Source organism: Dokdonia sinensis (assembly GCF_003688895.1).
Lineage (GTDB): Bacteria > Bacteroidota > Bacteroidia > Flavobacteriales > Flavobacteriaceae > Dokdonia > Dokdonia sinensis.
Genome location: NZ_REFV01000013.1, coordinates 1 through 57,671, shown reverse-complemented (window position 1 = coordinate 57,671; position 57,671 = coordinate 1). Strand labels below are relative to the sequence as shown.

Here is a 57,671-nt window from a genome sequence, read left to right as displayed (position 1 = left end):
ATCATTGTCACAAGGAAGACCGTCAATAATAGCTTGTGCTACACCGCCAGCATCTCCACAAACTTCAATTTGAGCTTCTAAGGCAACTAGATATGCAAAACAAGCAGCTTGTTGGGATTCTTCGTCTGCATTTTCAAAGGTAATTCTTGCAGCTTCGGTTCTAGCTATGGCTTGTAAGCAAAGATTTGGTGCGCTACAATCTCCAAGACTGTTAAGCGTGTTTTGTAAAGAACCATCTGCGTCACCACATTCTAATATAAGAAAGTCGAGTAGTGTTGCATAAGCGATACAGGCTTCTGTGTAGGATTCTTCATCTGCAGTAGCAAAAGCTGCTTGTGCTGTTGCCAGTAAATCAAAATTTGTTGCACATTCCTCTGTCTGCACTTCTCCATCGTCTGTCCCATCTGTCCCGTCTGGCGTTGTAAAGAATTCCCCTGTTACAGGTTCGTTCTCACAGGATGTAAAAAAAGATGCCGTAAACACAGCTATAAAGAAGGTTAAGTAGGATAGTTTCTTCATCAGGATTTGGGTTATTTCGTGATTAAACGCAAACATAATCAAATTATTCTATTTGATTCGGTTAATTATTGAGAGTGGGCTTTGTAGTAACGGCAGTTTTCGCGAAAGCGTAAAGACTATTTCTTACCCTTTTTTTGCTTTCAACAACGTATTCTGCTCTTCCATAAGTTTTTCGATATTTGAGAGCAGTTCGATGTTTTTTGGAGTAGCTACCTCTTTGTTTTTGGGGTCTTCTGCCTTTGTTTTAAATCGATTTATGAATTTAATCACTACAAATATCGTGAGCGCAATAATCAGAAAATCTATAAGGACTTCTAACAGCTCCCCGTAACCTATGGCCACCTCACTTAAATCACCTGCTGCCTCTCGGAGGATATACTTTTTATCTGCCATATTTACACCATCTGTCATCAGAGAGAGCGGTGGCATCACTACTTTCTTAACAAGGGTGTTCACCACATTATTAAAGGCGGTACCGATAATGATACCCACCGCCATATCAATCATATTGCCTTTTATAGCAAAATCCTTAAACTCTTTTATGAAACCCATTTACAATACTACTTTTAAAATTAGGATATAATCTTACTTTATACAGCGTACAAAGTAAGGTGCTTATATTTTTAATTGCAAATTTAGTGAAGAGATACTACCCTTTCTATGATTTCAAATAACGGTCAAATTTTAAATATGGGGCAAATGCCCCATATATACATACAACAGACAACGTATCTTTAGCAATGATAAAATATTGATGATATGGGGATTAAAAGAAATTCAGAACGATTAATGGAAGCCAGAGCAGCTGTACTTCCTTCTACTATAAATTCCAGTAAGTTATCACTTCACAGACTCTATTCTAAATGCAAATCTCGCGGAATCGCCGTATGGAATGATGGTTTAGAATACGCCGAGTTTATACACGCCTTGTGGAATATGATGCTTACAAATGAGGAATTCCGTCCGGAAGCGCAAAAAATAGAGGAAGCCATTGGTACGGGAGACGCGATTCAGTTATTAAGTGATGTTTTTGCAGAGTCAAGAAAAAGTGTCTTAAACTAATTCCCATTTTAAGCTTTTCCCAGCTCCCATTTGACTCAGAAGTTGCATTCCTTTTTTAGAAACTTGTAAAATACGTGGATACCCGCCCGTAGTCTGACAGTCGTTACATAAAATAATTTGTGTTCCGCTGGGCGTTAATTGCACGGTACCCGGAAGTACTGGCGATGTTCTAATGGCTTTGAGCTTGTTGTCAAGTGGTTCTAAAATTTGTATCGCCATTCTATTCCAATTTTTAGAGATTGAAAAGATGGTATTTAATAGTTCTTCTCGCTGTGCAGTGGTCAAAGCTTCATACTCGGGACCTCGGAACACAGGAATAGTGGCAACGCCAATTTTTAGCCCAGTCACAGCCTTTTGGCTTCTTACCTTAGTAAACTTGCTGGTTCCGTAGTTCGACTTTCCGAGCGTTATTTGCTGGTTTTTGACAACAGTGGCCTGAGTTAAGGGTGCATAATAACTTCGGCTATTTAGTACTTTTTCTGTTTGTAATCCTCCAGCGATGCATAGATACGTTCGAATGCCTGGATGGATTTTTTTTATGGAGAGTATTTGGTTCGCTTTCGCGAAAGCGGTCTCCCCCACATCAATCGCAACTTCATCAAGAAACGCAGTTACCTGACTCCCAGTAAGTACAAAATGTGTTCCTGACTCAAACCGGATGGTAGGTCCGACGAGCGTAATCTCTAGCACAGCAGAGCCTTCTGGGTTATTCATAAGCTGGTTGCCCAAACGCATTGCCCTTTTATCTATAGCCCCGCTTTCTGGAACGCCAAGATGTGCATATCCCCTACGTCCCTCATCTTGAACAGTAGTGTAAATACCAGGTTGTAAGATGGTGATGGCTCCGCTCAAAATACTTTTACATTATAATTATAGATTCCGTTTTCCACTTGCCGCTTTATTTTCTGAAAAGTTGTGATACTAATTGCCTCAAATCTAATCTTATCTCCTGCTTTAAACGGAGAAGGCTCTTGTCTACGGACATCAAATAAATCTATTGGTGTACGACCTATAATATGCCACCCACCTGGGCTTTCTTGCGGATAAATTCCCGTATGATTGCCCCCTATGGCTACGCTTCCAGAGGTTACTTTAAGCCTGGGTGTTGCTTTACGAGGTGTAACTAATCGCTCATGTAGTCCATCGAGATAAAGGAATCCAGGTAAAAATCCTATGAAATAAATAAGGTACTCTGGAGCCGTATGCATCGCTATAAATTCCTTAACGGATAGTTGTTTCATCAATGCAAGTGCTTCAAGGTCTTCGCCATAACCTCTTCCATAACACACAGGAATGGTAAATAGTTTACGCCGGACAGTAGTCTCCACTTCAACAGTTTCTAGTAATTTCTTAATTTCAGATGCTGTAACAGTTGGAGATGGTTTCTTGAGCAACAACTCAGTATAAGTATGGACAACTTCACATTGTAACTGCTCTGAAAGATGTTTCTTAACAGCAATCATATAATGTAAGAGCTGTTCTGAGGGCGTTTCCTCCCATTGCAAAAGCGTACCTGTATCTCCCAGTGGCCTTATTTTAGGTACAGACGCTGTCATTAACAGATTTTGATATTTGACCTTTTTAAGGCTGTGGTCAATTTTTCCAGAATATATAGGGCTTGAGGATTGTCGCCGTGCACACATAATGTATCTAAATAAAACGGCAAAATATGCCCTTCTATAGTTACGAGTTTATTGGAAATCATTTGGAAGCAATGTTTAATGACGTCTGCAACATCATCCAGTACCGCTCCTTCAGTAGTACGAGATGCTAAGCTATAATCTTTATTATATGCACGGTCTGCAAATCCTTCCGTTAAGGTTTTTAATTTTCCTTGTGCCACGGTTGCTATGACCGATTTATAAGGTACGTAGAGCACTAAATTTTCGTCTATTTCAAGCACTGTTTCGACGATGAGCCTTGCTGTCTTTTCATCTCGCGCAGCTTTATTATAAAGTGCGCCGTGTGGTTTGATGTGGTGTAGTGGGGATTTGTACGCTTTCGCGAAAGCGGCAACCCGCTCCACCTGCTCCTTTATCGAAGCCTTTAAAGCCAGGTCCGAAATATCTATCTCTTTACGCCCAAAATTTGCTCGGTCTGGATAACTGGGGTGTGCTCCTATTTTTACACTATGTTTCATCGCCAAACAAATGACAGTTTCAATCGTCTTTTCATCTCCTGCGTGACCGCCACAAGCGATATTGCAGGAGGTTAAATACGGCATCAGTTGCGCCTCGTTGCCTATGCCTTCGCCCACATCACTATTTATGTCTATAGCCTTAATCATATCAAGCCTAATACTGAAAGAATACTGCGCAGGCCTAAACCGAATACAATAATCCAGATGATAATCCCGATGATGTTTTGGCTCGTTTTGTTCACATACTGACCCAGAAGATCTTCCTTGTTTGCAATCCAAATTAAATATCCTGCTATTATCGGGAGTAAAATTCCGTTAGCAATTTGCGCAAATTGAATAATAGCCACGGGCTTGTAGCCTAGCGAAGAAAAGACTACTCCAAGGATGAGAATTATTCCCCATACCAACCTAAATCTCGCCGATTTCAAATCTGCCTTCCACCCTAGACATCCTTGCACAACATAGGCTGCTGCCAGTGGTGCTGTTATTGCAGAGGTTAACCCGGCTGCTCCCAACCCGAGTCCCACAAAGTAGCGTGCATAGTCGCCAAAAAGTGGTTCTAAACTCTGAGCAAGATCTGCCGCATTTGTAATAGCGCTTCCCTCCATTGCTGCTGCACATATGATGATTGCCATAGAAACAAATCCTCCTAAAATTACTGCAACATATGTATCTCGACGTGCCGCGGTCAAATCTTTTGATCCTTGCCACTTCTCACTTACCAGCGATGCGTGCAAGAATAAATTATACGGAACTACCGTAGTTCCAACCAATGCGATTACAGATAAAATCCCATCCTTGGGAATAGAAGGAATGAGACTTCCTTTAAAAATCAAAGCTAGATCTGGTTTTGTGACAATTGCCGTAACTATAAAAGCGACACTCATCACAAGGACGAGGGCAACGAGCACTCTTTCTAAAAACTTATAATTCCCAATAAATAAAAGGACAGCCGCCAAAGCCCCTATCCCTACACTCCAAAAATTAAACTTACCACCCACAGAACCAGAAATTCCAAGTGCTTCGATTCCAAGAACACCACCACTTATATTTCCAGCTTCATAAGCTGCATTACCTATTGCAATAGCACTGAGAATAAGCACCACTGCTAGCAGTTTTCCTATCCTACTCGCACTATGTTCTCTAATAACAGCTGCAAGTCCTTTTCCAGTAACTAACCCGATGCGCGCTGCCATTTCCTGCAATACAATCGTGGCAATAATAGAAAGCACCATTGCCCACAATAAAACATAACCATATTGCGCTCCAGCTTTAGTACAAGCCGTAACTGTTCCTGGACCTATAAATGCTGCGGCGATAAGGACGCCAGGACCAGAGATTTTAAATGGGTTTTTCATTTTTGAATGTTACTTACACCTTATTTACTTTCTATTTTAGTCATAAGGTGATTATTTTACCCCAACCAGCCATCTCTATCCAGACTGCGATACTGTATCGCTTCAGAGATGTGAGTTCCCGTGACTTTGTCACTAGCATCCATATCTGCAATGGTACGGGCTACTTTTAGAATTCGGTCATACGCTCGCGCACTTAGGTTGAGACGTTCCATTGCCGTTTTAAGGAGTTCTTTGGAGGCTTCGTCCAAGGCACAATGCTTTCGGATTTGCTTTACACCCATCTGGGCATTGTAGTTTATGGTCTCGCTTTCGCGAAAGCGTTCTACCTGTATTTCCCGCGCTGCGGTCACACGCTTGCGTATCTCGACGCTAGACTCTGCCTTTGTCTCGTCACTCAGTTTCTCAAAAGGGACCGGTGTGACTTCTATGTGGATATCGATTCTGTCCAATAAAGGTCCACTTATCTTACTCAAATACCGCTGCATCTCTGCCGGCGAACTCGAAACAGGTGCATCTGGATCATTAAAATAACCACCCGGACTCGGGTTCATACTCGCTACGAGCATAAAACTGGAGGGATATGTAACGGTAAATCTGGCGCGAGAGATAGTCACTTCTCGGTCTTCCAGCGGTTGTCGCATTACTTCCAGAACGGAGCGTTTAAACTCTGGTAATTCGTCCAGAAAAAGTACACCATTATGAGACAAGGAAATTTCCCCAGGTTGCGGGTATGCCCCACCACCGACCAAAGCGACATCAGATATTGTATGATGCGGCGATCGGAATGGACGTTCACTCATTAAACCTTGGTTTTCCTTTACACGTCCTACGACGCTATGAATTTTTGTGGTCTCCAAAGCCTCTCGCAAGGACATAGGTGGTAAGATAGACGGCAATCGCTTACTCAGCATTGTTTTACCACTCCCTGGAGGGCCTATCAAGATAATATTGTGACCGCCTGCGGCTGCAATTTCCATACAGCGCTTTATGCTCTCCTGCCCTTTTACATCTGCAAAGTCAAATTCTGGATGTTCCAATCCTTTATAAAACTCCTCTCGAGTATCAATCACGGTGGGCTCAAGCGGTGTGCCCTCCTTAAAAAAAGCTATCACCTCACTAATATTTTCAATACCGTAAACATCAATATCGTTTACAATTGCGGCCTCTTTTGCATTCTGTTTTGGGAGTATAAAGCCTTTAAAGCCTTCTTCCCTTGCCTTTATGGCAATAGGGAGCGCACCTTTAATAGGCTGAAGCCCGCCGTCTAAAGACAACTCGCCCATTATAATGTATTTGTCTACATCTGGACCTTGTATTTGTCCTGTTGCGATGAGGATACCTATGGCAAGGGTCATATCATAGGCAGAGCCTTCCTTGCGGAGGTCTGCTGGAGACATATTAAGGATGATTTTCTTTCCTGGAATTTTGTAACCATTATTTTGAAGTGCGGCAGCAATACGATAACTACTTTCCTTTATGGCATTGTCTGGAAGTCCTACGAGATGATAGCCTACGCCTTTGTCGACATTAACTTCAACGGTAATTGTGGTGGCCTCCACCCCAAAAACAGCACTTCCAAAAACTTTTGTGAGCATATGTAAAATTTTATTAAATATAGAATTTCACATCCTATCCCAAAAACGAATCATTAATGAAATCTAGAAAAAAGGGGCAAACACCCAGTTTTTGCATCAAATTCGTCTAAAATGATATTGAAAAAGGGGTATTTACCCCTTTTGAGGATTTAAGAAACGACCTACATTTACAGTATCAAATCACAAGGTTTGTTTAGGTTAGTTTATTCAGAAACAAGAAATCATAGTTGGGGGACTATTTAGATTTCGGACTTTCTTAAGAATTTAGGGGTGAAAGGCATCCTTGCTTAGGCGGGGGTGTTTTTCTTTTTTACAGAAATTTACAATGCACGCACAGTATATTTTGCTCAATTTTAAATAATTAGCATTTCATTATTACAAGTAAAGAATTATCTTAGCAAGGTCTTTTCAAGAAGACATTTGATTGCAGTTTTAAGATTGTAATCATAAATTTAGGGGTGAAAGGCATCTCCGCATCTGCGGGGGTGTTTTTCTTTTTTAGGGCTTATCGTAAACAAAAAAGCGCATTTGAGATTTCCTCAAATGCGCTCTTATTGTTGAGTATGACTAATCTTAGTCCAAAATTCCCACTTGAATTTCAGACGCGTGGTACACTCTATGTGTTTGCTTTGTAAAGTCCTTTTCCTCTGCCTCAAATATGTTATCCACATACGATTGAGGATTTAAATCTATAAGCGGGAACCACGTGCTCTGAACCTGTATCATTATTTTGTGTCCTTTCTTAAAAGTATGCAGGACATCTTGTAATTTAATGTTTACAGCAGTTTTCTGGTTAGGTACAAAGGGTTTTGGGTCAGAAAAGCTTTCGCGAAAGCGTCCTCGCATCACTTCACTTCTCACCATCTGCTGGTATCCTGCCATTTGCATTCCTTCCTCGGTCTCCTCTGTATTAGGAACGTCATCTGGATAGACATCGATTACTTTTACAATCCAGTCTGCACTTGTGCCTGTGGTCTCGACCAGAAGTTTTGCGAGAATTTCTCCTGCTAGTGTCACATCACGCTCTAACACATCTGTCTCATAAACGAGAACATCATCGCGCTTTCCAGCAAATCGCTGGTCGTCGCTCATATATTTTCTGGGGGTAAACACCATCTTTTTGCCTTCGGCATAAGGAACTGGGTTTGCTGGATCACTTACAAACGTTTCTGCGCCATTTTCTTCTGGTAATGTCGTGGTCAGGTCATTATTATCGCCTAAGAAATAAGTGCGATTTTTAAGCTTTGCCGGTGGCCACGTGTCAAAAGACTCCCACTCTTTACTTCCTGAGTCAAAAATATGTGCCTCTGGAAGCTCTGTATCACCATCACCTTCTCCTTTAAGAAAGTGGTTAAAAAATTCCGTCTCAATGTCCTTCTGGAAATACTCTGAAATATTATCTCCAAAATATACATTACCCACAGCTTGTCTGTCTTTATTTCGCGCCCAGTCGCCGTGACTCCACGGGCCAAAAACAACGGTGTTGTAATTATCACTACGTGCTTCAATATTTTTATATGTTTCCCAAGGTCCGTATAAGTCCTCCGCATCATACAATCCACCTACCGTCATTACTGCTGGCTTGATATTTTCTAGGTGCTGGATGAGCCCTCGCGATTGCCAGAATTCATCATAATTAGGATGCTCCTTTAATTGTGTCCAGAATTCATTAGTTTCATCATAATATTTGTCCAGATTAGAAAGCGGACCCGTTTTTAAGAAAAAATCAAACTGGTCATCACTATCTAATTGAGGAAACTCATACCAAGCTTCTTTAGTAGGCGCATCTTTCTGATATCCAAAAACTGCCGTTGCGCGCCAGTAACTCAATAGGTACGCACCATTGTGATGAAAATCGTCAAAAAAGAAATCCCCTATACACGCTTGTGGCGATGAAGCTTTTAGCGCCGGATGTCCGCTCAATAGTGAATAGGTGGCATAAAACCCAGGATACGATATTCCCCACGTTCCCACGTTTCCATTATTATTTGAAACGTTCTTCACGAGCCAGTCTATTGTATCGTATGTATCACTCGCTTCGTCCACTTGGTCGCCCGTTTTATTCGGTATAAAAGCGCGCATATTATCATACTTTCCTTCACTCATCCAGCGACCGCGCACGTCTTGATACACCACGATATACCCCTCTTTCATCATATATTCATTAGGCCCAATTTTAGAGCGGAATTCATCCTCACCATACGGTCTGCAACTATACGGCGTGCGTTGCATAATGATAGGATATTCTTTTGTGGTATCCTTCGGCATATAGATGGTGGTGTGTAGTTTTACACCGTCACGCATCTCGATCTGCACCTCTTTCTTATCGTAATGTTCAGAAACTTCGTAGGTTGCTTCTTGTGCTTTTAAGTCCGCTTTCGCGAAAGCAAAAACAAAAAATATTCCGAGTACTCCAAAAAATTGCTTCATCTAGTTATTGTTAAATCGTGTAATTCCTTCTTTGAGCCATTGCTCATATATCTTGATATCTGGCGTGTAACCTACAGGTTTATTGAGTTTTTTTCCATCGTGATCTAAAAGTACGTAATATGGCTGAGCATTTAAACCATAGTGCTTTATCTGAAAATCACTCCACTTATTTCCCACCGTCTTAATACGTTTTCCAGTAGTCTCACTTATGTATTGCTCATCTTTAGGCAACACATCACGCTTATCTGCATAGAGCGAAATTAACACTACATCATTACGCAGAATATTCAGAATTTTTGGGTCAGACCAAACCAACTCTTCCATCCTACGACAATTTACACAAGCAACTCCGGTAAAATCAAGGAAGACTGCTTTGTTCTCTTTTTTTGCATATTCCATTCCCGCTTCATAATCTGTAAAAGACAATAGGTCGTGAGGTCCTACCTCTGCATCATCTGGAAATTCTTCGTCACCCTTCATTATGCCGTTCTCGCCACCTCCTACTCCATAAGGGGATTCGCTATAATTCATAGGTGGTGGGAAACCACTTATCAACTTAAGAGGAGCGCCCCACAATCCTGGAATGAGATAAACGACAAAGGTTAACGTTACCAGTCCAAGCAACAATCTCCCTACCGAAATGTGGTGCATCTCGCTATCGTGTGGTAACTTAATTCCGCCAAATAAGTATATCGCAAGTCCAGTCATTACTGCGATGATGATGGCGATAAAAAGCTCTCTTTCTAGGAAGTGAGCTTGTAGCACAAGATCTGCATTCGACAAGAATTTGAAAGCCAAAGCAAGTTCTATAAATCCTAAAATAACCTTTACAGAATTGAGCCACCCGCCTGATTTTGGTAAAGACTTCATCCAAGCTGGAAACATTGCAAATAATGCAAACGGTATTGCAATGGCGCTAGAAAAACCGAGCATACCTATAATAGGAGCAATACCACCTTGAGAAGAAGCTTGAACCAGTGTGGTTCCCACAATAGGTCCAGTACAGCTAAAACTTACAATCGCCAAGGCAAGCGCCATAAAAAAGATACCTACAAGACCCCCGCGGTCTGCCTGACGGTCTACTTTATTTGCCCACGAGTTAGGCAACTGAATCTCAAAAGCCCCAAAAAAGGATATGGCAAAAATCACCAGAATCACAAAGAAAATAAGGTTAAACGCCACACTCGTGGAGAGTGCATTGAGCGCATCTGCCCCAAAAATCGCCACAACTGTAAGTCCCAGAACTACGTAAATAAGAATGATACTGAGTCCATAAAAAATAGCATTGCGTATTCCTTTTGCTCTTGATTTACTTTGTTTTGTAAAGAATCCTACGGTCATAGGAATCATCGGGAAAACGCAGGGCGTAAGTAAAGCGACCAGACCACCACCGAAGGCAAGAAAGAATATTGTCCACAAACCTTTGTTTTCGTCTTCCTCAAAATCATCATCTACTGTTGTTGTGGTTGCTTCATCTTTTTCATTTGCATCTTCACTCACATAATTCTCAAAAGGCTCATATTTTCTAAAAACGAAACCTGCCTTTTTCTTAAGATCGTGCACGATATAAAAGTCCTGCTGGATGCACACCTCTTTACATACTTGATACGTAATTACAGATTTAATAACAGAAACCGTTGGGTCTAAAAGGATAATGCGCTGTGTTGTTTTGGGGTTATATCCTTTTAAAAAAGTCTCATATTCCTCAAAAACCTCGCTGTAAGCAGTTTCTGTCTCACCCTCGTTTACCGAATCTTTAAGGGTATAACGTTCTTCCCTATTTTGAAATTCATAGGAGAAAGGCATTCCTGCTTTAGTAGTCTGACTATAGATATGCCAGTCCTTTTCGATTTCAGCCTCATAGTGCAATACAAATTCTGTGTCACTCACTTTCTCAACAGAAGCCGTCCAAGAAACCGGGTCAAAAGTAGGCGTACCACCTCCGAAAACTTGAGCGTTACTTGCCGTGACGAGCAACAATAAAAAAGGTATGAATAGGATTTTAATGCGTTGTATCATTATATGTAATTAGTAGTCGTTGGGTTGTATTTTTTGTAATCTTAAATCGGTCGTCTGCTCTTTGGTTTATAATCCAGACGATATCGTCGCCAGCACATAATAACCAAATTTTCTCCTTTTCAATCAAAGATAGCTTTTCATCTTTAAAATATTTACTCAGTTTCTTGCGTCCATCCATCCCAAAAGGTTGAAAACTATCTCCCTCTTTCCACCTGCGAACCGTTAGCGGAAAATGTAAAAGACTCTCATCAACAATAATTGAATTGCGCCCGGCAACCTCATCACTTTTGGTAATTTCTTTATGCAAAACACCCGAGGGCAATTCTTGTTGCGCTTCATTTTCTTCCCATAAAAAATACGCTTCAGTACTTTCTTCTTGAATGGGAAGTAGCAATAAACGTGTTCGGTCTTTCAACAAGCGATGCGTCGCCGAAAAAACTTGCTTTCCCGTTTGCCCGTCCATCAATGCACTTATGTCGTCCCAAGCTGTAAAACCATACATATTAAGGAGTGCATAAAGTACAGCTTCTGGAGCAGGGTGAGATTGTATTCCTTTAATATCTATACTTACCCCAGCGGTTACGTTATTTAGAAGATACGGTTGGGTAAATTTTACCTTTAATTCCTGAGTATAAACTGATAATAATTGTTGTGCCTGTTTGAGATGCTCCTGTGTTTTTGAGGCACCTTGCAAGAAATTAGAAATTCCATCTTCTAATGCTGGAATCGCGTGATGACGCAAGTGATTGCGCAAATAATCGTCAGAGGCATTACTTCTGTCTTCTCGCCACGCTATATTATGCGAAGTGGCGTAGTCTTTTATACGCTTTCGCGAAAAAGGCAACAACACCCTTACCGTCTTTCCATTGACTTCTGGAATTCCTGTAAGACCGTCTATTCCCGTGCCACGCCCCATATTGATGAGCATCGTTTCAAGACTGTCATTTGCGTGATGCGCGGTTAATAAGTAGTCGTATCCTTCGGCGTCCAGGAGATGGTCGAACCATTCATATCGTAAGTTTCTAGCGGTAATTTGGGTGGAAGTTTTATTTGCTTTCGCGAACCTGCCTGTCCGGCAGGCAGGAGCGGAAGTATCAAACCTTTTAACGTAGAAAGGTATGTTGTGCCCACTCGCATATTCCCGCACAAAAGCTTCATCCCCATCACTCTCCTCTCCCCGAAGCATAAAATTACAATGTGCAATTCCTATATCTAGCCCAAGATTATGACACAAGTGTGTGAGCACCGTACTGTCTAGCCCACCACTTACGGCAAGTAAAATTTTGCTTTTAAAAAGAAACGGGAAGTGCTCCCTGATATGTTTTTCAAAATGAGCCTTCACAAGAGTGTTTTAAGGCTATACGCGCCCTTTGAGGGCATTAAAAACCCAAGCATTTGCTAGAAACCCAATCCCTACTGAGGCAAAGCCCCAGCCCGCAGTCTCATTATACCTAAAAGCACCAAGACCAATAAGTCCAAGTCCAACAATGATCATTATCGTAGTTGCCCAAGCGAGCACCGTATTTTTATTCATTCCCATAGAATTCTATATTTTGCATCGGTCGTTCCCAGCTTCATCTCCTTGCAAATACCGATATCGTCAATTACAAATATCGTGTAAATTCTAGAAATGAATGGATGGGCATACTATAAGGTTTTCGTAAATTCGGGGCTGGTAATGATTTGCTTCAAATATTGCACATATTTAGTTCTCATTGTTACCGAAAATTACGGCGTTTAAGATTTAAGATTCGCACAAAAGACATTAGATATTTTCCTATGGATATAAAATTCAACAAAAACGAAGACCACAATAAATTACTTCTTTCTGACCTGCGTAGTCGCTTTGCCCGCGTCCAACTGGGTGGAGGCGAGAAACGCATCGAAAAACATCACGCAAAAGGAAAAATGACCGCTCGAGAGCGCATAGACTATCTTGTAGACAAGCCTGAAAAATGTATTGAGATAGGTGCTTTTGCTGGAGAGGGTATGTACGAGGAGCACGGTGGTTGCCCTAGTGGTGGCGTGGTGGTAAAAATAGGTCACGTTTCTGGAAAGCAGTGTATTATCGTAGCAAATGACGCAACGGTAAAAGCCGGCGCGTGGTTTCCCATTACTGGAAAGAAAAACTTACGAGCGCAGGAAATTTCTATAGAAAATAAGCTGCCTATAATTTATCTGGTAGATAGTGCAGGCGTTTATCTCCCGATGCAGGATGAGATTTTTCCGGATAAGGAGCATTTTGGACGCATCTTTCGCAACAACGCAGTAATGAGCAGTATGGGAATCACACAGATAAGTGCCGTGATGGGAAGTTGTGTTGCGGGTGGAGCTTATTTACCAATAATGAGCGACGAAGCGCTCATCGTAGATAAAACAGGAAGTATTTTCCTCGCAGGAAGTTATCTGGTAAAGGCGGCCATAGGTGAAACAATAGATAATGAAACGTTAGGGGGCGCCACAACACACTGTGAAATAAGCGGTGTGACAGACTACAAATCTAAAGACGATAAAGACGCCCTGGACACCATTAAAAAATTAATGGATAAAATAGGCGACTACGACAAAGCGGGTTACAACCGAAAAGCACCAGAGAAGCCAGCAGAGAACCCCGACGAAATTTTCGGAATCCTTCCCGCTTCTCGTGCAGACCAGTATGATATGCGAGAAATCATAAAACGTCTGGTAGATGGGTCAGAATTTGACGAATATAAAGAAGGGTATGGGCAAACCATCCTTACGGGATACGCGCGCATTGATGGCTGGGCTGTGGGGATTGTTGCAAATCAGCGAAAGTTAGTGAAGACCAAGAAAGGAGAAATGCAGTTTGGTGGTGTCATTTATTCAGATAGTGCAGATAAAGCGACTCGATTTATAGCCAACTGTAACCAAAAGAAAATTCCGCTGGTATTTCTTCAGGATGTTACTGGTTTTATGGTAGGAAGTAAAAGTGAGCACGGTGGAATCATAAAAGATGGGGCAAAGATGGTAAATGCTGTATCAAATAGTGTTGTACCTAAATTTACAATTGTCATTGGTAATTCCTATGGCGCCGGAAACTACGCGATGTGCGGTAAGGCTTACGATCCAAGACTTATCGCCGCTTGGCCTAGCGCAGAGCTTGCGGTAATGAGTGGAAAATCTGCCGCTACTGTGTTATTGCAAATAGAAACCGCGTCCCTAAAAAAGAAGGGAGAAAAAATCACTCCCGAAGTTGAAAAAGAACTTTACGACCGCATAAAGGCTCGTTATGATGAGCAGATTTCTCCATACTACGCTGCATCAAGAATTTGGACAGATGGTGTAATAAATCCGCTAGATACTAGGAAATGGATTTCTATGGGAATCGAAGCTGCAGACCACGCTCCTATTGAGAGGCCTTTTAATCTTGGTGTGATACAGGTCTAGTTTTAAGGTTTAAAAATGACATTGGAAAATAGAAATATTCCTGATGCTTAGACTTGTCGATTTTAAAATATTTTCACGACTAGAATGGATGGATTACGCTTTCGCGAAAGCATAATCCCCAAACATCCTTGATTAAAAATGATATTTCACAAAGAATTCTTGAATAGACTCCAACAAACTAGCAGTAAGCCCGCTTGCGTCCTCCCCACTCCCAACTCCCAACTCCCAACTATCTTAACAAACCCATAATGCTCCCCTACTGTTAAAATCCCATCTCAATCTGTATATTTGCAATCCGCTTGCAGGGAAGGCCTGCAACGTACTTTAATTTTAATGTTTTTTCCTCTATGGCTACAACTAAAGCAACCATAAAATATACGCTTACGGATGAGGCGCCTATGCTCGCTACGCATTCCTTATTACCTATTATAAACAAGTTTACAAAGTCTTCAAACATCGAGTTTGAGCTTGAAGATATATCCCTTGCAGGACGTATCGTGGCAAACTTTTCTGACCGCCTCACACCAGAACAACGTCAGAAAGATGCACTAGGAGCGCTGGGAGACCTTGCAAAACAACCGGAAGCAAACATCATAAAATTGCCTAACATAAGTGCCTCCGTACCACAACTTACGGCTGCAATTAAAGAATTACAGGAAGATGGATATGACATTCCGGACTTTCCAGAAGAGCCAAAAACCGAAGAAGAGAAAGAAAACCGAAAGCGATTTGCAAAGGTTTTAGGAAGTGCTGTAAATCCAGTCCTTCGTGAAGGAAACTCTGACCGTCGTGCACCTAAGCCAGTGAAGCAATATGCAAAAAACAACCCACATTCTATGGGTGCCTGGAGCAGTGATTCAAAAACGCACGTAGCGACGATGGATCACGGTGATTTCCGCCATAATGAGCAATCTGTTACTATTGAGAAAGCGGGAAGTGTAAAGATTGAACACGTAGGCGCAGACGGGAATGTAACCGTTCTTAAACCAGAAGTACCCGTTCTTGCTGGAGAAATCATCGATGCCACAGCAATGAGCAAGAAGGCGCTATTGAGTTTCCTAGAGGCTCAGGTAAAAGATGCAAAAGAGAAAGATATTTTATTTTCTATCCATATGAAGGCAACAATGATGAAGGTATCAGACCCTATCATCTTTGGACACGCAGTACGTGTGTTTTTTGCACCAGTTTTTGAAAAGTATGGAAGCACCTTTGATGAATTAGGAGTAGATGTAAATAATGGTTTTGGCGATTTATTGGCCAAAATCGAAGAATTACCAGTAGATAAACGTGATGAAATCAAAGCAGCCATAGATGCTTGCTATGCAGATCGTCCTGATCTTGCTATGGTAAACTCTGATAAAGGGATTACCAACTTACACGTTCCTAGTGATGTGATTATTGACGCTTCTATGCCTGCGATGATCCGTACTTCGGGACAAATGTGGAATGCAGAGGGTAAGCAACAAGATACAAAAGCGGTTATTCCAGACAGTAGCTACGCTGGAGTATTCCAGACGACAATAGATTTTTGTAAAGAGCACGGCGCCTTTGACCCAACAACAATGGGAACAGTACCTAATGTAGGCCTGATGGCTCAAAAAGCCGAAGAATATGGTTCTCACGACAAAACATTTGAAATCCCGGCAGATGGAAAAGTACGCGTGGTAGACAACAGCGGAAATACCTTAATGGAGCACGACGTAGAAACTGGTGATATTTGGAGAATGTGCCAGGTAAAAGATCTACCTATTCAGGACTGGGTAAAACTTGCCGTAACCCGTGCAAGAGCAATGGGTGCTCCTGCTATTTTCTGGCTAGACGAAGATCGCGCTCACGATGCTCAACTTATCAAAAAAGTAAACACTTACTTAAAAGACCACGACACAAACGCTCTGGACATCCAGATTATGTCTCCTGTAAAAGCAACTGCATTTACCCTTAAGAGAATGAAAGCTGGAGAGGATACGATTTCTGTAACTGGAAACGTATTGCGTGATTATAACACAGACCTCTTCCCTATATTAGAACTCGGAACAAGTGCAAAAATGCTCTCTATCGTTCCGTTAATGAACGGTGGAGGATTGTTTGAAACAGGAGCAGGTGGATCTGCGCCAAAACATATCCAGCAATTTCTGGAGGAAGGACATTTGCGTTGGGACTCCCTAGGAGAATTCCTTGCACTTGCTGTTTCACTAGAGCACACGGCTGAGGCATTTAATAATCCAAAAGCAAAAGTGCTTGCAGATACTCTGGACCTTGCTACAATCAAATTCCTAGAGAACAAGAAGTCGCCGTCTCGTAAGGTTAATGAGCTGGACAATCGTGGCAGTCACTTTTATCTCGCGATGTATTGGGCACAAGCACTTGCCAGTCAAAACGACAATGCAGCACTGAAAGAAGAGTTTGCACCTATCGCAAAGGAGATGGAAGCAAAGGAATCGCAAATCATTCAGGAGCTCAACGACGCTCAAGGAACAGCTATGAATATAGGCGGTTATTACAGCGTAGATAGCGCAAAGACATTTGCAGCTATGCGCCCTAGCGCTACATTCAATGCAATTATTGACTAAATAAAAAATTAGATTTTCTATTGAAAAGCATCTGCAATCGCAGGTGCTTTTTCTTTTTGTATATATTTCAACGCAAGGACATTCTAACCACATCATTCATAAAATGGCTGGATATTGAGGACTCAGATTACCATATTCTCAAAAATGAACTTGCGCACTTGCGACGTGAGGAATTAACACTACTTTAGTCACAGATATGAACCCATTACCATACATAAATTTTATACTAGCAACGATAACGACGGCTACAATTACCCCATTGGGGTTTTAAGTGTTACATATCATCCATTCCGTTGCTCGTTTTTTCGAGCTTTCTTTCAAACACATTATTCTGAGTTACTTATGAGATTTCCACCAGAGTTTATCCTGAGCGATAGCCGAAGGACGGAAATGACAAAAAAAGTATTTATGCGCGTATTAAAATTTGGTGGCACTTCTGTAGGGAGTGTTGAAAATATAGAAAAGGTCATTGCCATTGTTGCAAATCAATCCAAACTGCAACCAGTTGCGGTTGTTGTCTCTGCCGTGGGTGGTATTACAGATTTATTACTAAAAGCTGGAACTCTTGCCGCTCAAAAGGATGAAGCCTATAAAGATGTCTTTCAAGAGATTCATCAGAAGCATACCGCTTTCGCGAAAGCGTTAACAGCAACAGACACCCTAGTCACAGCAGACATAGGTCAATTGATGTCGCACTTGGATGATTTGTTGAATGGGATATTCCTTATTAATGAACTATCTCCTAAAACCTTAGACAAACTTGCGGCCTTCGGAGAATTGACCAGTAGTAGGATTATCACGGCAGCGTTTAATCACAAAGGCATCGAGGCAAAACTCAAGGACAGCCGGACGCTTATAAAAACGGACGCGCAACATACAAAAGCAAGTGTTCTGTATGCCGAAACAAATCAAAATATTACCTCCTACTTTGCCGAAAGTAAAAGTAAAATCACCATTCTAGGAGGTTTTATCGCAAGCACACGAGATGGAGAAACCAGTACTTTAGGACGCGGTGGTTCAGATTTTACGGCCGCTATACTTGCTGCGGCATTAAACGTAGACCAACTTGAAATTTGGACCGATGTAAGTGGGATGTTCTCTGCAAATCCTAAACTTGTAAAACAGGCCAAACCCATAAACGATATTTCCTATCACGAGGCGATGGAGTTATCGCATTTTGGCGCAAAAGTCCTCTACCCGCCTACTATCGTTCCTGCGCTAAGCAAGAATATCCCTATCTACATTAAAAACACAATGGCTCCAGAAGAAGCTGGAACGCGCATAGGACAACAAGAACAAGCAAACGGAAATCCCATTAAGGGAATCTCCCATATAAGCGATATCGCTTTGCTCACGCTGGAAGGAGCTGGAATGGTCGGCACATCTGGAATATCAAAACGACTCTTTGAAGTACTCTCACAACAACAAGTGAATATTATATTAATCACCCAAGCATCCAGCGAGCACAGCATATGCATAGGAGTGATGGAGGCAGATGCGCTACGAGCAAAAACAGCAATAGAAACTGAGTTTGCCTACGAACTCTCTCTCCACAGGATAGATCCTGTCATTGTCGAGACGGAACTTGCCGTAATCGCCCTCGTGGGAGAATCTATGAAGAGTCATCAGGGGATTTCTGGGAAAATGTTTTCTACACTGGGTAAGAACAATGTGAATATCAGAGCGATTGCTCAGGGCGCGAGTGAGAAAAATATTTCGGCAGTAATTGCTGAGAAGGATGTGAAGAAAGCATTAAACAGCTTGCACGAAGTCTTTTTTGAGGGTAATCGAAAGCAAATTAACCTGTTCATAATGGGCGTGGGAAATGTGGGCGGTCGCCTTCTCGCACAGATAAAACAACAACGTAAATTCCTTAGAGATAACCTGAATCTCAACTTAAGAGTGATGGGACTTTCAAACAGCCGCACAATGCTCGTTTCTAAGGAACCGATTGATTTAGATAACTGGGAATCACAGCTTGCAGGTGGTGAAGATGCTGACATCTTACGCTTTCGCGAAAGCGTAATCGCCCTTAATCAGCGCAACTCCGTTTTTGTAGATATTACAGCAAACGAACCAGTGGCGATGGCCTACGAGGAATATATGCGCAATAGCATTTCGGTCGTTGCCTGTAATAAAATCGCGGCGGCGGGAAGCTATGCGTACTACTCAAACCTCAAACGCTTGAGCCGAAAGTACAACGCACCGTTTATGTTTGAGACTAATGTAGGCGCAGGTCTACCTATTATTGACACCTTACAAAATCTCATTGCTTCTGGCGATCGCATTGTAAAAATTCAGGCCGTACTTTCTGGAAGTCTCAATTTTGTATTTAATAATTTTAGGAGCGGTGACAGCTTTTACGATGTCGTACAACAAGCCAAAGATGAAGGTTACACAGAGCCAGATCCCCGCATAGACTTGAGCGGTGTGGATGTCGCTCGCAAGATTCTCATCCTAGCACGAGAGAGCGGGCAAGCCATTGAACTGGACGACATCGTAAATACACCATTCTTGACTAAAAATAATCTTGAAAGCACAGACGTACCTCACTTTTTTGAAACTTTAAAAGAAGATGCATCTCATTTTGAAAAACTGGTCTCAGATGCTTCGTCAAAAGGAGAACGATTAAAGTATGTGGCGCAGCTTGATAATGGGAAATCTAGCGTAGGACTGCAATCAGTGGGTCCCGATAGTCCGTTTTATAATCTGGAAGGATCAGATAATATCGTACTTTTCTACACGGAACGTTATCCAGAACAACCACTTATTGTTAAAGGAGCTGGCGCAGGTGGTGATGTTACTGCTAGCGGATTGTTCAGTGATATTATTAGGTTGAGACAGGACTAAAAGAAAAAAATCACAAATCACAAACTCCAAATCTCAAATTATAAAATGAAAAATAGACCTTATGACTTAGAAGAAAGAACCTTTTTATTTGCTCAAGAGGTGAGAACTTTGATTTATAGTTTAGGCAAAAGTATTCCGAACACCGAAGATGGGAAACAGGTTGTACGTTCATCAGGATCCGTAGCAGCAAATTATATTGAAGCCAATGAGCACCTCAGCGATAAAGATTTTAATTTTAGGGCAAAAATATGTCGTAAAGAAGCTAAGGAATCTGTGTTGTGGTTGAAACTTCTCAGAAATCCCTTTAATGAAAATAAGAGAGACATCCTAAGTGATTTAATTAAAGAGGCAGATGAACTAAAACGAATTTTTTCATCAATCATCGAAAAAAGAAAGAATTAAAACTAAATTTTTGCGATTTGTAATTTGTGATTCGTGATTTGCGATTTGTGATTTGTGATTCGTGATTTGTGATTTGTGATTTGTGATTTGTGATTAAAATCAATATTTTAAATGAATTCTAAAAGTATTAAAATCTTCTGCCCTGCCACGGTTGCAAATGTAAACTGTGGTTTTGACGCTCTGGGATTTGCACTCGAGGGCATAGGTGACGAAATGGTTTTCCGAAAAACCAAAACCAAAGGTGTCACCATTACAAAAATCACAGGAGAAAAACTTCCGATGGAAGCCCACGAGAATGTTGCAGGCGTTGCGGGGAATGCGATGCTCGAAGCCGTGAGCGCAGATTTTGGAGTCGAGATAGAAATACATAAAAAGATACGCTCCGGCTCTGGTATAGGTAGCAGCAGTGCGAGCGCGGCAGGAGCTGTTTTTGGGATTAATCAGTTTCTGGAAAATCCCCTCAACAATCTTGAATTGACACGTTATGCGATGAAGGGCGAAGCACTCGCTAGTGGAAATGAACACGCAGACAATGTTGCGCCTTGTATTTATGGTGGGACAACACTGGTAACAGGTTATGACCCGTTTAAAATAATTGCTCTTCCTCCTATGGACACCGTTTATGTCGGGATTTTGCATCCACACATTACCATTAAAACCAAGGAGGCACGCGCGATACTACCCAAACAGGTTCCGCTGGCAGATGCGATCGCACAGTCGCAGTCGCTGGCAAGTTTTGTAGCTTCATTATACGAGTGGGACAAAGAACTTTTTCAGGAAAGTCTTAAGGATGCTCTGGTCACTCCTCATAGGAAACAGCTCATTCCCCATTTTGATGAAGTGAAGCATATTTCGGAGAAAAATTCGTGCATTGCACACGGGATTTCTGGAAGCGGGCCTAGTATGTTTTGTCTCGCTTTCGCGGAAGCGGACATAGAAAACTACCTCACCGAAAGCGTTGCATTATATATAAGTAATGGTCTAAAAGTAGACAGTTATTCTAGCCGAATTAATGGTGAAGGGTGTCGGGTGATTGGTTAAGTCGACCTGCGAGATGTTCCCGCCACGACGCGCTCCTAGTAGGTCTGAATTGAAATAAGAAAATTGAATTAATAATCTATCTACTTCGGTAGAACAATAAACAAGGAGTTTGGGATTCTCTCGGTGAGATTTCCGCCCCTGCCTGCCGGCAGGCAGGTTCGCAGAAATGACAAAATGAAATACTATAGCCTAAATAAAAAAGCCCCTGCCGTTACCTTTGACGAAGCCGTAATCCGCGGGATTGCGCCAGATAAAGGATTGTATTTTCCTGAATCCATTCCTAAGTTACCAGTGTCATTTTGGGAGAATATAGAGCATTTATCCAAAGATGAAATTGCGTACACAGCAATGAAACCTTTTGTAGGTGACACCATAGATGACGATTCCTTAACAGAAATTATCGCTGATGTCCTTTCTTTTGAATTTCCTCTCGTTGAGTTAGAGAAAAACGTTGCTACGCTAGAGCTTTTTCACGGACCTACAATGGCTTTTAAGGATGTGGGTGCTCGTTTTATGGCAAGATGTCTTGGCTATTTTCTTGAGAAAAACAAGCAACAAGAAGAAGTGACTGTACTTGTGGCAACAAGTGGCGACACAGGCGGTGCCGTTGCTCGAGGCTTCTATAAAGTTCCTGGAATAAAAGTGGTCATCCTCTACCCTTCTGGAAAAGTCTCTGAAGTTCAAGAAAAGCAACTCACAACGCTGGGAGAAAACATCACGGCGCTAGAGGTAGACGGTAACTTTGATGATTGTCAGGCAATGGTCAAAAGAGCTTTCTTAGATGAAGCCATTACGAATAAGCGCCAGCTTACATCTGCCAATAGCATCAATATTGCACGCTGGTTGCCGCAGTCTCTGTATTATCTCTTTGCTTTTAAAAAACTCAAAGAACAAGGAAAATCAGACAATTTGGTATTTTCTGTGCCTAGTGGAAATTTTGGGAATATATGTGCGGGAATGGTAGCGCACCTTATGGGGATGCCAGTAAAACAATTTGTTGCAGCTGTAAATAGCAATACTACTATTCCGCGGTTTATGGAGTCTGGAAAATATAGACCAGCTCCTACGGTTGCAACCATAAGTAATGCTATGGATGTAAGCGATCCGAGTAATTTTATTCGAGTTTTACAGTTGTTTGAAAACGATAAAAATTTACTTTCTGAAAAATTTACCTCTTTTTCATATTGTGACGCACAAACGCGAGGTGCGATGCGTCACATTTATAGTAATTTAGAGTACACCGCAGATCCTCACGGAGCGGTAGGTTATCTTGGACTAAAGGATTACCTCAAAAATGAACCTGATGCTTATGGAGTTTTTCTAGAGACGGCTCATCCTGTTAAATTTCTTCCCGCTGTAGAGCCAGTGGTGGGAAAGATAACAGATCTTCCTAAACAAATTGCTGTTTTAATGGATGCTAAAAAGGAATCCATAAACGCAAATAGCTATGCGGATTTAAAAAATTATTTGCTAAGGAGTTAACGTTTTTCGCGCAAGCGTGCTTCAGTCTTTTACAATAAAAAATATGGTTTTGGTACAGTAGATTAGGTTTTTGTTTAACTTTAGCCTACCAAATCATAAACGATGCGTAATTCTCAATTGGCCATTATTTTCAAAGACCTTTTAGGTGAAGTTTCGGGTGGTTTCGGGCACTGGGAACTTAACGTAAAGGGGGTTTCTATGACGTGTTATACAGATGAAATGCATAATCGTATGCGCATTTATGCTCCTATTACTTCAACAGAATCTATTACTCCGGATATCATGAATCTTTGTATGGAAGCAAATTTTCATACCGTGCTCGATGTGAAATATGCGATGAGTGACGGGATGTTGTACGCAGCATACATACATCCATTTAAGAAGCTTACAGAGTCACAATTCAGGAATGCTTTTACACAACTTTACTCGGCGATTAAAACTTTTGGAACAACCTACTCCGGTGGAGAACTTAAATTTCCTACAAAGGATGAACTGCGTAGGGATATGAATTAAACAAAACGATAATGAGGATAATGATTTTTATACTTTTTTGCGCTTTCGCGAAAGCGGCAACCGCACAATCCTCTTCACTCAAAAAGTCCACTGGGTTTGAAGCCAAAACTTTTGAGCACAAAGGAAAAACACTAGGTTACCAGATGCTCAAGCCTAAGAATTTTGACCCCAACAAAACATATCCGGTACACCTATTTCTGCACGGAGCTGGAGAACGCGGAGACGATAACACGGCGCAGCTTACTCACGGAAGCGAACTCTTTGTACAGAAAAACGATGAATTTCCTGCCATTATAATTTTCCCACAATGCCCTAAGGACGATTACTGGGCACAGGTTGATATTACTCGAAATGAGCAAATGGGGGAGAATATTTTCTCCTTTCCAGAAGTGAGTGAACCTACGTGGGCGATGGGTGCGGTTATTTCTCTTATGGATGAAATGGTAAAAAAAGTCTATGTAGATAAGTCCAGAATTTATGTAGGTGGCCTATCTATGGGCGGTATGGGCACTTACGAAATGCTCCATAGACGACCAGATATGTTTGCCGCAGCAACAGCTATATGTGGTGGTGGTAATCTAGCAAATATTAAAAATTGGGCAAGTAAAACGCCTATTTGGATTTTTCACGGAGAAGATGATGGTGTCGTTCCCGCTCGATATTCTAAGTTAATTACTGAGGCACTAATGCGCAATGAAGCAACTCCCAAAATATCCTTTTATCCTAATGTAAAACATAATAGCTGGGACAATGCATTTTCCGAACCAGATTTCTTTTCTTGGATTTACAGTCATACCTGGGAAGATGCAAATGACGATTGTACACCACAATGGCTCAAATTTGAGGAAAAAGTTCTTATAAATCGCTTTAAGGAGGAAAATGAAAAACTTGTTGATCAAAATAATGATTACAGTGTAGTTTTTATGGGAGATTCCATTACCGAAGGTTGGCTTGAAACTAGTCCAGACTTTTGGGAATCGCACCCTGAATTTATTAATCGTGGTGTGAGTGGCCAAACCACTTCTCAAATGCTATTGCGTTTTAGACAGGACGTTATTGCCTTGAAACCTAAAAAAGTAGTTATTCTAGCTGGAACTAATGATATTGCAGGTAATACCGGAAAGACTTCAATAGAAACTGTTGCGCATAATTTGTTTACAATGGCAGACTTGGCTAAAGCGCACAATATTAGCGTTGTACTTTGTTCCGTGCTTCCTGTGTACGACTATCCGTGGGAGACAGGTCTCGAACCCGCTCAAAAGATTATAGATTTAAACGGTATGATTAAAACGTATGCTGCGCAAAATAATCATACGTATGTAGATTATCACACCGCAATGAAGAACGAAAGAAACGGGATGCAAAGCGATTTGACTTACGATGGGGTTCATTGCACGGAAGCTGGATATCTAGTTATGGAAAAACTGATATCGGCTAAAATATAGTCGCAATCCTCTAATCTTAAATTATCCTTCACTCTTTAAGAAGGGTTTCGTTTTTCATACATTTGTGACTTAAACTAGACCACAATATTATATATGAAAAATACAGCCCTTACACATATACACGAAGCTTTGGGAGCAAAAATGGTTCCCTTTGCAGGTTACAATATGCCTGTTTCTTACGAAGGTGTAAATGCAGAACATGAGACGGTGCGCACAGGTGTTGGTGTTTTTGACGTTTCCCATATGGGAGAATTCTTAGTATCTGGAGAGGATGCTATCAATCTATTACAATGGGTATGTTCTAATGATATATCAAAAATTAATATTGGAGGCGCACAGTATAATTGCCTTCCTAACGATACAGGAGGAATTGTAGATGACCTGATCGTTTATAGACTTAAAGAAGACCAATATATGCTTGTAGTTAATGCAAGTAATATAGACAAGGACTGGGCGTGGATAAACGCACAACAAACATTAAAAGGTTTTAAGGCAGAACTTCGCAATATTTCTGAAGGACATTCCTTACTTGCAATTCAAGGTCCTAAAGCTATTGAGGCAATGCAATCACTTACAGATGTAGACCTTGCTTCTATTAAGTTCTATTCTTTTGAAGTGGCACCGTTTGCGGGGCTAGATTACGTTATTATAAGTGCAACGGGTTATACTGGAAGCGGAGGTTTTGAAATTTATTGTAAAAATGAGGAAGCCGAGCAACTTTGGAAAAAAGTACTTGAGGCCGGGGCCGATTTTGATATCAAACCCATTGGTCTAGCAGCTCGAGATACTTTGCGATTAGAGATGGGGTATTGCTTGTACGGTAATGACATAGACGACACGACATCGCCTCTGGAGGCGGGACTAGGTTGGGTCACAAAGTTTACAAAAGATTTTGTATACAGCGACCACCTTAAATATCAAAAAGAAACAGGTTTACTTCAAAAACTCGTAGGGTTTGAGCTTAACGAGCGCGGCATCCCTAGACAAGGTTATGACATTGTAGATGATGAGGGGAATAGAATAGGTCGTGTGACCTCAGGAACAATGGGTCCGTCTGTAGATAAAGGTATTGGGCTGGGATATGTAGATATCGCTTACGCAAAAACAGACTCAAATATTAACATACAGATACGCAAGAAAGTCATTCCTGCCACCGTTGTAAAGACACCTTTTTACAAGAAATAAAGATATAGAGACAATAATCTCAAATCCCAAATTCCAAAGGTTAGCCTTTTGGAGTTTGGGATTTGAAAATTTATACAGACAGTTATCGCTTACAAAAAGTCAAAAGATAAAATCCTTATTCTCGGAGCCAGCGGTTTTCTGGGCGGCGCTTTGTATAAAGAACTGTATCGCTACTATGATACCTATGGCACGTATCACACGGGCAGAATTTACTCAGATAACAGGCACTTTATAAAATATAGTCTGGAGCAGGACGACATTTTTGAATTGCTGAAGGCGTTGAAGCCCTCTGTGGTAATATCGGCATTACGTGGGTCTTTTGAAGATCAGCTAGAGGCTCACCAGTTAATGGTTGAGTATGCTGCTGCAAGCGGTTGCCGACTTGTATTTATTTCTAGTGCCAATGTTTTTGACGCATTTTCCCACTATCCTAGTTATGAAAATGACAAAACTCTATCTGAAAGTATATATGGTAAACTAAAAATACGATGTGAGACAGCGCTGATGCGCAATTTACCTGAAAAACAATATACCATTATCCGCTTGCCTATGGTTTTTGGGATGCAATCTCCCCGCTTACGCGAAATTAAAACCGCACTCCTACTCGATGAACCCATCGAGGTTTTTCCGCACCTTATTATCAATACTACGACGCAAGCCAAATTTAGCCAGCAACTCCATTATATTATTAACCGAAAATTGAGCGGGATTTTTCATCTGGGGAGTAAAGATTTAATTCATCACAAAGAGTTTGTACACGAGCTAGTCACAATGCTGGATCTTAAGCGCAAACCTGTGTATAAAAATGTGTATACCAGTAATTTTGACCGGTATCTCGCCGTACTTCCACGGGATAATGCGCTGCCCAAACATTTGGCTATTACAAACGAAGAGGTTGTAGCTGGTAGTAAAAATCTATAAGCTCGTTGCAATAGATACTGTCACAGGTAAAAAGCTCATTACCCCTTAAATTATTGTGAAAATTTGCTGGAGTACGCTTTCGCGAAAGCGGAAATATGTACCTTATACGTATTAATCAAAACCTTATCTTATGAAACTTACAGAAGCACAAATAAATGACCGTTTAGAAGAATTTTCAGATTGGGAGTATGATGAAAACGCGATTCACACCACCATTGAGTTTGAAAATTTTAGAGAAGTGTTCTCTACAATGACGCGTATCGCCTTTGAGTGCGAGCGCCTCAATCATCATCCTACATGGAGTAATACGTACAACGAACTTAATATTTCCTTAAGTACGCACGATGCAAATGGGGTGACTGAAAAAGATTTTGACCTGGCCAGCGCCATAGAAGATATCCTAAACGCTTAGGCTTTTAAAAAATAATCGATTTTCCTATTTTTACGCTCAGCAAAGACTGGGCGTTTTTAGCTTAGAGCTTGTTGTAAAAAAGAACAGAATTTTAAATATAAAGTTGCATTAGGCAACTGTTAGCCATACTATGGGAAGAGCATTTGAATTTAGAAAAGCACGTAAAATGAAGCGCTGGAGCGCAATGTCCAAGGCTTTTACACGTATCGGGAAGGATATTGTAATGGCTGTAAAAGAAGGCGGTCCAGATCCAGATAGTAATTCTAGATTAAGAGCTGTAATACAAAATGCTAAGGCTGTAAACATGCCGAAAGATAATGTAGAGCGCGCCATAAAAAGAGCATCAGATAAGTCTCAGGGAGATTACAAAGAGGTGATTTTTGAAGGATATGCACAGCACGGAATCGCAATTTTAGTAGAAACTGCTACAGATAATAATACCCGTACTGTGGCAAATGTGCGTGCCTCTTTTAATAAATGTGATGGAAACCTAGGCACCTCTGGATCAGTAGTATTTATGTTTGATCACACGTGTACCTTTCGCGTAAATGCTGAGGGGCAAGATGTAGAAGAAATAGAACTTGAGTTTATAGATTACGGAGCTGAAGAAGTTTTTCAAGATGAAGACGGCATTCATATCTATGCACCGTTTGAGAGTTTTGGAGCTATTCAGAGCGCCTTAGAAGAAAAGGGTATTGAAATTTTGGAATCTGGCTTTGACCGTATTCCTCAAGTCACAAAAAAACTAACACCAGAACAGGAAGAGGACGTAAATAAATTAATAGACAGGCTAGAGGAAGATGATGATGTACAAAACGTATTCTCAACAATGGAGTCCTCTGCCGAAGATGCAGACGAATCTTAGATGACCTACGTTAACGAGCCTAAATGGAATATTATATCCCTACTATTTGTGGTAGCGGCATCCACTATGCTCGTAGTAAATGGAGATTTTTCTAATGGTCGCGGTATGGCCTTGCTAGTCATTGCCTGGATACCTTTAATCGTGGGTGTTATAACTTTGGCTATCTACGGGATATCTCGATTATTGTTTAAGAAGTATAACTGGATCATAACATTATTAGGAATCCTATTCTTATTAAATGCTTCAATACAGTTTTATTTAAAATAGCTTATGATTTTAAGTTTACATCTTACTCTAACAAAAGAATAATAAAACGGGGAGCAAATTTTCAATCTACTCCCCGCTTTTAATTTAAAAATTAATCTTCTATTTCTTTTTAGATGCTGCTCTGTGACGCTCTCTTGCTAGTAAAGTATTCTTAAGTAGCATCGCGATGGTCATAGGCCCTACCCCACCAGGAACTGGTGTAATAAAAGATGCTTTCTTACTTACTTCTTCAAAATCTACATCTCCCGTGATATAGTAACCACGCTCTCTCGTTTCATCTGGAACTCTTGTAATTCCTACATCAATAATTACGGCGTCGTCTTTTACCATTTCGGCTTTTAAAAATCCTGGGACACCGAGCGCTGTAATTATTATATCTGCTTGTGAAGTAATCTGAGTAATATTCTTAGTATGACTGTGTGTTAGGGTTACTGTAGAATTTCCAGGAAATCCTTTACGACCCATCAAAATACTCATAGGACGCCCTACAATATGACTACGACCTATAACTACGGTGTGCTTACCTGCAGTATCCACTTGATAGCGCTCCATTAATTCCAAAATTCCAAAAGGAGTGGCAGGAATAAAAGTACTCATATCCAGCGCCATCTTTCCAAAATTCGTGGGGTGGAAACCGTCTACGTCTTTATCTGGGTCTACAGCCAGTAATACTTTTTGAGTATCAATCTGCGGTGGTAATGGTAATTGAACGATGAAGCCATCGATATCATCATTATTATTGAGGTCTTCAATTTTATCTAGCAGTTCAATCTCACTTGTTGTGCTAGACATCTTAATAAGTGTAGACTCAAAACCAATGCGCTCACAAGCCCTAACTTTACTCCCCACGTAGGTCAAACTCGCGCCGTCATTCCCGACAATTACAGCAGCAAGGTGAGGCACCTTTTCGCCATTTGCCTTCATCTTGTCAACTTCGGCTTTGATTTCGTTTTTAATATCGTTTGAGGTTTTTTTTCCGTCGAGAATTGTCATTTGAAACGTCTTTAGTTTGCTGGATTAATTTTATTGACACTCAGAGATTATCGCATTCTATTCATCATTTGCATCATCTTGCGACCACCACCACCTTGCATCATCTTCATCATCTTGCTCATTTGGTTGAATTGCTTCAAGAGCTGATTTACTTGTTGTACAGAGGTTCCAGAACCTTTACCTATACGCTTCTTACGACTTGCATTGATGCTAGATGGGTCCGTACGTTCACCAGGCGTCATAGAGTGAATAATAGCTTCAATATGTTTAAAAGCATCATCATCTATGTCTATATCTTTCATCATTTTTCCGGCTCCTGGGATCATTCCCATTAGATCCTTCATGTTACCCATCTTCTTGACTTGCTGAATTTGCTTCAAGAAATCATCAAAACCAAATTGATCTTTTGCAATCTTCTTCTGCAACTTACGTGCTTCTTCTTCGTCAAACTGTTCTTGAGCTCGCTCCACAAGGGAAACTACATCACCCATCCCCAGAATACGGTCTGCCATACGTGATGGATAGAAAACATCTATAGCCTCCATCTTTTCACCAGTTCCTATAAACTTAATAGGCTTATCGACCACAGATTTAATGGATATTGCCGCTCCACCTCTGGTATCTCCATCTAATTTTGTGAGAATAACTCCGTCAAAATTAAGGATGTCATTAAAGGCTTTAGCAGTATTTACGGCATCCTGACCTGTCATAGAATCCACAACAAAAAGTGTTTCCTGTGGTTGGATAGCTTTGTGTACCTCTTTAATTTCGGTCATCATGGCCTCATCTACGGCGAGACGACCAGCTGTATCTATAATAACTACGTTATGTCCGTTCGCTTTCGCGAAAGCGATACCATCTTGAGCAATTTTTACAGGGTTTTTCTCATCTCTATCAGAATAGACCTCAACCTTAATTGCATCACCAACGACGTGAAGTTGATCTATCGCTGCTGGACGATACACATCACAGGCAACCAAAAGTGGTTTTTTGGTTTTTTTAGTCTTGAGATAATTAGCCAACTTTCCAGAAAAAGTCGTCTTACCAGAACCTTGTAGACCTGACATTAAAATAACAGATGGTGAACCAGATAAATCTATTCCAGTAGCATCGCCACCCATTAACTCCGTAAGCTCATCCTTTACGAGCTTTACCATAAGTTGTCCCGGTTGGAGTGAGGTCAATACATTCTGTCCAAGCGCTTTTTCCTTTACACGATTTGTAAAATCCTTTGCAGTTTTGAAATTCACATCGGCATCTATGAGAGCGCGACGCACTTCTTTGAGTGTTTCGGCGACGTTTACCTCTGTTATGCTTCCGTGCCCTTTGAGGACGTGTAGTGCTTTATCTAACTTATCACTTAAATTATCAAACATAATTTTAATCTGAATTTGAAGATTGCAAATTTAAGAATTTGAAGCGGTTTTTAACGAGCATCGTGGTAGTTATTCCGACAGGATAATCACAAAAAAAAAAGATCACACTTTAGGGAGAGTGTGATCTTTAATGCGATATGCAAGACTGCACAAACAGTACAGGATAATAACCAACCAAATTATAAAAGATAGAAATCTATCTTGGGTGTACTGATTGTGTTGTAGTTTGTGTCTTACATATCGGTTACTAATGTTAGCATTCTTAGTAGGATTAAAGCTTTTCTAACAAAAGGAAATTTCCAGTATTATAATCATAAAGATGTATCTCATTCTGGTCAAAATAATCAATACGCCATTGTTCATTATTAAATTCATTTAAAGGAGCCACTTGACCAAAATCAAGCCCCAATTCCAATCCAAAGTTTGCGACTTCCCAGTCTCCGTCTGTTGTTTGCTGAGTAGTCGTATTAAGTGCAACAGCTGTACTGTCTGCATTAAAATCTATCGTATAGTCAGAATAATTTACTGTTACATCTACCCCACCGATATAAAATAAATAAACACCCCAATCACCGTTAGAAAGAAGAGCGAGGACATCCGGTGTTTGATCAATACAATCCATATTAAAATCGAGAGTATCCTCGCCCAATCTTAAACTAAAATCTACGATACCATTATCATTTGTAAACTCGTGTACAATCCAGTTTCTATTGATATGTGGTAAATCTTCAATATCTAAAGCTAATTTTATATTACCATTTACTGTACTTACTTCCCACGTTCCCGAGTACAAAATGTTACCGATACAAGCGGTTACAATATTTTGATAATCATAAAACTCAAAATGATAATCATTAAAAGTATTCTCTAGTGACTGTCCATTAATGGTCAGCGCGTCTATAACATAACCACATTGTGTAATCGTATCTATAAAATCACTTTGCGATATTATCACCGTATCATCATCATTATAATCTGTATCATCATCTTCATCATATCCAGCATCGAGAGCTGTAACAGTACTTTCTAATGCATCGTAAGAGACAATTTCAATTGAAGTACCATCGTCCTTAATCAATGTAACTGGAAACTCAAGTCCTACAATCGCGTTGCTCTGTGACATTAATTGCATTAACCCGTGCAGTTGAGCATCATTTGTGACAACTCTTACGTCGGTATTTGAGGTAACCGGATCAAAAACAGGAAAGGATAGTGGATATCGCATATCTACACTTTCAATATCCTCATCTTCCTCATTATCGCCGTGACAATCACTCGCTAGTGCGTCTAATTCTTCAATACTATTAACACTAACCTTTGTATGGTCGACTAATGTGATTTCTATGGGAAAGTCTATAGCAATAACATCCTCGTCGTCGTCGTGCTCCTCTGTGAGTAATTCAACCGTCTGTAAATCATCCAGATTATTTATGGTAACAGGAGTATTATTAACGTTTACAGTTATTGGCAATACAATTTCTAAGCAACTTGCTCCATCGAGAATGTTATCTTGAGAACCATCATTCAAGGAGATTTTAGCAAGTAATGTCTCCGTCTCTGATGTAAGCGCTGTACTTTCTTGCTCAGTAGTAAGAAGTTCAGAACTTTCACTCTGGCACCCTACAAACAGAGTGGCTAGAACAAAAAAGAGGACATATATAGGTACGTATTGCTTCATAAGAACAGCTTTTAATTATGTGCTGTTAAAAGTAAAACAATTCAAGAGTTACTATTCCTACCCTACAGGAGTTATTTTTTTTACATTTGGCTCAAATTGAGTATTTCTATGCCTAAAAGTATTGCAGATAACGTTTGTGAGGAGAGTCAGTACAAGGCAATCTACAATCGCTATGCACAGGATTTGCATAATTTTCTTTACTATAAGTTTGGCAGTAATTTTAATCCTAGTGATAAAGTACAGGAGGCCTTTATCAAGCTTTGGGAAAATTGTGCAAAAGTTGCTCCACCTAAGGCAAAGAGTTACCTTTTTACGATAGGAAATAATATGATGCTCAATGCGGTCAAACACGAGAAGGTAAAACTGAACTTTCAGAAAATACCAACACAAGATAGAGACCATCATAATCCTGAATTTCTTTTAGAGGAAAAAGAATACCTCATTAAATATCAAAAGGCATTATCCAAGCTTACCGAAGGACAACGCGAGGTTTTCCTAATGAACAGAATAGAAGGTAAAAGGCACAAGGAAATTGCAGAACTGCTTGGCATCTCACGCAAAGCGGTAGAAAAACGATTGTATCTAGCAATTGACAAGTTGAGAGTCGATATTAAAGAATTGTGATAGTGTTTAAGAAATTTTACCCTCTAGAGGTAGGAACTTTTGAGAGTAAATTGTTCTAGGAGCAGTTAGGAATAAAAAATGATCAAAGAGATACTCGTATCAAAATGGATGGACAACACCTTGTCCCCGCAAGAGCTTGAGCAATTTAAACAATTGCCCGAATATGGGGATTACATGCGTTTATCCGACTATGCGCAGGCTTTCAGGGCTCCTGACTTTGATGCAAATGCTTGTTTTAATAGTATTGAGTCCAGAAAAAATCTTAAAAAGAATTCTTCAAAACGCTGGCTAAGTATGGTCGCTGTTTTGGCTTTTCTAGTTGCGGGCGCCTATTTTTTTACACAGGCTAGTTCTAGTAAGGAAATTACAACGGCCATTGCACAACAAGAAACGATTACACTACCAGACAACTCAACGGTAATTCTTAATGCAATGTCATCCCTCGCCTTTAATGAAAATACCTGGGATGAAAATCGTACTGTAATGCTAGACGGAGAAGCATATTTTAAGGTTGCAAAAGGTTCAAAATTTACAGTACAGACAGACAAAGGTACCGTGAGTGTTCTTGGTACTCAGTTTAATGTCCAAGAACGTGATAAAATGTTTAGCGTGTCCACCTTTGAAGGGTTAGTACGTGTAGAGACAGATAATTTTACAGGGAATATCGGCGCAGGCTATGGTATATTTGATTACAATGGCAAAACCATTAAGCGAGAACTAGAGCTGCAAAAAACTGCTCCCAGTTGGACAGAAAAAATCAGTACTTTTGATAGTGCGCCATATAGTGCAGTCATCGCCGAAATGGAGCGTCAGTTCGATATTACAATCAAAGCATCAACCGTTCAAACAAACGAATTATTCACCGGAAGTTTCACACATACCGATCTTTTCCAAGCGCTGGAAAATATAACCATCCCGATGGGACTCAAGTTTTCGGTAACAGGAAAGGTTGTAAAACTAGAGCAGGAATAAAACAGCTCCTCTACCTCGGCTTGTTCTGGATATTCTCCCTTGGGACGAGTTATGGTCAAGATGTCAAAAAACAACCTTTAGAGCAAGTTCTAAAACAAATCGAGCAACAATACAATGCTCGATTTTCTTATGCAGATACTTCGGTAAAAGATATTTTTATTGAGGCACCTGATGCGTTATTACGCTTTCGCGAAAGCGTAACCTACCTCAAACAGAACACTCCCCTCACCTACACCTTTACCGGCAAACGACAGGTCGCGATAAGCCCGATCCTAAAGGAAAGAACGGTATGTGGTATTATTTTAGACCCTTCTCAAAATCCGCTAAAAGATGTTCTAATAACTTCTTCAAACAAGACCCTACGTTCTGACGAAGATGGTTTTTTCAGAATTCCCTACGCAAGTAATTCTGACGAGATACAGCTGAGCGCAAACGGTTATGAGTCAAAATCGCTAGCCATAGGAAGTCTCAAATCCTCGCCCTGTATCACTATAAGATTGGACAAAACGATTTTACCTCTAGATGAAGTTGTGATAACAAACTATATCGCCCGTGGTATAGACATAAAAAGAGACGGTGGCATAGAGATAAATTTCCCTAAAATGGAAATACTTCCTGGGGTTATCGAATCTGATGTGTTGTTAACCTCACAAGCCCTACCCGGTATTCAAAGTGTAAATGAGCGTGTGAGCGACCTCAACATACGTGGCGGGACACAGGATCAAAATCTCATCGCTTGGGATGGCATACGCCTGTATCAGAGCGGTCATTTTTTTGGCTTAATCTCTGCCGTAAATCCTAATCTTACGGATAAGGTGCGCATTTACAAGAACGGGACGCCTGCTCGATATAGCGATGGTGTTTCTGGAACAATCGAAATGCAGAGTTCAGAACAAGTAAATGACTCCTTAAGAGCGTCACTAGAAGTAAATCTTATAAACGCAGGAGGATTTGTAGATGTACCTCTAGGATCTCAGGCTTCGCTACAAATTTCGGCGAGGCAGTCACTTAGCGATGTTTTAGAGACTCCTACTTATAGACAATATTTTGACCGTGTATTTCAAGATACGGAGGTCATTCGTAGCGGTTCCAATAGTATGACCACTACAGATGATGAACTTTTTTCTTTTTACGATACGAGTTTGAGACTACTTTACAAACCTTCGGCTAGGGATATCATACAGCTCAATGGACTTGTGGTGGATAATGCTATTAGCTTTCGCGAAAGCGCACTCATAAACAACATAAATGAACGACAGCAAAATAGCGCCTCACAGAATAATTTAGCGGGAAGTATAAAATACAGCCATATCTGGAATCCAAAATGGACGTCTATGATCCAAATTTATGGGTCTAACTATACGCTGGAAGGGACAAATTTTGACCTCGTAAACAACCAGAGACTCTTACAAACCAATGATGTACTGGAGAATGGACTACGACTGGAAGCTGATTTTATCGCTACGTCCAGAAAAAGGTATAATCTCGGGTACCATTTTAATGAGACTGGAGTGACAAACATACAAGATGTAAATAATCCCGTTTTTAGATCTTCTATAAAAGAGGTTATACGTTCTCACGGTGTTTTCGGGACGCTGGATTATAGCTCTAAAAACGGTAAAACGCAATGGACGGGAGGACTGCGTGGTCAATATTATGACAAGCTGGATGTTTTACGTATCGAACCAAGGCTTTTCTTCTCACAACGCTTAGCGCGAGGATTCACACTTTCGGTCTCTGGTGAACTAAAGAGTCAAGCAACATCGCAAACTGTAAATTTTCAAAGCGACTTTCTAGGTATAGAAAGCAGACGGTGGATTCTTGCAAATGGCACTACTGCTCCCCTTTTAAAAAGCGCTCAAGGCTCAATAGGACTAGCGTATAAAAAGAACAGTTGGCTCGTAACGGCAGAGGGCTACTACAAAGAGGTCGATGGTATTACAGTGCAGGGACAGGGGTTTCAGAATCAATTGCAGTTTGTGCGTGGTGTGGGCAGTTATAAAACAAATGGTATCGAATTTCTCGTACACAAACGCTGGGAGAAACTAAGTTTTAGAACAGGATATACTCTGGCAAACAATGATTACACATTTAATAACCTTCCGAATAACATCACTTCTCATTTTCCAAACAATGTAGATGTGCAACACAGCCTGAAAACGGCATTAGCCTATACTGGTGAGAAGTTAAGGTTATCAACAGGAGTAAATTGGCACTCGGGTAAACCTATTACCACACTCGTAACAGGTAATGAAGTAGCAAACAATGGGCTCAACTTTAATAGTCCTAATAATAGCAACCTTTCTGGTTATATCCGTTTTGACGTTTCTGGAACCTATACATTTAATCTAGGTGGAAGACTAAGAGGAGAGGCTGGCGCATCTGTTTGGAACATTTTAAATAATGAAAATATTGTAAACAGCTATTTCCTTTTATCCGACGGTCAGCCCACAACCATAAGAGAACGAGCGTTAAAATTTACGCCCAATATTTCTTTAAAGATTAGATATAATTAGACCTTCAGACTTTTTGAGGCTCCTAAAACTTAACCTTTAAAATTTCAAACAAAAAAAAGCCTCCCGATCGGAAGGCTTTCTTACTATATCAAGTAACGCTAGATTACTTCTTGAACTTAGCGTATTTGTTTTTAAACTTGTCTATACGACCAGCTGTATCTACTAACTTCGCTTTACCTGTGTAGAACGGGTGTGAAGTTCTAGAAATTTCCAATTTGATTAATGGATACTCAGTCCCATCAACTTCAAGGGTTTCTTTTGTGTCTGCAGCACTCTTTGTTAAGAACACTTCGTCGTTAGACATGTCCTTAAATGCTACTACTCTATAATTTTCAGGGTGGATACCTTGTTTCATCTTAATAAGCTTTTAATGTCGCAATTTTCGAGGTGCAAATTTACATATAATTTTAGATTGTGCAACTACTCTATTGTAAAATAATTTTTAAAATTAAAGATTTTTTGCGCACACGCAAGATTTAAAGTTCTGTTTGTAACAATATGGTATCTTTGGGTACTAATTTGATGTAACAAAAAATACAGATTATGATACAAAATACAATTTCTTCCAAGGGAATCATGATTAATTATGGACTCGTCCTCGGAGTAGTCTCTGTGGTATTAGGAGTAATTCTCTTTGTCACTAATAATCACTACACACCGCATTGGTCATTAGGAGTATTAGGGTTTGCAATTAATATTGTTGTCATAACTTTAGGCATCAAGGCATTTAAAGAAGGGAATAGCAATGTACTATCACTCGGTCAAGCTTTAAAAATAGGTTTAGGAATATCACTTATCGCTGGGGTTATTTCAATTCTCTGGCAATTAATAATGACCAATGTTCTAGATCCTAATTATGCTGAGAATATGTTACAAGTTCAACGTGACGCGATGATTGAAGCCCAACCTAATATGACAGATGAACAGTTGGACTCGACAATGGAGATGATGTCTGGGTTTTCTAATCCATTTTTCACAGCAACTGTTGGGCTGCTAGCTTCATTATTTTTTGGGTTTATAATTTCACTTGTTGTGGGGCTTATAATGAAAAAAGAAGATCCTTACGCTCAAGTAAATCAGTAAATACTTTATGCAACTATCCGTTGTCATTCCACTTCTTAATGAGGAGGAATCTCTCACAGAATTACACCATTGGATTTCAGCAACCCTGGAGGCCGATGGTTTTTCGTATGAAATCCTGTTTATAGACGATGGCAGTACGGATAAATCTTGGGATGTGATACGTACGCTTTCGCGTAAGCATAATACCACAAAAGGAATACGTTTTAATCGCAACTACGGAAAGTCACAAGCGCTACACGCTGGGTTTGCGGCCGCAATGGGTGATGTTGTGATTACAATGGATGCAGACTTGCAGGATAATCCTGAGGAAATCCCTGAGCTTTATACAATGATAACTGAGGAAGGCTATGATCTTGTTTCTGGATGGAAGAAAAAGCGATATGACTCCGTCATTGCAAAGAATATCCCCAGTAAACTCTTTAACGCCGCCGCCAGAAAAACCAGTGGCTTAAAACTGCACGATTTTAATTGTGGGCTCAAAGCTTACAAAAAGGAAGTCATCAAGAATGTAGATGTGTATGGAGAAATGCACAGATACATCCCAGTGCTGGCAAAAAATGCGGGCTACTCCAATATAGGCGAGAAAGTCGTACAGCATCAAGCACGTAAATACGGAAAGACAAAATTTGGTATGGAACGTTTTATTAATGGTTTTCTAGACCTACTTACGATTTGGTTTTTATCCCGTTTTGGGAAACGACCTATGCATCTTTTTGGCGCATTTGGTGTATTGATGTTTGTCATAGGTTTTGGCCTTGCTATCTATTTAGGGATAGACAAGCTATTTCTTGACCCATCGGGTAGGCTTATTACCCAGCGTCCCCAGTTTTATATTGCGCTCGTGAGTATGATTATGGGTGTCCAATTATTTATTGCTGGATTTCTAGGCGAACTAGTATTGCGCTCTCAAAGAGATAAGGAACGCTATCGCATTGCCGAAAAAACACAATCCTAAGCTTTCTTTGCCCAGCTGTATACAGAAACGACTCCAAATCTGTATTTTTACTATACAAATACTCTAAAACTATGGTCTACCACAAACCCGAAATTCTAGACGCTGCAAACAGTTGGCTCACAGACACATTTGACGAGCAAACAACTACAGCAATTAAAGAACTAATTGCAAACAATCCAGAAGAACTTGCAGATAGTTTTTACAAAAACTTAGAATTTGGAACAGGTGGAATGCGCGGTATTATGGGCCCTGGGACAAATCGTATTAATAAATACACCCTTGGAAAGAACACACAAGGACTTTCAAATTATTTAAAAGGACAGTTCCCAGACCAGGAAGTAAAGGTAGCCATAGCTTACGATTGCAGACACAACAGTAAAGAACTGGCTAAGGTGGTTGCAGATGTATTTTCGGCAAATGGGATTCACGTATATCTCTTTTCAGACCTGCGCCCTACCCCAGAGCTTAGCTTTGCCGTGCGACACCTGAACTGCCAGTGCGGGATTGTACTCACGGCCAGCCATAACCCACCAGAATATAACGGTTACAAAGTATATTGGGAAGACGGAGGACAGCTCGTGCCACCTCAAGATGAAGCCATAGTAGCAGAAATAGAATCACTTAACTTCTCAGATATCCGCTTTCGCGAAAGCGCAGACCTCATCACCCTTATTGACAAAGATGTAGACGAAGCATTTATAAAGGCAAGTGTTGAGAATGTAGCAATGGGAGTTTCGGCAGAAGCAAAAAAGGAGTTGTCGATTGTTTTTACTTCACTTCACGGAACTTCGATTACACTTGTTCCTGATACCTTAAAAGCTGCAGGCTTCAGCAACCTGCGCATTGTCGAAGAACAAGCCGAACCTAACGGTGATTTCCCTACGGTAAAATCTCCTAATCCAGAAGAGCCGGCTGCTTTAAAAATGGCGCTCGAACTGGGCGAAAAGCACAATGCCGATATCGTCATAGGAACAGATCCAGATTGTGACAGACTTGGAGTTGCCGTGCGCGGTGATGATGGGAAACTGGCCATTCTTAATGGAAACCAGACGATGATACTAATGACGGATTACTTGCTGGCACATTTTCGCGAAAGCGAAAACCAACACGCTTCCCCATTTGTAGGTTCGACCATTGTTTCTACACCTATGATGGACGAACTTGCCGCGTCTTATGATGTTGAATGTAAGACCGCACTCACAGGTTTTAAGTGGATTGCAAAAATGATTAAAGATCACCCGCAACAACATTTTATAGGTGGTGGTGAGGAAAGTTTTGGGTATATGGTGGGCGATTTTGTGCGGGATAAAGATGCGGTCACCGCTACCCTACTCGCCTGCACACTCGCGGCAGATGTAAAATCAAAAGGACAGACGTTATTTGAAAAACTTAAAGAACTCTATGTTAAACACGGTTTTTATAAAGAGTCTCTTATTTCGCTTGTGAAAAAAGGACAATCCGGTGCCGAAGAAATCAAACAAATGCTTGCCGATTTGAGAAAGGACCCGATGAAGGAAATCAATGGAAGTGACGTGACTTTTATGGAAGATTATCAAAGCTCAAAGGGTCGCGTCCTTGTAGATGGCAGTACGTATGACATCCATATTCCTAAATCTAATGTGCTTATTTTCTATACGGCAGACGGCAGTAAAATTGCTGCAAGACCTAGCGGTACGGAACCTAAGGTAAAATTCTACATCAGTGTTCACGCGCATCTGGATGCCATTGAGGACTATGACACAATTTCCGAAAGGCTGGATGAACGCATTGCTGGCATTAAAACTGCGCTAGGGGTTTAAGGAGGTTTTCGCTTTCGCGAAAGCTATCATTGCTGTCAAAACAGTCATAAAAATTCTTTATGAATTACTTTAAAAAAATTATGCGCTTTGCGCTCCCATATCAGCGTTTTGGGGTGCTAAGTATTATTTGTAACATCTTCTATGCGCTTTTTAGCACGTTGTCTTTTCTTGCACTTATTCCGGTTATAGAAATTTTATTTGATAAAACTAAACGTGTTTCAGAAGTACCAGTTTGGGAAGGATGGAGCAACGTAAAGGACTATGCCGTAAACACATTTTACTATAATGTGAGTGAGCGTGTAGCTTCAGATGAGATCGGCGCGCTTATATATATCTGTATCATTGTTGTTATTTTATTTTTTCTTAAAAACCTTTTCGGTTACCTCGCAAATTTCTTTTTGACATTTTTACGCAATGGTGTTATGAAAGATGTACGTGACAATATTTACAACAAACTCCTAGAATTGCCTATTTCCTATTTTTCTGAAAAGAAGAAGGGAGACACCATATCCAGAATTACCGCAGATGTTAATGAAGTTCAAAACTCATTTCTATCGGTTTTAGAACTTATCATTAGAGAACCGCTTACCATCATTTTTACTATCATTGCGATGATACTGCTCAGTCCTAAGCTGACTATATTTGTTTTTGTGTTCTTACCTATTTCTGGATTTGTAATCTCTCGTATAGGTAAATCACTAAAGCGCCGCTCTACAGCTGCACAGGAAGAAAATGGAAACTTCCTTTCTATCGTAGAAGAAACACTATCTAATCTTAAAATCATTAAAGGATTCAATGCAGAGAAGCGCATGAAAACCAAGTTCGAAGATTCTACTGGACGTTTGCGCAGTATTTTAAACAATCTGGTAAACAGACAAAATCTGGCTTCACCTACGAGTGAGTTTTTGGGAATTTTTGTAATAGTAGTCATACTGTGGTTTGGAGGTCAGATGGTACTTGTAGAAGAATCTATGGGAGCTGCTACGTTTATTGCCTTTTTAGGTCTTTCCTATCAAATTCTAACACCTGCAAAACAAATAAGTAAAGCTTCTTACAGCTTAAAAAAAGGAGATGCCGCCGCTGCTAGAATTCTGGAGATTATGGAAATGGAGTCTACAATTAAAGATGCCCCAGATGCTATAGACGTTGGAGCGTTTACAAATGGTGTCGTTGTAAAAAATGTATCTTTTAAATATGAGCAAGACACGGTTCTCAAAAATTTCTCCATACAAGTACCTAAAGGAAAAACAATTGCACTTGTAGGGCAATCTGGCTCGGGAAAAAGTACTATTGCAAATCTTGTTACCCGCTTTTACGATGTAAACGAAGGAAGCATAAGCGTAGACGGCGTAGACATTAAGAAGATTACTAAAAGTTCCTTGCGCAATCTGATGGGTCTAGTCACACAAGATGCCATTCTTTTTAATGATAGCATTCGAGAAAACATCATTGTAGGCAAAGAAGATGCCACAGAAACAGAAATAATTGAAGCCTTAAAAGTGGCAAATGCTTGGGAGTTTGTAAAAGACCTACCCCAAGGATTAGACACAAATATAGGAGATAGCGGCAACAAGTTAAGCGGCGGTCAAAAACAACGCCTCTCTATTGCCAGAGCGGTACTCAAAAATCCACCCATTATGATTCTGGATGAAGCAACCTCTGCGCTCGATACAGAAAGTGAGCGTTTAGTACAGCAAGCCCTAGAGAATATGATGAAGAATAGAACCTCTATCGTAATTGCTCACAGACTGTCTACTATTCAGAATGCAGATAACATTATCGTAATGCAGAAGGGTGAAATCGTAGAACAAGGCAAACATCAAGAATTACTTGAGATAAAAGGAGCTTACCACAAACTTGTGGCGATGCAATCTTTTGAATAACTATCGTAGATAATTAACAAATAAAGAAACCCTAATTCAAAAGCATTAATCATTAATATCTTTAAACCCCTTAAGACTGAAAAAACCGCTATGAAGAAAATTCTTTTTCTGCTTACAATTCTTATTTCTGGGACACTTTTCTGTCAAATAAAACTATCTGAAGATGCTAGCGTAAGCTTGCTTACAATGGGTCCGGGTGCGCAGCTTAATGACTCTTTTGGCCATACCGCATTCCGTATAAAAGACAGAGCCCGTGGTATTGATGTGGTATACAACTATGGAGTCTATGATTTTGACACCCCAAATTTTTACACAAAATTTGCGCAAGGAAAACTCCGTTATAAAATAGGACGTAATGCTTTTCAAGATTTTTTTGAAAATTATAAATATCAAAATAGACAGATTACAGAGCAAGTATTTGATTTTTATCCAGAGCAAGTGCAACGCACATTTGATTTCTTAGAAAACAATTACAAGCCAGAAAATAGATATTACCTCTACGATTTCTTTTATGACAACTGCGCTACACGTCCTGTAGATGCGGTTTATAAAATCACCGAAAATGATTTAGCGCTCACCTATGACCATCAATCCGAAGGACTCACACATCGGGATTTAATTCATCAGTTTGTACATTGGAACTCCTGGGGAAGCCTAGGAATAGATATTGCTTTAGGCTCTGTAATCGACAGAAAGGCAGCGCCTCCAGAATATCTATTTTTGCCAGAATATGTTAAGAACGCTTTTGCCAAAGCAAAATTAGAAAACTCCACAACCACAAAACCTCTTGTTGCAGAAACAAACGATTTGTTTACACCAACAGAACCGATAGACAGAAGCCCCAATTTCTTTTTGAGTCCACTAATGATTCTAGGGCTGCTGGCTATTCTCCTTTTTTACAAAACGACTCAGGATTACAAACGTAAAGAGGTCATTTCATATCTGGACAGCATCGTACTATTCACAACAGGAATTATAGGGATTTTTGTGCTTCTACTGTGGTTTGCCACAGACCACACGGCCACTAAGTGGAATTATAACTTATTGTGGGCCTTTCCTTTTCATATTTTGGCAGCCTTTGTCGTTGCAAAAAAAGATCCTCCCAGATGGATATACCCTTATATGAAGCTCGCTTTAATCATGATTGTGCTCCTAGGTTTTCATTGGATAGTGGGTGTACAGCAATATGCTTATGCGCTTTTACCTCTACTGGTTGCGATAGGCATACGATATGTCTTTATTTTGCATAGATTAAAAATAATAAGAGATTCTGTAACCGATCAAGATTAAAAATAGCCTCAATAAATTCGTATCTTTGCAAGCCTTAAAATAGCTTGCGACTAAGATATTTTAAAGAACAGTTAGCCATATTTATAAAGGCTTGTATAGATGAAAACAGACTTAGAGAGACAAATAGAAGAAATAGAAATGATGGGCGATGACCACATAGGCTCTAGTGCAACGACGCCTTTGCGTGACGATGCCTTTAAACTGAGTGATAGTGAGAAAATAGCCAGCATTAAGAAGGACGTTGCCAGTATTCTCGAGACTTTAGGAATGGACCTTACTGACGACAGTCTTAAAGGAACTCCTAATCGTGTTGCAAAAATGTTTGTAAATGAAATATTTGGAGGTTTAAACCCTGCCAAAAAACCGAGCGCCTCCACTTTTGAGAATAACTATAAGTATGGAGAAATGCTTGTAGAGAAGAACATTACAGTATACTCTACTTGTGAGCATCACTTACTACCCATCGTAGGCCGCGCGCACGTCGCATATATCTCTAACGGCACCGTTGTGGGCTTAAGTAAGATGAACCGCATTGTAGATTACTATGCAAAACGCCCGCAAGTACAAGAACGTCTGACGATGCAAGTCGTGCAAGAACTTCAAAAAGTATTAGGGACAGATGATGTCGCCTGCGTAATAGATGCAAAACACCTCTGTGTAAATAGTCGTGGTATACGCGATATCGAGAGCAGTACGGTAACAAGCGAGTTTGGCGGGAAATTTAAAAATACCGAAACCCGTCGCGAGTTCCTAGACTACATAAAACTAGACACCGAGTTTTAGTACGCTTTCGCGAAAGCGTAACACAATTAATACAGCGGTGACCAAAGTGTCGCCGTTTTTGAGTTTTACGGAGGTTATGAATATCTTCGTTTAAGAAATACATTATCTGATGGCTTTATACCAAAATCAAGAACTAAAAATTTATAATTCCCTAACTGGAAAAAAGGAAAAATTTATTCCTATTCTCGAAGGACATATTGGGATGTATGTTTGTGGACCTACGGTATACAGTAATGTGCATTTAGGAAATGTTCGTACGTTTATGAGCTTTGATATGATTTTCAGATATCTCAAGCATCTAGGCTACAAAGTGCGCTACGTACGTAATATTACAGATGCTGGACACCTCACAGATGATGGAGATCAAGGGGAAGACAAGATTGCTAAGAAAGCACGACTAGAAAAAATTGAACCTATGGAGGTGGTTCAAGAATACACGGTAGACTTTCATAATATTTTGAACAAGTTTAACTTCCTACCGCCTAGCATAGAGCCTACTGCCACGGGGCACATCATCGAGCAAATAGAAATTATCAAGCAAATTATAGATAAGGGATATGCTTACGAAAAAAATGGCTCTGTCTATTTTGACGTTGTAAAATTTAATAAAGATCACGAGTACGGAAAACTCTCTGGCCGAAAGCTAGAAGATATGATTGCAAACACTAGAGCTCTTAATGCTCAGGACGAAAAAGAAAATCCTCAAGACTTTGCACTCTGGAAAAAAGCCGAACCTCAGCATATTATGCGCTGGCCCAGCCCTTGGGGAGATGGTTTTCCGGGATGGCATTTAGAATGTACTGCAATGAGCACAAAATATCTGGGAGAACAGTTTGATATACACGGCGGCGGTATGGACTTAAAGTTTCCCCATCACGAGTGTGAAATCGCCCAGAATGAAGCTGCTCTAGGCAAAAGCCCAGTAAATTACTGGATGCACACTAATATGCTTACCCTTAATGGACAGAAAATGTCTAAGAGTACTGGAAACTCCATTAATCCTAGCGAGATTTTCTCTGGAGATAGCAAGCACCTGAGCAAAGGATTTGCAGCGAGTGCCGCTCGATTTTTTATCCTCCAGGCAAACTATCGCAGCATTCTGGATTTTAGCGATGCAGCTTTAGTTGCGAGCGAGAAAGGCTTTTATAGACTTATGGAAGCTCTAAAAGTTGCAAAAGGTTTACCTACAGGAACCACCTCTAGTTTTGATGTGGCTGCGTGGAAAGCTTCTTGCTACGAAACTATGAATGATGACTTTAATAGCCCAATGCTCATTGCGCAACTTTTTGAAGCTGTAAAGTATATTCACCTGATTAAGGACGGAAAAGAAAACATTTCGGCAGCAGACTTAAAGACACTGCAAGAGACCTTAAATATTTTTGTATTTGATGTACTGGGTCTTGAGGATGGCGACGCTTTCGCGAAAGCGGACAACTCAAAACTTTCTGGCACCGTAGAGTTGCTTATTAAATTACGCAAAGAAGCCCGTGAAAACAAAGACTTTGCTACAAGTGACAAAATACGTGATGAACTTCTAGAATTGGGCATACAACTGAAAGATGGGCGTGAGGGAACGACATTTACGGTAATCTAAAATGTCTAAGGTAAAAAATATAGCTATTGCACCTTTTATAGGATTGATTTGGTTCTACCAGAAGTTTATTTCCTCGTGGACGCCATCCAGCTGCCGCTTTACTCCCACCTGTTCCCACTACACTAAAGAAGCACTAGAAACACACGGATTATTAAAAGGTGGCAAACTTGCCATAAAAAGAATATTCTCCTGTCATCCTTGGGGTAGACAAGGTTATGATCCTGTGCCTCCCAAAAGTGAAAACTTTTAAAAATAGCATTCCTTTTGTAGGCAATGTGACTTTGCTATCTTTATCCAGAATATTAAAAAGGACTTATGCATTCAGTACTTCTGCCCTTAAAATTTACTTGGAATCCTGTTTCTGGAATTGACCTAGGGTTTCTTACAATCCACTTTTACAGCTTGATGTTTGTGGTTGCTTTTTCTATAGGCTTCCTAATTATGAAACATATTTTTAAACGTGAAGGAGTTGCTCCAGAGAAGCTGGATAGCCTCTTTATATATGCCGTGGTTTCTATTTTGTTAGGAGCGAGGCTTGGTCACGTTTTATTTTATCAAATTGATTTATTATGGCAAGATCCCCTAGCGGTTTTTCTTCCCATACGAACAGTTCCAGAATTTGAATTTACTGGTTTCAGAGGGCTAGCAAGCCACGGAGCGGCAATAGCCGTTCCTATCGCATTGTATTTATACAATAAGAAAATACTTAAAAAAACGTGGCTATGGATTCTTGATCGCGTAGTAATTACCTGCGCTTCTGGTGCTGTATTTGTACGTATTGGGAATTTTCTGAATTCTGAAATGGTAGGACATAAAACTGACAATCCAATAGGGATAAAGTTTGTGCAAGATGAAATTTCCGAAAGACAAGCTGTAAATCTTACTGGTATCAAAGATCCTGGGAAAGCTTATCAAGCTCTAACGGACGATCCTCAATTTGCAGAAGTTATAAGTGCTATTCCTTATCGTTATCCGGGACAATTAATGGAATCCTTCGGTTATATCTTTGTCTTTCTTATACTCTTTACTCTATACTGGAAAACAGACGCTCGTAAGAAGCCTGGGTTCCTGTTTGGGCTTTTCTTATTATTACTTATGACCGTAAGGTTTATTGTAGAAAATTTCAAAGTACCGCAGGTTATGGAACGTGGAGATTGGGGATTGAATACTGGTCAACTATTAAGTATTCCTTTTATTCTAATTGGGCTTTACTTTGTATTTACAGCAAAAAAGAAAGAAGATGCTATTTAAATTCAGAAATTTTATTGTCGCCACGTCGCTTCTGTTGACCTTTGGCTCTTGTAAGTCAGAGCAAAAGGAAAGGAAAATTATTCCTACTGCTATTAAATTTAAAAAAGAAGGAGAGTTATCTCTTTATAAATCTGATAGCACCAAAATAAGAACAATAGATATCGAAATTGCCGATAATGACTACGAGCGTGAGACGGGGCTTATGCATCGCGCCTCAATGGAAACACATCAGGGGATGCTTTTTATATTTCCCGATATGGCACAGCGTGGCTTTTATATGAAAAATACGTTGATATCGCTAGATATCATTTACATAGATGATAAGGGTAGAATTGTCAGTTTTGTAGAACAGGCAAAGCCTCTTAAAGAAACGACTTTACCATCACAGGTTCCTGCTCAGTACGTATTAGAACTCAATGGAGGACTTGCTGAGGAATGGGTACTTGAAGTGGGAGATTACGTGGTTTGGGATAGAGATTGATTTTTTTTATCCGAATACTTTAAAAGCTATTGCTCCACGTCATAATCTAGTTGATGAAACACTAATAAAAAACCCGCTTCCTAAAAAGGAGCGGGTTTTATAAATTTTATAAGCGTAAATTATTTCTTAGCTAAGAAGTCGTTTACTTGTTCTGGAGACATTACTGACTCCACAAAAGTATAAGCTCCACTCTTAGGAGACTTTACCATTTTAATCGCCTTTGTAAGACGCTTAGATCCTGTCTGTAACGATGCTACTGATTTCTTTGCCATAACTTACTTAATTTCTTTATGAACCGTCATTTTCTTAAGCACAGAATTAAATTTCTTTAATTCCATACGGTCCGGTGTGTTCTTCTTATTCTTTGTAGTAATGTATCTTGAAGTTCCTGGTAAACCAGTTGCTTTGTGCTCTGTGCACTCTAAGATTACTTGTACTCTGTTCCCTTTCTTTGCCATCTCGGTGTATCTTTTTGGGATTATTTAGTTAAGAAACCCTTAGCGCGCGCTTCTTTAATCACCGCTTCGATTCCTTTCTTGTTGATATTCTTTAATGCAGATGTAGATACTTTCAAAGTAATCCACTTATCCTCTTCTGGAAGATAGAAACGTTTTTTAACGAGATTCACGTTAAATTTACGCTTCGTCTTATTCATAGCATGGGAAACATTGTTTCCAACCATCGCTCTCTTACCAGTAAGCTCACAAACTCTAGACATTTCTATAAACTTTAAATAGTTATTTCAAACAGGCTGCAAATTTACGCAATTTTAAAGGTCACAACAAAACTTATTTAGAGTTTTTTACACTGTTTTTTTTTGCTTTTGGAAATTTTTCAAAAAACTCACTGAAAACAACCTATGACAGCAACATTTGCCAAAGCCCAAACGTTTATTTTTTTAATTGATGATCTTCTAAAGTACCCTTGAGCAACTCCATCGCCTTATTTACAGTTTTGCCCATGACCCGTTCCCGATGATTACCCATCATAAATTCATAAGATCTTACACCATCTTCTGTGGCAATCCCTATAAAAACTGTTCCTATAGGAACATCTGAATCTCCTTTTGTAGGACCCGCATTACCAGTAGTTGAAATCGCAATGTCAGATTGATACAGTTTACGTGCATTTGTTGCCATCTGCTCCGCTACAGCGGCACTAACTACAGAATGCTCCTCTATAACTGAGGCATCAACTTTTAAAATATCAATTTTAGATTGAGTAGCGTAGGTAACGAGACTTCCTTTAAGATATCGAGATGCTCCAGATTTCGATGTAAAACGCTCTACCATTTGTCCACCAGTACAGCTTTCAGCTATCGCGAGTGTTTTTCCTTGCGCTATAAGTAAGTTTGCAATGAGTTCTTCAAATTCTCCTTCCTCCTCATAACCTACGAATATATCTCCAATAAGAGGTAATAGCTTATCAGACTGCTCACGTATCATCTTATTTACTATTTCCTGATCATCACCATAGGTAGAGAGCCGTAGGCGCACTCTACCCAATGACGGTAGATAAGCCAACTTAATAGTTGAAGGCAACTCGTTTTCAAAATCTTCTATGATTTCGGCTATAGCACTTTCTCCCATTCCGTAAGTAAGGAATGTTTTGTGTAAAATAAAAGGTAATTTAAAACGATCTCTCAGTCTAGGAATAACTTCATTTTCCATTAACCCTCTCATTTCATAAGGAACGCCAGGCATCGAGATAAAAATAGTTCCGTCACTTTCCATCCACATTCCTGGTGCGGTTCCATATTGATTTAATAAGACTTCAGCAGTAGATGGCACATAGGCTTGTGTTTTATTTGCTGCAAGCATTGGTTTCTTAATATATGTTTTAAAGAGATGTGTAACGTGGTCTAAAACATTTTGGTCGAGAACCAGCTCGTCGTTTAAAAATTCACAGAAAGTATGTTTAGTAATATCGTCTTTAGTAGGCCCTAATCCGCCAGTTACGATTACTAGTTCTGCATGAGCTTTTGCAAAGGCAAATGCTTCAAGAATATGCTCCCTATCATCTTGTATCGAAGTAATTTGATATACAGAAATTCCTATTTTATTAAGCTCCTTAGAGATATAAGCCGAATTTGTATCTACAATCTGCCCAATGAGAATTTCATCACCTATGGTAATAATTTCCGCTTTCATTTATTGAGGAAAATCCTGCTTAAGCTCGGCTATTACGAGAGTAAGCGTACTAACGATATCGTCCAGTTGCGGTTGGATAAAATCCTTGGTCTTATTAGAATCCGACCATTTTTCCATAGCGGCAATTTGCTTTAAGAGGTCTATACCGAACATATCGAGATTAGGCTTCATTTTATGTGCAAACTGATAGGCCATCTTGTGATTGTCATTCTCAATGGCTTCCTGCATAGAAGCCATATCTGGTGGTATTTCCTCAAGAAAAGTCGTCACAATAACTTCAACAAAACTATCATCTCCACCGGCAATTTCTCTTACCTTTACGAGGTCATAATGTCTTTCTTCCATATTACTTCACATTAATAGAAAATAGTTGCTTATCTCCTATTTTCCCTACTAATTTGTCGTTTATCGCCACAGGGCCTACTCCAGCCGGTGTACCTGTAAATATAATATCTCCTATTTTAAGGGTAAAAAACTGGGATACATAACTTATCAATTCATCTATTTTCCATAACATCTCACGAGTATTTCCGCGTTGTGCTATCTCTCCATTTTTCTCTAGTTTAAAAGAAATGTCGTCCACACTATCAAAATCTGCCTTGGGTAACCAGTCACCTATTACTGCCGCACCATCAAACCCCTTTGCCTTTTCCCAAGGTAGTCCTTTTTCTTTTAGTTTGCTCTGTAAATCCCTCGCTGTAAAATCTATCCCCAGTCCTATTTCGTCATAGTATGTGGGCGCAAATTTCTTATCAATATACTTACCCAACTTTTTAATTTTTACCAAAATCTCAACCTCATAATGGACATCGTTTGAAAATGGCGGTATTACGAATGGGTGCTGTTTTAAAAGGATAGAAGAGTCAGGTTTTAAGAAAACGACAGGATCTGTAGGGCGTTCGTTCTCTAGTTCTTCTATATGCTTTGCATAATTGCGACCTATACAAATGAGTTTCATTGCTTATAGTTTTGTATTCAACTTACGCAATTTAATTGCAGTGAGCACTTTCTTTGTGTACAGTGGGAAATCTGCATTTTGAATCCAGCCAAAATATCCAGGCTCATTATCCAGCACCTCCTCAACCTTTTTTCCTTTATGTTTACCAAAGGTAAAAATCTCTTCTCCTTCCTTATTATAACCTATAAATCCGGCAAAATCTGCTTTTTTCTTATGAGAGCTAAACTCAGCCAGGGATTTCATGTCCTGAGGTAAATCTTCATACCGATCGAGTTGCGATTTCAATACTTCGTAGGTCGCTTTAGTGTCTGCCGCAGCGCTGTGCGCATTTGTAAGATCCTTATCACAGTAAAATTTATAGGCAGCGACCAGCGTGCGCTGTTCCATCTTGTGAAAGATATTCTGCACATCGATAGCGTTGCGGTTTTTCATTTCAAAATCAATATCTGCCCGCAACAATTCTTCGACGAGTAAGGGAATGTCAAAACGATTTGAATTAAATCCCGCAAGGTCAGAATCCTTAATGATATCGTGTATATCCTTTGCACGTTCTGCAAAGGTAGGCTTGTCTGCCACATCTGCATCACTTATCCCGTGTACTGCGGTAGTTTCGGCGGGAATGGGGACGGTGGGGTTGATACGTTCTGTAAACTCCTCTTCGCGACCATCGGGAAAAACTTTAAGTATTGATATTTCGACAATACGGTCCTTGGCAACATTTATCCCCGTGGTTTCCAGGTCAAAAAAGCAAATAGGCCGTGTGATATTGAGTTGCATATGATATTGTTAGAGCTACAAAAATAGCGTTAACACTCACAATGCACAAACTCAGAGCGATCAAATAAAATTTTTAGATTCCTTATCTTGGTACACGCTTTGATTGCTATTGTGATATGAAAAAACAACTACTCCTTTTTATCGTTTTTGGGTTCGCTTTCGCGAAAGCGGTTACCGCACAAACCAATGCCACAATAGAAGATGTCGCAGGCATCTACGTGGATAAATATTCGCTTGAAGAAGCCAAATTTAAAGATGGGTCAGAGCATTGGTGGAAACTGACCCTGCAATTAGACGGGACTTTTGAATATCATAATTTTAGGAAACTACCCCATCAGGACGAAGAGAACTTTTACGGAGGTGGGACTTGGAAGGTTTCCGGGAGAACAGTTACTTTTTTAGACGTGGATAATGATATAAACGAAAAATATCAGATAAACTTTGACGGCGCAAAAGCCCGCCTTTTTATGCCCTCGCCACGCAGTAAACGCAAAGTGAAACAGAAACGCTACATTCACTTTTTTGAATCAGAAAATTCGGTGGTAGAAAGTTTAAAACTATTTAGAGCAGATGATTAAAAGATTACCCATCATAATAACGATATTATTGCTGTTTGTATCCGCTTTCGCGAAAGCGCAAACCCCACCAGCCGTAGAACTCATAGAAGAAAAACAGCCCAAACGCTGGAATCTCTATGCTCAAAACAATACAGACGAGATGCAAGAAGCTTTCCTACTTGTACAAGGCGAAGGGTTCCGTCGTAGTGCAGATAGACCAACTATAAAGAAGGTGCCACCACGCAGTAAAGTGCTTATGATAACGCTTATTCCAATAAAAGGAGTCGAACCTACCTACACCAAGATTTTTACCTTTCAAGAAGAAGCACTACAAACCGTAAGCCGTCGCAAAGGTGAGGGTGAAGAGGAGTATGTTAACATAAGACCCCTCGATTCAAAAGAACTTACCATTTTTGTAGAAGAAGATTGTCCTCTGTGCGAATTGCTGGTGAACTTCCTTAATGAAAATCATTATAAGTACCGCAAGTTGGACATTCACACGCATTACAAGGTACGTGAATTTATGTTTGACCATCTTAAAAAAGGAGGTTACAAAAGCGGCATGGTTGGAATGCCCGTAATTATGTATCAAAATCGAAAACACTGGAGTATAAACGATATGCCGGATTTCATAAAAAAATATGACTGGTCTGGTCTCAAGTAACTGATTTGGTTTTTTATTTTTTAAAATTGTTAATTTTTAATATTTTTATAAAAAAAGTTTCTTGTACAAGTACGTATCATATGTAAGTCATCAGGCTCATAATCTTAGTGATGATGGCATCAAACGATTATTAAAGCATAGTCGTAAAAATAACGAGGCTGTTGGTATCACCGGACTTCTCATATTTTTTGAAGGAGTATTTACGCAGTATGTAGAGGGACCCGCAGATGCAGTTGATACACTTTATAAAAAAATAGAAAAGGACAGCAGACACAATCAAGTGGTTAAGCTGGCTTCTGGAAAAATAGATAATAGGTATTACGGGGACTGGAGTATGGCCTATGAAGAGCTAACGACTAATCAATATACTGATATTACTGGGTACAAAACCTTAGACAAACAGCACTATTTTAAATCTCCTCTATCAAATTTTGAGCATCCTGGAATAGATTTACTAGAATCTTTTCTGGGCAGTCTTAGAAATTACGATATTTAATTATAATAAAAACCCGTAACAATTGATGATACGGGTTTCTTCTTTAAATCAAAAAAATCTAAATCTCTCGGTTAGTATCCCAAGCCTCAAGATAATCTGCAACAGCTTTTACAAACTGTCCTCCTAGTGCTCCGTTTACAACCCTATGATCATAAGAGTGTGATAAGAACATTTTCATTCTTATACCAATAAAGTCACCATCTGGAGTTTCAATTACTGCTGGTACTTTACGTATAGCTCCCAGCGCGAGAATCCCCACTTGTGGTTGGTTAATAATAGGCGTTCCCATTATTGAACCAAAAGTCCCCACATTTGTTACCGTGTACGTTCCACCTTGTGTGTCGTCGGGTTTTAACTTTCCGTTGCGAGCACGGTTTGCAAGATCATTTACGGCCTTAGTCATCCCAACAAGGTTGAGCTGGTCTGCATTTTTAATAACTGGAACGATTAAGTTTCCATCAGGCAGGGCAGCTGCCATTCCTAGATTTACGTTTTTACGTTTTATGATACGGTCTCCATCTAATGAGATATTCATCATCGGGAAGTCGCGTAGCGCTTTTGCAACAGCCTCCATAAATATGGGAGTAAAGGTTAAGTTCTCTCCTTCACGCTTTGCAAAACTATCTTTTACTTTTTTACGCCAATTCCAAATCTTCGTAACATCTGCCTCGATAAACGATTGTACGTGTGCACTCGTTTGCACAGAGGCTACCATATGATGAGAGATTAATTTCCCCATACGGGTCATCTCTATAATTTCATCTTCACCGTTTACACTTACTGGGGTCGCAGGTTTTGAGACTGCCGTCTGTGATTGTGGTTGTGGCGTTGTTTTCGTTTCGGCTGGAGCTGCTTTTGCGTTTCCTCTATTTTCAAGATACGCGAGCATATCATTTTTAGTAACTCTGCCGTCTTTACCAGTTCCAGCGATGCTGTCTAGTTCGCTTTGAGAAATACCTTCGGCGCGAGCCATGTTCTTAACCAGTGGAGAATAAAAACGGTCTTCGCTACTCACTACTGGAGTACTCACAGCATCTTTTGCTGCGGTTACCGTTTGAGCAACTGCGGCAGCTTGAGCCGGAGCTTCTTCTTTTACTTCTACTTCTGGAGCAGCTACATCCCCAGTATCTTCACCTTCTATTTCTATTATAGCAATCGTTTGTCCTACTTGAACAACATCGTCTACTTCAAATAATTTCTCTACAAGAACGCCATCTACTTCGCTAGGCACTTCACTATCTACCTTATCTGTAGCAATCTCAAGTACTGCTTCATCTGCCTCAATGGTGTCACCCACTTCTTTGAGCCAAGAGGTTAATGTTGCCTCTGCAACACTTTCACCCATTTTAGGTAGCTTAAGTTCAAACTTTGCCATATTCGTAATTTAAGAGTGTGTTTTTTAATTTGGATTGCAAAAATAACAATAAAAACAATCCATAAGCGACAATAACTTATTTAAAGAGCCATAAATTGAATCATAGACCCACGTCCGTCACTGCTATTACTGCCTAGAGCAAAAGTACTATTTTTTGGAATGATTTTAAATGTAAGTGATCTGTCTTGATACTCCATAAGCCTTTCAATGACCGCCTTGTAAGACATTGTATTGGCATCAAAAATTACTTCGGCTCCCGCGGGCACACTATCTAAATCCTCGACTATGACAACGCTCGTGCTTAGGGTTTCAGAAAGCGCTTTTTGCAAATTTTTATTCTGAGTCACTATAAAATATGCTGAGGGTGCGATTTGGGGAGGTTGCTCAGTCCGCTTTCGCGAAAGCGTAGCCACAAACAATCCCATACTCACGACAAGGTCTTGGAACATATTCGTGCGCAAATGCTTCTTAAAAAAAATACGCATTGCGCCATAAAAGCGTTTCCTGTATTTACTGTCCTTTGCCGTGCTTTCTCCCTTAAAATGAATGACAGGAAGTTCACCAAGGTAATAGTTCTTATATCCAGCGAGCTCAATCGTATGCGACAGATCAATATCTTCTCCGTACATAAAATATTGCTCGTCAAAGCCACCGACTTCTCTATAAATTTCAGTTTTCAAAAACATAAAAGCACCCACGAGAATTGGGACCGCGCCGTTTTCCGTATACTTTACGTGGCGGGCATAGTAATCATTTCCGTTACCAAAAATCTTGTTGAACGCCACACGTGGCGTAGGTAAGTTGCGCTTGCACTCGGGCAGAAACTTCCCGGTACCATCCACAAGCCTCGTGCCGATAGCACCTATTTCTTTTTTTGATTTTCTCGAACTGCCATCAGTATTTGTGACAAATGCATATAATCTATCAAAAGTATCTTCTGCAACTATGGTATCTGGATTGAGAATGCAAAGGTATTCCCCCTTTGCAATGGCCACGCCCTGATTGTTTGCCGTGGCAAAACCTGTATTGTCTTTGTTTTCAATGAGAATTACTTCTGGAAAACGCTCTTTCACCATCGCACAACTATCATCTGGCGAATTATTATCCACCACAATCACCTCGGCATCCAGATTGTGCAAAGCCTCGTAAACACTACTCAGGCAAAGCTCAAGAAAGTGCCTTACATTATAGTTTACGATGATGATGGAGAGTTGTTTCAAGTGAAAATTTTGAAGTGTGTATTCTAATTCTTTAGCGAATTCTCAAAGGGAATCCTGTGCAAAATACTTCTTCCCAGCGTGACCTCATCTGCATATTCCAGTTCGTCCCCCACGGCGATACCGCGGGCGATTGTTGACGTGACAACTTCCGTTTCTTCAAGCTGTCTATAGATATAGAAGTTTGTAGTATCACCTTCCATCGTAGAGCTAAGGGCAAAAATCACTTCCTTAACAACGCCTTGCTTAACCTTTTCTATTAAGCTGTAAATATTTAGATCCTGAGGTCCAATACCATCCAGCGGACTTATTTTTCCTCCCAGTACGTGGTACAATCCTCTAAACTGGCTCGTATTTTCAATTGCCATTACATCCCGTACATCCTCCACCACACAGACGATACTTTCATCACGGTTAGGGTTTGCACAAATCTCACATAAATCTACATCTGAAATATTATGACATTTCTTGCAAAATTTTATAGTGTCGCGCATCGTGTTGAGCGCCTCTGTAAGATGGTGTGTTTGTGATTCTGGCTGTCTTAGTAAATGTAATACAAGTCGCAATGCCGTGCGCTTTCCTACTCCAGGGAGCTGGGACATTTCATAGACGGCATTTTCAAGTAGTTTTGAGGAGAATTCCATTGCACAAAGATAGGGATTGGTATACTAGTTTTTATCCTCCAGCAACGGTACAAACCGAAACTCTCCAAACTCTTTTTTCTCAAACTGGAGCTCTGTAGTGCGTATAAAGAGGGTCATAATCTGCGGATCATCGCCCACTGGGATTACGAGCCTCCCTCCTATTTTAAGTTGTGACAGCAATGGTTTAGGCACATACGGTGCTCCTGCGGTTACCACAATACTATCAAAAGGTGCATATTCTGGCAGTCCTTTATATCCATCGCCAAAACTGAGGTACTTAGGTCGATATCCGATTTTATTTAAGAACAGTTTCGTTTTTTTATACAGTTTTTGCTGGCGCTCGATGGAATAGACTTTTGCACCTAGTTCACACAAAACGGCCGTTTGATATCCACTTCCAGTTCCTATTTCCAGAACAGAATCCCCAGGTTTAACTTGCAACAACTCACTCTGAAACCCTACTGTGTAAGGTTGTGAGATGGTTTGGTCTGCAGCAATGGGGAATGCTTTGTCTTGGTATGCGTGATCCTCAAAGCTACTATCCATAAAAAAGTGCCTTGGTATTTTTGCAATCGCAGCGAGTACTTTGGTATCTGTTACACCTTTTTCTTCGACGATTTTGGCGAGTTGTCTTCGTTTTCCTTGATGGCGGGTAGTATCTTTCATTGGGTCTAAAATACTAGAAAAGTGATAAGAAATTAATAATAATCATCAAGATTATATTCATCATTAAAATTAGAGCTTAAAGAATAAATAATAAAAAGAGGCTGTCTTAAAAGGCAGTCTCTTTTTTTTGAATACTTTTCAGTATTTCGTATCTTCATGGTATGAAAGTCAGTCCTGTCTGGAAGACCAACAACCAGTCCCAGTTGAGTCTTCTCCCACCAAGTTATGATGATTTTGTTCCGGAGAACCATCCGGTACGTATAGTGAACATTATTATTGATCAAATCGATATCAGCTCCATCGAGAGAACCTACAAAGGTGGCGGTACTTCCAGCTACCATCCACGTGACCTTTTGAAGATTTTGGTCTATGCCTATCTGCGTAATCTCTACTCTTCCCGTAAGA

At 40.2% G+C, this 57,671-nt stretch carries 57 protein-coding genes (1 of these 57 running past the window's edge); 31 read left to right on the top strand and 26 right to left on the bottom strand.

Annotation, left to right across the window (positions count from 1 at the left end):
* A protein-coding gene (locus EAX61_RS12740; protein WP_147448375.1) for a hypothetical protein crosses the window boundary here: on the bottom strand, positions 1–519 show its start. It extends 867 nt beyond the left edge of the window; 519 of the gene's 1,386 nt are visible here — the first part of the coding sequence; its start codon is at positions 517–519; its stop codon lies beyond the left edge, outside the window.
* A 123-nt stretch (positions 520–642) separates the two neighbouring features.
* Positions 643–1,071, bottom strand: coding sequence for a large-conductance mechanosensitive channel protein MscL (gene mscL / locus EAX61_RS12735; protein WP_121918082.1), 429 nt, complete (start codon positions 1,069–1,071; stop codon positions 643–645).
* 207 nt (positions 1,072–1,278) lie between these two features.
* Between mscL and EAX61_RS12730 the strand changes: the two genes are divergently transcribed.
* The gene (locus EAX61_RS12730; protein WP_147448374.1) at positions 1,279–1,581 is read left to right on the top strand and encodes a hypothetical protein; all 303 of its coding nucleotides are present in this window, start codon (positions 1,279–1,281) and stop codon (positions 1,579–1,581) included.
* Here the strand turns inward: EAX61_RS12730 and EAX61_RS12725 are convergent.
* The 9 genes from EAX61_RS12725 to EAX61_RS12685 all read right to left on the bottom strand — a co-directional run bounded on the left by EAX61_RS12725 (position 1,573) and on the right by EAX61_RS12685 (position 12,663).
* Positions 1,573–2,433, bottom strand: coding sequence for a 5-oxoprolinase subunit C family protein (locus EAX61_RS12725; protein WP_121918080.1), 861 nt, complete (start codon positions 2,431–2,433; stop codon positions 1,573–1,575). The genes EAX61_RS12730 and EAX61_RS12725 overlap by 9 nt on opposite strands.
* Positions 2,430–3,137, bottom strand: a complete 708-nt coding sequence (pxpB, locus tag EAX61_RS12720; protein ID WP_161555231.1) for a 5-oxoprolinase subunit PxpB — start codon at positions 3,135–3,137, stop codon at positions 2,430–2,432. The genes EAX61_RS12725 and pxpB overlap by 4 nt, the downstream gene beginning before the upstream one ends.
* Positions 3,137–3,868: a 5-oxoprolinase subunit PxpA gene (pxpA, locus tag EAX61_RS12715; RefSeq protein WP_201739457.1), complete on the bottom strand. Its 732-nt coding sequence runs from the start codon at positions 3,866–3,868 to the stop codon at positions 3,137–3,139. The genes pxpB and pxpA overlap by 1 nt, the downstream gene beginning before the upstream one ends.
* Positions 3,865–5,079, bottom strand: a complete 1,215-nt coding sequence (locus tag EAX61_RS12710) for an Nramp family divalent metal transporter (RefSeq protein WP_121918078.1) — start codon at positions 5,077–5,079, stop codon at positions 3,865–3,867. Before EAX61_RS12710 ends, pxpA begins: the two co-directional genes overlap by 4 nt.
* 56 nt (positions 5,080–5,135) lie before the next feature.
* Positions 5,136–6,674 (bottom strand): YifB family Mg chelatase-like AAA ATPase, encoded by a 1,539-nt coding sequence (locus tag EAX61_RS12705; RefSeq protein WP_121918077.1) that lies wholly within the window; start codon positions 6,672–6,674, stop codon positions 5,136–5,138.
* 573 nt (positions 6,675–7,247) lie between these two features.
* The gene (locus EAX61_RS12700) at positions 7,248–9,104 is read right to left on the bottom strand and encodes a CocE/NonD family hydrolase (protein ID WP_121918076.1); all 1,857 of its coding nucleotides are present in this window, start codon (positions 9,102–9,104) and stop codon (positions 7,248–7,250) included.
* Positions 9,105–11,123, bottom strand: coding sequence for a protein-disulfide reductase DsbD family protein (locus EAX61_RS12695; RefSeq protein WP_121918075.1), 2,019 nt, complete (start codon positions 11,121–11,123; stop codon positions 9,105–9,107).
* Positions 11,107–12,465, bottom strand: a complete 1,359-nt coding sequence (gene tilS / locus EAX61_RS12690) for a tRNA lysidine(34) synthetase TilS (protein WP_121918074.1) — start codon at positions 12,463–12,465, stop codon at positions 11,107–11,109. The genes EAX61_RS12695 and tilS overlap by 17 nt, the downstream gene beginning before the upstream one ends.
* A 15-nt stretch (positions 12,466–12,480) precedes the next feature.
* Positions 12,481–12,663 carry a CAL67264 family membrane protein gene (locus EAX61_RS12685; RefSeq protein ID WP_121918073.1) on the bottom strand — a complete coding sequence of 61 codons (183 nt, stop codon included), beginning with the start codon at positions 12,661–12,663 and terminating at the stop codon, positions 12,481–12,483.
* A 239-nt stretch (positions 12,664–12,902) separates the two neighbouring features.
* Between EAX61_RS12685 and EAX61_RS12680 the strand changes: the two genes are divergently transcribed.
* From EAX61_RS12680 to EAX61_RS12620, 13 genes are all read left to right on the top strand, one after another.
* Positions 12,903–14,531, top strand: a complete 1,629-nt coding sequence (locus tag EAX61_RS12680) for an acyl-CoA carboxylase subunit beta (protein ID WP_121918072.1) — start codon at positions 12,903–12,905, stop codon at positions 14,529–14,531.
* A 347-nt stretch (positions 14,532–14,878) separates the two neighbouring features.
* A complete protein-coding gene (locus tag EAX61_RS12675) occupies positions 14,879–17,101 on the top strand; it encodes an NADP-dependent isocitrate dehydrogenase (RefSeq protein WP_121918145.1) in 2,223 nt (740 codons plus the stop codon).
* A gap of 408 nt (positions 17,102–17,509) precedes the next feature.
* A complete protein-coding gene (gene thrA / locus EAX61_RS12670; RefSeq protein ID WP_121918144.1) occupies positions 17,510–19,951 on the top strand; it encodes a bifunctional aspartate kinase/homoserine dehydrogenase I in 2,442 nt (813 codons plus the stop codon).
* 45 nt (positions 19,952–19,996) lie between these two features.
* Positions 19,997–20,353, top strand: a complete 357-nt coding sequence (locus tag EAX61_RS12665) for a four helix bundle protein (RefSeq protein WP_121918071.1) — start codon at positions 19,997–19,999, stop codon at positions 20,351–20,353.
* A 111-nt stretch (positions 20,354–20,464) separates the two neighbouring features.
* Complete coding sequence (locus EAX61_RS12660; protein WP_121918070.1) at positions 20,465–21,394, top strand: homoserine kinase; 930 nt, start codon at positions 20,465–20,467, stop codon at positions 21,392–21,394.
* Between the two features lie 174 nt (positions 21,395–21,568).
* Entirely contained in the window at positions 21,569–22,876 is a 1,308-nt protein-coding gene (gene thrC / locus EAX61_RS12655) for a threonine synthase (RefSeq protein WP_121918069.1), read from the top strand.
* 102 nt (positions 22,877–22,978) lie between these two features.
* Positions 22,979–23,389: a hypothetical protein gene (locus EAX61_RS12650; protein WP_121918068.1), complete on the top strand. Its 411-nt coding sequence runs from the start codon at positions 22,979–22,981 to the stop codon at positions 23,387–23,389.
* Between the two features lie 20 nt (positions 23,390–23,409).
* The gene (locus EAX61_RS16660; RefSeq protein WP_236642044.1) at positions 23,410–24,834 is read left to right on the top strand and encodes a GDSL-type esterase/lipase family protein; all 1,425 of its coding nucleotides are present in this window, start codon (positions 23,410–23,412) and stop codon (positions 24,832–24,834) included.
* Between the two features lie 93 nt (positions 24,835–24,927).
* Positions 24,928–26,019 (top strand): glycine cleavage system aminomethyltransferase GcvT, encoded by a 1,092-nt coding sequence (gene gcvT, locus EAX61_RS12640; RefSeq protein ID WP_121918067.1) that lies wholly within the window; start codon positions 24,928–24,930, stop codon positions 26,017–26,019.
* A gap of 84 nt (positions 26,020–26,103) precedes the next feature.
* Positions 26,104–26,940 (top strand): sugar nucleotide-binding protein, encoded by an 837-nt coding sequence (locus EAX61_RS12635; protein ID WP_121918066.1) that lies wholly within the window; start codon positions 26,104–26,106, stop codon positions 26,938–26,940.
* 130 nt (positions 26,941–27,070) lie between these two features.
* On the top strand, positions 27,071–27,352 hold the full coding sequence (locus tag EAX61_RS12630; RefSeq protein WP_121918065.1) for a 4a-hydroxytetrahydrobiopterin dehydratase: 282 nt from the start codon (positions 27,071–27,073) through the stop codon (positions 27,350–27,352).
* A gap of 130 nt (positions 27,353–27,482) precedes the next feature.
* Complete coding sequence (locus EAX61_RS12625) at positions 27,483–28,217, top strand: YebC/PmpR family DNA-binding transcriptional regulator (RefSeq protein WP_121918064.1); 735 nt, start codon at positions 27,483–27,485, stop codon at positions 28,215–28,217.
* On the top strand, positions 28,218–28,484 hold the full coding sequence (locus tag EAX61_RS12620; protein ID WP_121918063.1) for a hypothetical protein: 267 nt from the start codon (positions 28,218–28,220) through the stop codon (positions 28,482–28,484).
* A 99-nt stretch (positions 28,485–28,583) separates the two neighbouring features.
* Here EAX61_RS12620 and EAX61_RS12615 read toward each other — a convergent pair whose 3' ends face one another.
* The 3 genes from EAX61_RS12615 to EAX61_RS12605 form a co-directional block, all read right to left on the bottom strand.
* Positions 28,584–29,477, bottom strand: coding sequence for a bifunctional 5,10-methylenetetrahydrofolate dehydrogenase/5,10-methenyltetrahydrofolate cyclohydrolase (locus tag EAX61_RS12615; protein ID WP_121918062.1), 894 nt, complete (start codon positions 29,475–29,477; stop codon positions 28,584–28,586).
* A 47-nt stretch (positions 29,478–29,524) separates the two neighbouring features.
* On the bottom strand, positions 29,525–30,853 hold the full coding sequence (ffh, locus tag EAX61_RS12610) for a signal recognition particle protein (RefSeq protein ID WP_121918061.1): 1,329 nt from the start codon (positions 30,851–30,853) through the stop codon (positions 29,525–29,527).
* Between the two features lie 271 nt (positions 30,854–31,124).
* Positions 31,125–32,531 (bottom strand): hypothetical protein, encoded by a 1,407-nt coding sequence (locus tag EAX61_RS12605; RefSeq protein WP_121918060.1) that lies wholly within the window; start codon positions 32,529–32,531, stop codon positions 31,125–31,127.
* 108 nt (positions 32,532–32,639) lie between these two features.
* Between EAX61_RS12605 and EAX61_RS12600 the strand changes: the two genes are divergently transcribed.
* The 3 genes from EAX61_RS12600 to EAX61_RS12590 all read left to right on the top strand — a co-directional run bounded on the left by EAX61_RS12600 (position 32,640) and on the right by EAX61_RS12590 (position 36,643).
* The gene (locus EAX61_RS12600; protein ID WP_201739456.1) at positions 32,640–33,155 is read left to right on the top strand and encodes an RNA polymerase sigma factor; all 516 of its coding nucleotides are present in this window, start codon (positions 32,640–32,642) and stop codon (positions 33,153–33,155) included.
* Between the two features lie 78 nt (positions 33,156–33,233).
* Complete coding sequence (locus EAX61_RS12595; RefSeq protein ID WP_121918059.1) at positions 33,234–34,127, top strand: FecR family protein; 894 nt, start codon at positions 33,234–33,236, stop codon at positions 34,125–34,127.
* Between the two features lie 20 nt (positions 34,128–34,147).
* Complete coding sequence (locus EAX61_RS12590) at positions 34,148–36,643, top strand: TonB-dependent receptor plug domain-containing protein (RefSeq protein ID WP_121918058.1); 2,496 nt, start codon at positions 34,148–34,150, stop codon at positions 36,641–36,643.
* A 103-nt stretch (positions 36,644–36,746) separates the two neighbouring features.
* Here the strand turns inward: EAX61_RS12590 and EAX61_RS12585 are convergent, their stop codons facing one another.
* On the bottom strand, positions 36,747–36,998 hold the full coding sequence (locus tag EAX61_RS12585; RefSeq protein WP_121918057.1) for a type B 50S ribosomal protein L31: 252 nt from the start codon (positions 36,996–36,998) through the stop codon (positions 36,747–36,749).
* 188 nt (positions 36,999–37,186) lie between these two features.
* Between EAX61_RS12585 and EAX61_RS12580 the strand changes: the two genes are divergently transcribed.
* From EAX61_RS12580 to EAX61_RS12535, 10 genes are all read left to right on the top strand, one after another.
* On the top strand, positions 37,187–37,726 hold the full coding sequence (locus tag EAX61_RS12580; RefSeq protein WP_121918056.1) for a DUF4199 domain-containing protein: 540 nt from the start codon (positions 37,187–37,189) through the stop codon (positions 37,724–37,726).
* Positions 37,727–37,733: 7 nt separating this feature from the next.
* The gene (locus EAX61_RS12575; protein WP_121918055.1) at positions 37,734–38,681 is read left to right on the top strand and encodes a glycosyltransferase family 2 protein; all 948 of its coding nucleotides are present in this window, start codon (positions 37,734–37,736) and stop codon (positions 38,679–38,681) included.
* Positions 38,682–38,752: 71 nt separating this feature from the next.
* A complete protein-coding gene (locus EAX61_RS12570; RefSeq protein WP_121918054.1) occupies positions 38,753–40,480 on the top strand; it encodes a phospho-sugar mutase in 1,728 nt (575 codons plus the stop codon).
* Positions 40,481–40,539: 59 nt separating this feature from the next.
* On the top strand, positions 40,540–42,363 hold the full coding sequence (locus tag EAX61_RS12565) for an ABC transporter ATP-binding protein (protein ID WP_121918053.1): 1,824 nt from the start codon (positions 40,540–40,542) through the stop codon (positions 42,361–42,363).
* A 90-nt stretch (positions 42,364–42,453) separates the two neighbouring features.
* The gene (locus EAX61_RS12560) at positions 42,454–43,653 is read left to right on the top strand and encodes a lipoprotein N-acyltransferase Lnb domain-containing protein (protein ID WP_121918052.1); all 1,200 of its coding nucleotides are present in this window, start codon (positions 42,454–42,456) and stop codon (positions 43,651–43,653) included.
* 99 nt (positions 43,654–43,752) lie between these two features.
* The gene (gene folE, locus EAX61_RS12555) at positions 43,753–44,436 is read left to right on the top strand and encodes a GTP cyclohydrolase I FolE (protein ID WP_121918051.1); all 684 of its coding nucleotides are present in this window, start codon (positions 43,753–43,755) and stop codon (positions 44,434–44,436) included.
* 109 nt (positions 44,437–44,545) lie between these two features.
* Positions 44,546–46,030, top strand: coding sequence for a cysteine--tRNA ligase (gene cysS / locus EAX61_RS12550; RefSeq protein ID WP_121918050.1), 1,485 nt, complete (start codon positions 44,546–44,548; stop codon positions 46,028–46,030).
* A 1-nt stretch (position 46,031) separates the two neighbouring features.
* Positions 46,032–46,280, top strand: a complete 249-nt coding sequence (yidD, locus tag EAX61_RS12545) for a membrane protein insertion efficiency factor YidD (RefSeq protein ID WP_121918049.1) — start codon at positions 46,032–46,034, stop codon at positions 46,278–46,280.
* A gap of 65 nt (positions 46,281–46,345) precedes the next feature.
* Entirely contained in the window at positions 46,346–47,281 is a 936-nt protein-coding gene (lgt, locus tag EAX61_RS12540) for a prolipoprotein diacylglyceryl transferase (RefSeq protein WP_121918048.1), read from the top strand.
* A complete protein-coding gene (locus tag EAX61_RS12535) occupies positions 47,271–47,762 on the top strand; it encodes a DUF192 domain-containing protein (protein WP_121918047.1) in 492 nt (163 codons plus the stop codon). Before lgt ends, EAX61_RS12535 begins: the two co-directional genes overlap by 11 nt.
* 119 nt (positions 47,763–47,881) lie before the next feature.
* On the opposite strand, the gene EAX61_RS12530 is transcribed toward EAX61_RS12535, so the two are convergent.
* The 7 genes from EAX61_RS12530 to EAX61_RS12500 all read right to left on the bottom strand — a co-directional run bounded on the left by EAX61_RS12530 (position 47,882) and on the right by EAX61_RS12500 (position 51,647).
* Positions 47,882–48,034, bottom strand: a complete 153-nt coding sequence (locus EAX61_RS12530) for a DUF4295 domain-containing protein (RefSeq protein WP_121918046.1) — start codon at positions 48,032–48,034, stop codon at positions 47,882–47,884.
* Positions 48,035–48,037: 3 nt separating this feature from the next.
* Positions 48,038–48,220 carry a 50S ribosomal protein L33 gene (gene rpmG / locus EAX61_RS12525; protein WP_121918045.1) on the bottom strand — a complete coding sequence of 61 codons (183 nt, stop codon included), beginning with the start codon at positions 48,218–48,220 and terminating at the stop codon, positions 48,038–48,040.
* A gap of 20 nt (positions 48,221–48,240) precedes the next feature.
* Complete coding sequence (gene rpmB / locus EAX61_RS12520) at positions 48,241–48,480, bottom strand: 50S ribosomal protein L28 (protein WP_121918044.1); 240 nt, start codon at positions 48,478–48,480, stop codon at positions 48,241–48,243.
* 172 nt (positions 48,481–48,652) lie between these two features.
* Entirely contained in the window at positions 48,653–49,912 is a 1,260-nt protein-coding gene (locus EAX61_RS12515; protein ID WP_121918043.1) for a competence/damage-inducible protein A, read from the bottom strand.
* The gene (locus EAX61_RS12510; protein ID WP_121918042.1) at positions 49,913–50,257 is read right to left on the bottom strand and encodes an Hpt domain-containing protein; all 345 of its coding nucleotides are present in this window, start codon (positions 50,255–50,257) and stop codon (positions 49,913–49,915) included.
* Position 50,258: 1 nt separating this feature from the next.
* The gene (locus tag EAX61_RS12505; protein ID WP_121918041.1) at positions 50,259–50,870 is read right to left on the bottom strand and encodes a fumarylacetoacetate hydrolase family protein; all 612 of its coding nucleotides are present in this window, start codon (positions 50,868–50,870) and stop codon (positions 50,259–50,261) included.
* Positions 50,871–50,873: 3 nt separating this feature from the next.
* Positions 50,874–51,647 carry a 3'-5' exonuclease gene (locus tag EAX61_RS12500; RefSeq protein WP_121918040.1) on the bottom strand — a complete coding sequence of 258 codons (774 nt, stop codon included), beginning with the start codon at positions 51,645–51,647 and terminating at the stop codon, positions 50,874–50,876.
* Between the two features lie 116 nt (positions 51,648–51,763).
* Here EAX61_RS12500 and EAX61_RS12495 point away from each other — a divergent pair, with 116 nt between their 5' ends.
* The 3 genes from EAX61_RS12495 (at position 51,764) to EAX61_RS12485 (ending at position 53,364) form a co-directional block, all read left to right on the top strand.
* On the top strand, positions 51,764–52,225 hold the full coding sequence (locus EAX61_RS12495) for a hypothetical protein (protein ID WP_121918039.1): 462 nt from the start codon (positions 51,764–51,766) through the stop codon (positions 52,223–52,225).
* Entirely contained in the window at positions 52,218–52,868 is a 651-nt protein-coding gene (locus EAX61_RS12490; RefSeq protein ID WP_121918038.1) for a thioredoxin domain-containing protein, read from the top strand. Before EAX61_RS12495 ends, EAX61_RS12490 begins: the two co-directional genes overlap by 8 nt.
* 61 nt (positions 52,869–52,929) lie before the next feature.
* Complete coding sequence (locus EAX61_RS12485; RefSeq protein ID WP_121918037.1) at positions 52,930–53,364, top strand: BLUF domain-containing protein; 435 nt, start codon at positions 52,930–52,932, stop codon at positions 53,362–53,364.
* Between the two features lie 58 nt (positions 53,365–53,422).
* On the opposite strand, the gene EAX61_RS12480 is transcribed toward EAX61_RS12485, so the two are convergent.
* The 4 genes from EAX61_RS12480 to EAX61_RS12465 all read right to left on the bottom strand — a co-directional run bounded on the left by EAX61_RS12480 (position 53,423) and on the right by EAX61_RS12465 (position 57,266).
* Positions 53,423–54,739 carry a dihydrolipoamide acetyltransferase family protein gene (locus EAX61_RS12480; RefSeq protein WP_121918036.1) on the bottom strand — a complete coding sequence of 439 codons (1,317 nt, stop codon included), beginning with the start codon at positions 54,737–54,739 and terminating at the stop codon, positions 53,423–53,425.
* Positions 54,740–54,819: 80 nt separating this feature from the next.
* Positions 54,820–55,959, bottom strand: coding sequence for a glycosyltransferase family 2 protein (locus EAX61_RS12475; RefSeq protein ID WP_121918035.1), 1,140 nt, complete (start codon positions 55,957–55,959; stop codon positions 54,820–54,822).
* Positions 55,960–55,982: 23 nt separating this feature from the next.
* Complete coding sequence (gene recR, locus EAX61_RS12470) at positions 55,983–56,600, bottom strand: recombination mediator RecR (protein WP_121918034.1); 618 nt, start codon at positions 56,598–56,600, stop codon at positions 55,983–55,985.
* 24 nt (positions 56,601–56,624) lie between these two features.
* Entirely contained in the window at positions 56,625–57,266 is a 642-nt protein-coding gene (locus EAX61_RS12465; RefSeq protein WP_121918033.1) for a protein-L-isoaspartate(D-aspartate) O-methyltransferase, read from the bottom strand.
* Positions 57,267–57,427: 161 nt separating this feature from the next.
* Here EAX61_RS12465 and EAX61_RS16655 point away from each other — a divergent pair.
* Positions 57,428–57,671: transposase (locus EAX61_RS16655; protein ID WP_147448373.1), on the top strand; the 244-nt coding region annotated here is incomplete at its 3' end.

Coding starts and splice junctions, on each gene's coding strand:
- pxpB (WP_161555231.1), bottom strand. CDS start 3,137: ATGACAGCGTCTGTACCTAAAATAAGGCCACTGGGAGATACAGGTACG.
- EAX61_RS12585 (WP_121918057.1), bottom strand. CDS start 36,998: ATGAAACAAGGTATCCACCCTGAAAATTATAGAGTAGTAGCATTTAAG.
- EAX61_RS12700 (WP_121918076.1), bottom strand. CDS start 9,104: ATGAAGCAATTTTTTGGAGTACTCGGAATATTTTTTGTTTTTGCTTTC.
- ffh (WP_121918061.1), bottom strand. CDS start 30,853: ATGTTTGATAATTTAAGTGATAAGTTAGATAAAGCACTACACGTCCTC.
- EAX61_RS12515 (WP_121918043.1), bottom strand. CDS start 49,912: ATGAAAGCGGAAATTATTACCATAGGTGATGAAATTCTCATTGGGCAG.
- EAX61_RS12605 (WP_121918060.1), bottom strand. CDS start 32,531: ATGAAGCAATACGTACCTATATATGTCCTCTTTTTTGTTCTAGCCACT.
- mscL (WP_121918082.1), bottom strand. CDS start 1,071: ATGGGTTTCATAAAAGAGTTTAAGGATTTTGCTATAAAAGGCAATATG.
- pxpA (WP_201739457.1), bottom strand. CDS start 3,868: ATGATTAAGGCTATAGACATAAATAGTGATGTGGGCGAAGGCATAGGC.
- EAX61_RS12505 (WP_121918041.1), bottom strand. CDS start 50,870: ATGAAACTCATTTGTATAGGTCGCAATTATGCAAAGCATATAGAAGAA.
- EAX61_RS12710 (WP_121918078.1), bottom strand. CDS start 5,079: ATGAAAAACCCATTTAAAATCTCTGGTCCTGGCGTCCTTATCGCCGCA.
- thrC (WP_121918069.1), top strand. CDS start 21,569: ATGAAATACTATAGCCTAAATAAAAAAGCCCCTGCCGTTACCTTTGAC.
- EAX61_RS12580 (WP_121918056.1), top strand. CDS start 37,187: ATGATACAAAATACAATTTCTTCCAAGGGAATCATGATTAATTATGGA.
- EAX61_RS16660 (WP_236642044.1), top strand. CDS start 23,410: ATGATTTTTATACTTTTTTGCGCTTTCGCGAAAGCGGCAACCGCACAA.
- EAX61_RS12705 (WP_121918077.1), bottom strand. CDS start 6,674: ATGCTCACAAAAGTTTTTGGAAGTGCTGTTTTTGGGGTGGAGGCCACC.
- cysS (WP_121918050.1), top strand. CDS start 44,546: ATGGCTTTATACCAAAATCAAGAACTAAAAATTTATAATTCCCTAACT.
- EAX61_RS12630 (WP_121918065.1), top strand. CDS start 27,071: ATGAAACTTACAGAAGCACAAATAAATGACCGTTTAGAAGAATTTTCA.
- EAX61_RS12665 (WP_121918071.1), top strand. CDS start 19,997: ATGAAAAATAGACCTTATGACTTAGAAGAAAGAACCTTTTTATTTGCT.
- EAX61_RS12625 (WP_121918064.1), top strand. CDS start 27,483: ATGGGAAGAGCATTTGAATTTAGAAAAGCACGTAAAATGAAGCGCTGG.
- EAX61_RS12595 (WP_121918059.1), top strand. CDS start 33,234: ATGATCAAAGAGATACTCGTATCAAAATGGATGGACAACACCTTGTCC.
- lgt (WP_121918048.1), top strand. CDS start 46,346: ATGCATTCAGTACTTCTGCCCTTAAAATTTACTTGGAATCCTGTTTCT.
- yidD (WP_121918049.1), top strand. CDS start 46,032: ATGTCTAAGGTAAAAAATATAGCTATTGCACCTTTTATAGGATTGATT.
- rpmG (WP_121918045.1), bottom strand. CDS start 48,220: ATGGCAAAGAAAGGGAACAGAGTACAAGTAATCTTAGAGTGCACAGAG.
- EAX61_RS12535 (WP_121918047.1), top strand. CDS start 47,271: ATGCTATTTAAATTCAGAAATTTTATTGTCGCCACGTCGCTTCTGTTG.
- EAX61_RS12575 (WP_121918055.1), top strand. CDS start 37,734: ATGCAACTATCCGTTGTCATTCCACTTCTTAATGAGGAGGAATCTCTC.
- EAX61_RS12530 (WP_121918046.1), bottom strand. CDS start 48,034: ATGGCAAAGAAATCAGTAGCATCGTTACAGACAGGATCTAAGCGTCTT.
- EAX61_RS12675 (WP_121918145.1), top strand. CDS start 14,879: ATGGCTACAACTAAAGCAACCATAAAATATACGCTTACGGATGAGGCG.
- EAX61_RS12500 (WP_121918040.1), bottom strand. CDS start 51,647: ATGCAACTCAATATCACACGGCCTATTTGCTTTTTTGACCTGGAAACC.
- EAX61_RS12685 (WP_121918073.1), bottom strand. CDS start 12,663: ATGGGAATGAATAAAAATACGGTGCTCGCTTGGGCAACTACGATAATG.
- EAX61_RS12695 (WP_121918075.1), bottom strand. CDS start 11,123: ATGATACAACGCATTAAAATCCTATTCATACCTTTTTTATTGTTGCTC.
- EAX61_RS12650 (WP_121918068.1), top strand. CDS start 22,979: ATGCGTAATTCTCAATTGGCCATTATTTTCAAAGACCTTTTAGGTGAA.
- recR (WP_121918034.1), bottom strand. CDS start 56,600: ATGGAATTCTCCTCAAAACTACTTGAAAATGCCGTCTATGAAATGTCC.
- thrA (WP_121918144.1), top strand. CDS start 17,510: ATGCGCGTATTAAAATTTGGTGGCACTTCTGTAGGGAGTGTTGAAAAT.
- folE (WP_121918051.1), top strand. CDS start 43,753: ATGAAAACAGACTTAGAGAGACAAATAGAAGAAATAGAAATGATGGGC.
- EAX61_RS12730 (WP_147448374.1), top strand. CDS start 1,279: ATGGGGATTAAAAGAAATTCAGAACGATTAATGGAAGCCAGAGCAGCT.
- EAX61_RS12495 (WP_121918039.1), top strand. CDS start 51,764: ATGAAAAAACAACTACTCCTTTTTATCGTTTTTGGGTTCGCTTTCGCG.
- EAX61_RS12510 (WP_121918042.1), bottom strand. CDS start 50,257: ATGGAAGAAAGACATTATGACCTCGTAAAGGTAAGAGAAATTGCCGGT.
- EAX61_RS12465 (WP_121918033.1), bottom strand. CDS start 57,266: ATGAAAGATACTACCCGCCATCAAGGAAAACGAAGACAACTCGCCAAA.
- EAX61_RS12490 (WP_121918038.1), top strand. CDS start 52,218: ATGATTAAAAGATTACCCATCATAATAACGATATTATTGCTGTTTGTA.
- EAX61_RS12480 (WP_121918036.1), bottom strand. CDS start 54,739: ATGGCAAAGTTTGAACTTAAGCTACCTAAAATGGGTGAAAGTGTTGCA.
- EAX61_RS12565 (WP_121918053.1), top strand. CDS start 40,540: ATGAATTACTTTAAAAAAATTATGCGCTTTGCGCTCCCATATCAGCGT.
- EAX61_RS12660 (WP_121918070.1), top strand. CDS start 20,465: ATGAATTCTAAAAGTATTAAAATCTTCTGCCCTGCCACGGTTGCAAAT.
- EAX61_RS12560 (WP_121918052.1), top strand. CDS start 42,454: ATGAAGAAAATTCTTTTTCTGCTTACAATTCTTATTTCTGGGACACTT.
- rpmB (WP_121918044.1), bottom strand. CDS start 48,480: ATGTCTAGAGTTTGTGAGCTTACTGGTAAGAGAGCGATGGTTGGAAAC.
- EAX61_RS12600 (WP_201739456.1), top strand. CDS start 32,640: ATGCCTAAAAGTATTGCAGATAACGTTTGTGAGGAGAGTCAGTACAAG.
- EAX61_RS12680 (WP_121918072.1), top strand. CDS start 12,903: ATGGATATAAAATTCAACAAAAACGAAGACCACAATAAATTACTTCTT.
- EAX61_RS12570 (WP_121918054.1), top strand. CDS start 38,753: ATGGTCTACCACAAACCCGAAATTCTAGACGCTGCAAACAGTTGGCTC.
- gcvT (WP_121918067.1), top strand. CDS start 24,928: ATGAAAAATACAGCCCTTACACATATACACGAAGCTTTGGGAGCAAAA.
- EAX61_RS12615 (WP_121918062.1), bottom strand. CDS start 29,477: ATGACAATTCTCGACGGAAAAAAAACCTCAAACGATATTAAAAACGAA.
- EAX61_RS12620 (WP_121918063.1), top strand. CDS start 28,218: ATGACCTACGTTAACGAGCCTAAATGGAATATTATATCCCTACTATTT.